Source organism: Streptomyces fuscichromogenes, assembly GCF_014645815.1.
Taxonomy (GTDB): Bacteria; Actinomycetota; Actinomycetes; order Streptomycetales; family Streptomycetaceae; genus Streptomyces; species Streptomyces fuscichromogenes.
Genome location: NZ_BMML01000039.1, coordinates 1 through 57,442, shown reverse-complemented (window position 1 = coordinate 57,442; position 57,442 = coordinate 1). Strand labels below are relative to the sequence as shown.

At 71.6% G+C, this 57,442-nt stretch carries 49 protein-coding genes; 36 read left to right on the top strand and 13 right to left on the bottom strand.

What is annotated here, in order from left to right; genetic code table 11:
• Nucleotides 1–128: 128 nt before the first annotated feature.
• Nucleotides 129–1,430, bottom strand: a complete 1,302-nt coding sequence (locus tag IEZ11_RS46120) for an FAD-binding oxidoreductase (protein WP_189269081.1) — start codon at nt 1,428–1,430, stop codon at nt 129–131.
• Between the two features lie 88 nt (nt 1,431–1,518).
• Nucleotides 1,519–3,321: a glycoside hydrolase family 15 protein gene (locus IEZ11_RS46115; protein ID WP_189269096.1), complete on the bottom strand. Its 1,803-nt coding sequence runs from the start codon at nt 3,319–3,321 to the stop codon at nt 1,519–1,521.
• 516 nt (nt 3,322–3,837) lie between these two features.
• Here IEZ11_RS46115 and pyrG point away from each other — a divergent pair.
• The 12 genes from pyrG (at nt 3,838) to IEZ11_RS46055 (ending at nt 17,467) form a co-directional block, all read left to right on the top strand.
• Nucleotides 3,838–5,526, top strand: coding sequence for a CTP synthase (pyrG, locus tag IEZ11_RS46110; RefSeq protein ID WP_189269080.1), 1,689 nt, complete (start codon nt 3,838–3,840; stop codon nt 5,524–5,526).
• An 84-nt stretch (nt 5,527–5,610) separates the two neighbouring features.
• Nucleotides 5,611–6,237, top strand: coding sequence for an NUDIX domain-containing protein (locus IEZ11_RS46105; RefSeq protein ID WP_189269079.1), 627 nt, complete (start codon nt 5,611–5,613; stop codon nt 6,235–6,237).
• 229 nt (nt 6,238–6,466) lie between these two features.
• Nucleotides 6,467–8,542, top strand: a complete 2,076-nt coding sequence (locus IEZ11_RS46100) for a tetratricopeptide repeat protein (protein WP_189269078.1) — start codon at nt 6,467–6,469, stop codon at nt 8,540–8,542.
• A 135-nt stretch (nt 8,543–8,677) separates the two neighbouring features.
• Nucleotides 8,678–9,802 carry an alanine dehydrogenase gene (gene ald / locus IEZ11_RS46095; RefSeq protein WP_189269077.1) on the top strand — a complete coding sequence of 375 codons (1,125 nt, stop codon included), beginning with the start codon at nt 8,678–8,680 and terminating at the stop codon, nt 9,800–9,802.
• Between the two features lie 405 nt (nt 9,803–10,207).
• Entirely contained in the window at nt 10,208–11,338 is a 1,131-nt protein-coding gene (locus IEZ11_RS46090; protein WP_189269076.1) for a ParA family protein, read from the top strand.
• Nucleotides 11,323–11,937, top strand: a complete 615-nt coding sequence (locus tag IEZ11_RS46085) for a hypothetical protein (RefSeq protein WP_189269075.1) — start codon at nt 11,323–11,325, stop codon at nt 11,935–11,937. Before IEZ11_RS46090 ends, IEZ11_RS46085 begins: the two co-directional genes overlap by 16 nt.
• A gap of 18 nt (nt 11,938–11,955) precedes the next feature.
• Nucleotides 11,956–13,011 carry a segregation and condensation protein A gene (locus IEZ11_RS46080; protein ID WP_189269074.1) on the top strand — a complete coding sequence of 352 codons (1,056 nt, stop codon included), beginning with the start codon at nt 11,956–11,958 and terminating at the stop codon, nt 13,009–13,011.
• A complete protein-coding gene (scpB, locus tag IEZ11_RS46075; protein WP_189269073.1) occupies nt 13,008–13,658 on the top strand; it encodes an SMC-Scp complex subunit ScpB in 651 nt (216 codons plus the stop codon). The genes IEZ11_RS46080 and scpB overlap by 4 nt, the downstream gene beginning before the upstream one ends.
• Before the next feature lie 11 nt (nt 13,659–13,669).
• On the top strand, nt 13,670–14,794 hold the full coding sequence (locus tag IEZ11_RS46070; RefSeq protein WP_189269072.1) for a pseudouridine synthase: 1,125 nt from the start codon (nt 13,670–13,672) through the stop codon (nt 14,792–14,794).
• 171 nt (nt 14,795–14,965) lie between these two features.
• Nucleotides 14,966–15,685 carry an NUDIX hydrolase gene (locus tag IEZ11_RS46065; RefSeq protein ID WP_189269095.1) on the top strand — a complete coding sequence of 240 codons (720 nt, stop codon included), beginning with the start codon at nt 14,966–14,968 and terminating at the stop codon, nt 15,683–15,685.
• Nucleotides 15,682–16,704, top strand: a complete 1,023-nt coding sequence (locus IEZ11_RS46060) for an ADP-ribosylglycohydrolase family protein (protein ID WP_189269071.1) — start codon at nt 15,682–15,684, stop codon at nt 16,702–16,704. Before IEZ11_RS46065 ends, IEZ11_RS46060 begins: the two co-directional genes overlap by 4 nt.
• Before the next feature lie 4 nt (nt 16,705–16,708).
• On the top strand, nt 16,709–17,467 hold the full coding sequence (locus IEZ11_RS46055) for a nucleotidyltransferase domain-containing protein (protein WP_189269070.1): 759 nt from the start codon (nt 16,709–16,711) through the stop codon (nt 17,465–17,467).
• On the opposite strand, the gene IEZ11_RS46050 is transcribed toward IEZ11_RS46055, so the two are convergent.
• Genes IEZ11_RS46050 through IEZ11_RS46035 form a run of 4 tightly spaced genes read right to left on the bottom strand, consistent with a single transcriptional unit; the run spans nt 17,393 to nt 19,908 of the window.
• Nucleotides 17,393–18,136 (bottom strand): nucleotidyltransferase domain-containing protein, encoded by a 744-nt coding sequence (locus IEZ11_RS46050; protein ID WP_189269069.1) that lies wholly within the window; start codon nt 18,134–18,136, stop codon nt 17,393–17,395. The genes IEZ11_RS46055 and IEZ11_RS46050 overlap by 75 nt on opposite strands.
• A 22-nt stretch (nt 18,137–18,158) precedes the next feature.
• A complete protein-coding gene (locus IEZ11_RS46045) occupies nt 18,159–18,602 on the bottom strand; it encodes a Rieske (2Fe-2S) protein (RefSeq protein WP_189269068.1) in 444 nt (147 codons plus the stop codon).
• Complete coding sequence (locus tag IEZ11_RS46040) at nt 18,599–19,183, bottom strand: DUF6529 family protein (RefSeq protein ID WP_189269067.1); 585 nt, start codon at nt 19,181–19,183, stop codon at nt 18,599–18,601. Before IEZ11_RS46040 ends, IEZ11_RS46045 begins: the two co-directional genes overlap by 4 nt.
• Before the next feature lie 29 nt (nt 19,184–19,212).
• The gene (locus IEZ11_RS46035) at nt 19,213–19,908 is read right to left on the bottom strand and encodes a hypothetical protein (RefSeq protein ID WP_189269066.1); all 696 of its coding nucleotides are present in this window, start codon (nt 19,906–19,908) and stop codon (nt 19,213–19,215) included.
• A gap of 229 nt (nt 19,909–20,137) precedes the next feature.
• Between IEZ11_RS46035 and aroH the strand changes: the two genes are divergently transcribed.
• The 5 genes from aroH to der all read left to right on the top strand — a co-directional run bounded on the left by aroH (nt 20,138) and on the right by der (nt 24,692).
• Nucleotides 20,138–20,500 (top strand): chorismate mutase, encoded by a 363-nt coding sequence (gene aroH, locus IEZ11_RS46030; protein ID WP_189269065.1) that lies wholly within the window; start codon nt 20,138–20,140, stop codon nt 20,498–20,500.
• On the top strand, nt 20,497–21,582 hold the full coding sequence (locus IEZ11_RS46025) for a prephenate dehydrogenase (protein WP_189269064.1): 1,086 nt from the start codon (nt 20,497–20,499) through the stop codon (nt 21,580–21,582). Before aroH ends, IEZ11_RS46025 begins: the two co-directional genes overlap by 4 nt.
• Nucleotides 21,583–21,678: 96 nt before the next feature.
• Entirely contained in the window at nt 21,679–22,365 is a 687-nt protein-coding gene (cmk, locus tag IEZ11_RS46020) for a (d)CMP kinase (RefSeq protein ID WP_189269063.1), read from the top strand.
• Nucleotides 22,323–23,006, top strand: a complete 684-nt coding sequence (locus IEZ11_RS46015; protein ID WP_189269062.1) for a lysophospholipid acyltransferase family protein — start codon at nt 22,323–22,325, stop codon at nt 23,004–23,006. The genes cmk and IEZ11_RS46015 overlap by 43 nt, the downstream gene beginning before the upstream one ends.
• A 201-nt stretch (nt 23,007–23,207) precedes the next feature.
• On the top strand, nt 23,208–24,692 hold the full coding sequence (gene der / locus IEZ11_RS46010; protein WP_189269061.1) for a ribosome biogenesis GTPase Der: 1,485 nt from the start codon (nt 23,208–23,210) through the stop codon (nt 24,690–24,692).
• A gap of 90 nt (nt 24,693–24,782) precedes the next feature.
• Here the strand turns inward: der and IEZ11_RS46005 are convergent, their stop codons facing one another.
• Both IEZ11_RS46005 and IEZ11_RS46000 read right to left on the bottom strand, forming a co-directional pair.
• On the bottom strand, nt 24,783–25,190 hold the full coding sequence (locus tag IEZ11_RS46005; protein WP_189269060.1) for a hypothetical protein: 408 nt from the start codon (nt 25,188–25,190) through the stop codon (nt 24,783–24,785).
• Nucleotides 25,191–25,325: 135 nt separating this feature from the next.
• The gene (locus IEZ11_RS46000) at nt 25,326–26,108 is read right to left on the bottom strand and encodes a DUF8842 C-terminal domain-containing protein (RefSeq protein WP_189269059.1); all 783 of its coding nucleotides are present in this window, start codon (nt 26,106–26,108) and stop codon (nt 25,326–25,328) included.
• Between the two features lie 541 nt (nt 26,109–26,649).
• On the opposite strand from IEZ11_RS46000, the gene IEZ11_RS45995 reads away from it, so the two are divergent.
• The gene (locus tag IEZ11_RS45995; RefSeq protein ID WP_189269058.1) at nt 26,650–27,351 is read left to right on the top strand and encodes a LysM peptidoglycan-binding domain-containing protein; all 702 of its coding nucleotides are present in this window, start codon (nt 26,650–26,652) and stop codon (nt 27,349–27,351) included.
• 494 nt (nt 27,352–27,845) lie between these two features.
• On the top strand, nt 27,846–28,061 hold the full coding sequence (locus IEZ11_RS45990; protein ID WP_189269057.1) for an I78 family peptidase inhibitor: 216 nt from the start codon (nt 27,846–27,848) through the stop codon (nt 28,059–28,061).
• 123 nt (nt 28,062–28,184) lie between these two features.
• Here the strand turns inward: IEZ11_RS45990 and IEZ11_RS45985 are convergent, their stop codons facing one another.
• On the bottom strand, nt 28,185–29,204 hold the full coding sequence (locus IEZ11_RS45985) for a phosphatase PAP2 family protein (RefSeq protein ID WP_189269056.1): 1,020 nt from the start codon (nt 29,202–29,204) through the stop codon (nt 28,185–28,187).
• 238 nt (nt 29,205–29,442) lie between these two features.
• Nucleotides 29,443–30,744, bottom strand: coding sequence for a glycosyltransferase family 39 protein (locus tag IEZ11_RS45980; protein WP_189269055.1), 1,302 nt, complete (start codon nt 30,742–30,744; stop codon nt 29,443–29,445).
• A 294-nt stretch (nt 30,745–31,038) separates the two neighbouring features.
• Here IEZ11_RS45980 and IEZ11_RS45975 point away from each other — a divergent pair, with 294 nt between their 5' ends.
• Both IEZ11_RS45975 and IEZ11_RS45970 read left to right on the top strand, forming a co-directional pair.
• Entirely contained in the window at nt 31,039–32,649 is a 1,611-nt protein-coding gene (locus IEZ11_RS45975; protein ID WP_189269054.1) for an MFS transporter, read from the top strand.
• Between the two features lie 516 nt (nt 32,650–33,165).
• On the top strand, nt 33,166–34,359 hold the full coding sequence (locus tag IEZ11_RS45970) for an acyl-CoA dehydrogenase family protein (protein WP_189269053.1): 1,194 nt from the start codon (nt 33,166–33,168) through the stop codon (nt 34,357–34,359).
• 37 nt (nt 34,360–34,396) lie between these two features.
• Here IEZ11_RS45970 and IEZ11_RS45965 read toward each other — a convergent pair whose 3' ends face one another.
• On the bottom strand, nt 34,397–34,837 hold the full coding sequence (locus tag IEZ11_RS45965) for a cell division protein SepF (RefSeq protein ID WP_189269052.1): 441 nt from the start codon (nt 34,835–34,837) through the stop codon (nt 34,397–34,399).
• Nucleotides 34,838–35,330: 493 nt separating this feature from the next.
• On the opposite strand from IEZ11_RS45965, the gene IEZ11_RS45960 reads away from it, so the two are divergent.
• The 12 genes from IEZ11_RS45960 (at nt 35,331) to IEZ11_RS45905 (ending at nt 51,868) form a co-directional block, all read left to right on the top strand.
• The gene (locus IEZ11_RS45960) at nt 35,331–37,658 is read left to right on the top strand and encodes a sensor histidine kinase (protein ID WP_189269051.1); all 2,328 of its coding nucleotides are present in this window, start codon (nt 35,331–35,333) and stop codon (nt 37,656–37,658) included.
• Nucleotides 37,655–38,083, top strand: coding sequence for a roadblock/LC7 domain-containing protein (locus IEZ11_RS45955; RefSeq protein ID WP_189269050.1), 429 nt, complete (start codon nt 37,655–37,657; stop codon nt 38,081–38,083). Before IEZ11_RS45960 ends, IEZ11_RS45955 begins: the two co-directional genes overlap by 4 nt.
• Entirely contained in the window at nt 38,080–38,454 is a 375-nt protein-coding gene (locus IEZ11_RS45950; protein WP_229713768.1) for a DUF742 domain-containing protein, read from the top strand. The genes IEZ11_RS45955 and IEZ11_RS45950 overlap by 4 nt, the downstream gene beginning before the upstream one ends.
• Nucleotides 38,438–39,040 (top strand): GTP-binding protein, encoded by a 603-nt coding sequence (locus tag IEZ11_RS45945; protein ID WP_189269049.1) that lies wholly within the window; start codon nt 38,438–38,440, stop codon nt 39,038–39,040. The genes IEZ11_RS45950 and IEZ11_RS45945 overlap by 17 nt, the downstream gene beginning before the upstream one ends.
• Nucleotides 39,041–39,622: 582 nt before the next feature.
• A complete protein-coding gene (locus IEZ11_RS45940; protein WP_189269048.1) occupies nt 39,623–41,389 on the top strand; it encodes an FAD/NAD(P)-binding protein in 1,767 nt (588 codons plus the stop codon).
• Between the two features lie 100 nt (nt 41,390–41,489).
• The gene (locus tag IEZ11_RS45935) at nt 41,490–42,305 is read left to right on the top strand and encodes an LLM class flavin-dependent oxidoreductase (protein WP_189269047.1); all 816 of its coding nucleotides are present in this window, start codon (nt 41,490–41,492) and stop codon (nt 42,303–42,305) included.
• 93 nt (nt 42,306–42,398) lie between these two features.
• The gene (locus IEZ11_RS45930; protein ID WP_189269046.1) at nt 42,399–43,178 is read left to right on the top strand and encodes a DUF1684 domain-containing protein; all 780 of its coding nucleotides are present in this window, start codon (nt 42,399–42,401) and stop codon (nt 43,176–43,178) included.
• A gap of 249 nt (nt 43,179–43,427) precedes the next feature.
• Nucleotides 43,428–44,327 carry a S1 family peptidase gene (locus tag IEZ11_RS45925; RefSeq protein ID WP_189269045.1) on the top strand — a complete coding sequence of 300 codons (900 nt, stop codon included), beginning with the start codon at nt 43,428–43,430 and terminating at the stop codon, nt 44,325–44,327.
• A gap of 123 nt (nt 44,328–44,450) precedes the next feature.
• Entirely contained in the window at nt 44,451–45,278 is an 828-nt protein-coding gene (locus IEZ11_RS45920) for a slipin family protein (protein WP_189269044.1), read from the top strand.
• Nucleotides 45,279–45,596: 318 nt separating this feature from the next.
• Entirely contained in the window at nt 45,597–46,676 is a 1,080-nt protein-coding gene (locus IEZ11_RS45915) for a S1 family peptidase (protein ID WP_189269043.1), read from the top strand.
• A gap of 744 nt (nt 46,677–47,420) precedes the next feature.
• Nucleotides 47,421–50,873 (top strand): DNA polymerase III subunit alpha, encoded by a 3,453-nt coding sequence (locus IEZ11_RS45910; protein ID WP_189269042.1) that lies wholly within the window; start codon nt 47,421–47,423, stop codon nt 50,871–50,873.
• 14 nt (nt 50,874–50,887) lie between these two features.
• Nucleotides 50,888–51,868, top strand: a complete 981-nt coding sequence (locus IEZ11_RS45905) for a DNA polymerase Y family protein (RefSeq protein ID WP_189269041.1) — start codon at nt 50,888–50,890, stop codon at nt 51,866–51,868.
• 67 nt (nt 51,869–51,935) lie between these two features.
• Here IEZ11_RS45905 and IEZ11_RS45900 read toward each other — a convergent pair whose 3' ends face one another.
• Nucleotides 51,936–52,790, bottom strand: coding sequence for a TIM barrel protein (locus IEZ11_RS45900; RefSeq protein ID WP_189269040.1), 855 nt, complete (start codon nt 52,788–52,790; stop codon nt 51,936–51,938).
• Nucleotides 52,787–53,848 (bottom strand): Gfo/Idh/MocA family oxidoreductase, encoded by a 1,062-nt coding sequence (locus IEZ11_RS45895; protein WP_189269039.1) that lies wholly within the window; start codon nt 53,846–53,848, stop codon nt 52,787–52,789. Before IEZ11_RS45895 ends, IEZ11_RS45900 begins: the two co-directional genes overlap by 4 nt.
• 140 nt (nt 53,849–53,988) lie before the next feature.
• Between IEZ11_RS45895 and IEZ11_RS45890 the strand changes: the two genes are divergently transcribed.
• The 3 genes from IEZ11_RS45890 to IEZ11_RS45880 form a co-directional block, all read left to right on the top strand.
• Complete coding sequence (locus IEZ11_RS45890; RefSeq protein ID WP_229713766.1) at nt 53,989–55,083, top strand: LacI family DNA-binding transcriptional regulator; 1,095 nt, start codon at nt 53,989–53,991, stop codon at nt 55,081–55,083.
• Between the two features lie 315 nt (nt 55,084–55,398).
• The gene (locus tag IEZ11_RS45885) at nt 55,399–56,418 is read left to right on the top strand and encodes a sugar ABC transporter substrate-binding protein (RefSeq protein ID WP_189269038.1); all 1,020 of its coding nucleotides are present in this window, start codon (nt 55,399–55,401) and stop codon (nt 56,416–56,418) included.
• Nucleotides 56,418–57,442 (top strand): ABC transporter permease (locus tag IEZ11_RS45880; protein WP_189269037.1); only part of this gene is annotated, 1,025 nt, incomplete at its 3' end. The genes IEZ11_RS45885 and IEZ11_RS45880, both read left to right, overlap by 1 nt.

The following is a 57,442-nucleotide window of genomic DNA, read 5'->3' as shown; positions in this document are numbered from 1 at the left end:
GAAGGGCCGCGGTATGCGGAAAAGGGCCGCGGTATGCCGTCTGTCGGGTGCGGCGCCGTCGTGGCTGGTCGCGCCTACGCGGCGGAGCCGCATATCGATACAGCCCCGCGCTCCTTTCGGGGTGCTGATCAGAGCGGTCTGATGTTGTGGTTGAAGCGGAAGACGTTGTCGGGGTCCCAGCGTCGCTTCGCCTTGCCGAGCCGCAGCGCGTTTCCCACGCCCAGACCGGCCCGCACCCGCTCCGGGCCCTCGTCTCCGACGAGATTGAGGGGGACGGCACCGGTGGCCCACGGCCGGACCCCGGCACGGATGCTCCGCACCCAGCCGATCGCCCGCTCGTCGTCGGCCGGGTCCGCCCAGATCCCGACGGGGTGCACCACCCAGGCCGCGTTCAGCGGGAACAGCAGCTGCCGCGAGCGGCTCGGCACCGGCATGCCCTCCGCGCAGCCGCACCAGGCGTCCACCGCCTCGTCGGGCAGGTCGGCCAGGCACTCGGCCGACCAGTGGTTCCGCAGCCCGGACGGAACGTCGAACAGGCACTGCGCCTGGCTGTACGGCACGGGGCCGACGATCTCCGCCGCGTGTGGCAGCGCGAGCAGCGGTCCGACGACCTTGCGCAGCCCTTCCTCGCCGCCTGCGTAGGTCACGAGGGCCGCGCATACCGGCTCGGTTTCGGCGAGGTACACCACCGCACCGCCCGCCTGGTCGGGACCGGTGCGGATCACCTCGCGGAAGGTCCGGACGACCTCAGGGCCGTACGGCGGCGGGTACCGCAGCTGCGCGGCCGAGAACACCGGCAGTTCGTGCAGCGCGAGGGTGAGCGCGGTGACGACGCCGAAGTTCCCGCCGCCGCCGTGCAGGGCCCGGAACAGCTCCGGGTTCTCGTCGGCGTCGGCACGGACCCGCTCGCCGTCGGCGGTGACCAGCTCGACGCCGATCAGGTTGTCGGCGGCCGGCCCGAAGGCACGGTCCAGCCATCCCGAGCCGCCGCCCAGCACGAAACCGGCGACTCCGGTGGCGGAGTCCCGGGAACCGGTCGTAGCCAGACCGCAGGCCTGGGCCGCCCGGTCCAGACGGCCCATGACGGCCCCGCCCTGCACCCGCACGGCCTCCGCCACCGGGTCGACGGTCACCTCGTCCATCCGGCGCAGATCCACCACCAGCGCACCGTCCGCGACCGCCGACCCCGCGACGCTGTGGCCACCGCCGCGGACCGCGATGTGCAGATCCAGCTCCCGCCCGAACCGCACGGCCCGGACCACGTCGGCGTCGTCCGCACACTGGGCGATCACCGCCGGGTACCGGTCGATCATGCCGTTGAAGACGGTCCGGGCGGCGTCGTATCCCGGGTCCCCCGGCGCGAACACGTCCCCGGCCAGGTCCTCGCGGAGGACGGCGAGGGCCGCGCGTGCCTTTGACCCGGGAGCCATATACCAGCCTAAGCAGGAGCGCCCCTCCAGGGGCGCGGGGAACTGCGCGACCAGCCACAACGGACCGGCAGCTCCCCACGGCCCGTAACTACCCCCCGTACGCCCCCGAAGCCGTAAGCCGAAGCGCCGTGTCGATCAGCGGCACATGGCTGAACGCCTGCGGGAAGTTCCCCACCTGCCGCTTCAGGCGGGGATCCCACTCCTCCGCCAGCAGCCCGAGGTCGTTCCGCAGCGCGAGGAGCTTCTCGAACAGCTTGCGGGCCTCGTCGACGCGCCCGATCATCGCGAGGTCGTCGGCCATCCAGAACGAGCAGGCCAGGAAGGCCCCCTCGTCGCCCGGAAGGCCGTCCACGCCCTCGTCGCCGCCCGAGGTCGGGTAGCGCAGGATGAAGCCGTCGGACGTGGACAGCTCGCGCTGGATCGCCTCGATGGTGCCGATGACCCGCTTGTCGTCCGGCGGCAGGAAACCCATCTGGGGGATGAGCAGCAGCGACGCGTCCAGCTCCTGGGAGCCGTACGACTGGGTGAAGGTGTTGCGCTCCTTGTCGTAGCCCCGCTCGCAGACGTCCCGGTGGATGTCGTCGCGCAACTCCTTCCAGCGCTCCAGCGGGCCGTCCGCGTCCCCGGACTCGATCAGCTTGATGGTGCGGTCGACGGCGACCCAGGCCATCACCTTGGAGTGCACGAAGTGCCGGCGCGGCCCGCGCACCTCCCAGATGCCCTCGTCCGGCTCGTCCCAGTGGTCCTCCAGGTAGCGGATCAGCTTCAGCTGGAGGAGGGACGCGTAGTCGTTGCGGGCGAGGCCGGTCATGTGGGCCAGGTGCAGGGCCTCGGTGACCTCGCCGTAGACGTCCAGCTGGAGCTGGTGCGCCGCGCCGTTGCCGACCCGGACCGGTGCCGAGTTCTCGTAGCCCGGCAGCCAGTCCAGCTCGGCCTCGCCCAGCTCGCGCTCGCCCGCGATGCCGTACATGATCTGCAGGTTCTCGGGGTCGCCGGCGACCGCCCGCAGCAGCCACTCGCGCCAGGCGCGGGCCTCCTCGCGGTAGCCGGTGCGCAGCAGGGAGGACAGGGTGATGGCCGCGTCGCGCAGCCAGGTGTAGCGGTAGTCCCAGTTGCGGACGCCGCCGATGTCCTCCGGGAGGGAGGTGGTGGGGGCCGCGACGATACCGCCGGTGGGGGCGTACGTCAGGGCCTTCAGGGTGATCAGCGAGCGGACCACGGCCTCCCGGTAGGGGCCGTGGTACGTGCAGTGCTCGACCCAGTCCCGCCAGAACTCCTCGGTCGCCTCCAGCGACTGCTCCGGCTCCGGCAGCGGCGGCGGCTCCTTGTGCGAGGGCTGCCACGAGATGGTGAAGGCGATCCGGTCGCCGGGGGCCACCGTGAAGTCGGCGTAGGTGGTCAGCGACTTGCCGTAGGTCTCCGCCGAGGTGTCGAACCACACCGAGTCGGGGCCCGCGACGGCCACCGTACGGCTGTCGTGCTTGTGCACCCAGGGGACCACCCGGCCGTAGGAGAACCGCATCCGCAGCACCGAGCGCATCGGCACCCGGCCGGTGACGCCCTCCACGATGCGGATCAGCTGGGGCGCGCCGTCACGCGGGGGCATGAAGTCGGTGACCCGGACCGTGCCGCGCGGGGTGTCCCACTCCGACTCCAGGATCAGCGAGTCTCCCCGGTAGGTCCGGCGCGCCGCGGTCGGCGGCTGCGAGTCGGCCGCGTGCGCCGGGCCGAGCCGCCAGAAGCCGTGTTCCTCGGTGCCGAGCAGACCGGCGAAGATGGCATGCGAGTCGAAGCGGGGCAGGCACAGCCAGTCCACCGTGCCGTCCCGGCAGACCAGGGCAGCGGTCTGCATGTCTCCGATGAGTGCGTAGTCTTCGATGCGCCCGGCCACGTGCAACTCCAGTCGAACGGCCACGTCACCCCCCAGGCAGAAGGGGGCTGTCGCTAGTGCGGTCAAGGGGGGTTGTTGTTGTGCGTCGTTAAGCGGTGAAGCAAAGCAGCCCGCCGTGCCCTGAGGCAAAACGACGGTCATAGCTCAACGAACTGCCAGGCTCTCGTTGTTCCGGGAGTGACGGGCGGGGGTGTGCCGTGTTTCCGGCCGGGCTCGGCAGTGAGTGTCCGAGCAGGATACGACGCACGTAGATGATCTGTGTGCCGCTCCGGACAACCCGTGTGGGCCGAACGGGTTGGCCTTGAGTGAAAAGCCGGTAAGCGAGCCCCCACGTCTGTGCCGACGTGTGTACGGAGCGTGGCCGGAAGCCATCTCTCCGCGGCGCTGATACCCTGGTAGCCCGTGGACCGGTGGGTGCGAAACCCCCGAACCGCAGCGACGGCACCACCCCCGGAAACTCCCGGGCGGCAGCCGGACCGCACGACAGACCGCGACCACGGGAGCCCCCTCTTGGCCATGCCGCCGCATGCTTTCAAAAACAGCGCAGCCACGACGACCAAGCACATCTTCGTCACCGGGGGTGTCGCCTCCTCGCTCGGCAAGGGCCTGACGGCCTCCAGCCTGGGCATGCTGCTCAAGGCCCGGGGCCTGCGCGTCGTGATGCAGAAACTCGACCCGTACCTGAACGTCGACCCGGGCACGATGAACCCCTTCCAGCACGGTGAGGTGTTCGTCACCAACGACGGCGCCGAGACCGACCTGGACATCGGCCACTACGAGCGTTTCCTCGACCGCGACCTGGACGGCTCCGCCAACGTCACCACAGGCCAGGTCTACTCGACGGTGATCGCCAAGGAGCGGCGTGGCGAGTACCTGGGCGACACGGTCCAGGTCATCCCGCACATCACCAACGAGATCAAGCACCGCATCCGCCGCATGGCCACCGACGAGGTCGACGTGGTCATCACGGAGGTCGGCGGCACGGTCGGCGACATCGAGTCGCTGCCGTTCCTGGAGACGGTCCGCCAGGTCCGCCACGAGGTCGGCCGGGACAACGTGTTCGTGGTGCACATCTCGCTCCTGCCGTACATCGGCCCGTCCGGCGAGCTGAAGACCAAGCCCACCCAGCACTCCGTGGCCGCCCTGCGGAACATCGGTATCCAGCCCGACGCGATCGTGCTGCGCTGCGACCGCGAGGTCCCCACCGCCATCAAGCGCAAGATCTCGCTGATGTGCGACGTCGACGAGGCCGCCGTGGTCGCCTGCCCGGACGCCCGCTCGATCTACGACATCCCGAAGACCGTGCACGGCGAGGGCCTGGACGCCTACGTCGTCCGCAAGCTGGACCTGCCGTTCCGCGATGTGGACTGGCGGACCTGGGACGACCTGCTGGACCGCGTCCACAACCCCGACCACGAGATCACCCTCGCGCTGGTCGGCAAGTACATCGACCTGCCCGACGCCTACCTCTCGGTCACCGAGGCGCTGCGCGCCGGCGGCTTCGCCAACAGGGCCCGGGTGAAGATCAAGTGGGTGACCTCGGACGACTGCAGGACCCCGGCCGGCGCCGCCGCGCAGCTCGGTGACGTCGACGGCATCTGCATCCCCGGCGGCTTCGGCGACCGCGGTGTGCTCGGCAAGGTCGGCGCCATCCGCTTCGCCCGGGAGAACCGGATTCCGCTGCTCGGTCTCTGCCTGGGCCTGCAGTGCATCGTGATCGAGGCCGCCCGCAACCTGGCCGACATCCCGGACGCCAACTCCACCGAGTTCGACTCCGCCACCGGCCACCCGGTCATCTCCACCATGGCCGAGCAGCTGGACATCGTGGCCGGTGAGGGCGACATGGGCGGCACCATGCGCCTGGGCATGTACCCGGCCAAGCTGGCCGAGGGCTCCATCGTGCGCGAGGTCTACGACGGCAAGGAGTACGTCGAGGAGCGGCACCGGCACCGCTACGAGGTGAACAACGCCTACCGCGCGGAGCTGGAGAAGAAGACCGGCATCCAGTTCTCCGGCACCTCCCCGGACGGCAAGCTCGTCGAGTACGTCGAGTACCCGCGCGACGTCCACCCCTACCTGGTCGCCACCCAGGCCCACCCGGAGCTGCGCTCCCGCCCGACCCGCCCGCACCCGCTCTTCGCGGGTCTGGTGAAGGCGGCCGTCGCGCGTCAGCAGGCCGAGGGCGAGCAGACGAATTCGAAGTGACACACCGGTTGTACGGTGGCCGGGGTGCATACCTTCAATGGTGCGCACCCCGGTTTTTCACAGGTACGTCTGGAAGGGCTCGGCATGACGATCAAGGACACCCCCGAGGAGTGGGAGATCCGGGCGACGGAGACCCCCTTCGTGGGCAACAAGACCTCCGTCCGCACGGACGAGGTGGTCATGCCCGACGGTTCGGTGGCCCGCCGCGACTACCAGGTGCACCCCGGCTCGGTCGCCGTCCTCGCCCTCGACGGGGAGGACCGTGTGCTGCTCATCCGCCAGTACCGGCACCCGGTCCGGCAGAAGCTCTGGGAGATCCCGGCCGGCCTGCTCGACATCCCCGGCGAGAACCCGCTGCACGCCGCCCAGCGCGAGCTGTACGAGGAGGCGCACGTCAAGGCCGAGGACTGGCGGGTGCTGACCGACCTGTACACCACCCCCGGAGGCTGTGACGAGGCGGTGCGGATCTTCCTCGCCCGCGACCTGTCCGAGGCCGAGGGGGAGCGCTTCGAGACCGAGCACGAGGAGATCGACCTGGAGTACGCGCGCGTGCCGGTCGACGAACTGGTGCGCCTGGTGCTCGCCGGCGATCTCCACAACAACTGCCTCGTGACGGGCGTTCTCTCGCTGGTCGCCGCCCGCACCGGCGGCGGCCTCGACGCACTGCGCCCGGCCGACGCGCCCTGGCCGGCCCGTCCCTTCGCGGTCTGAGCCCGCGGGCCGGGTCCGGCTGCCGTCCTTCGACCGTCGGCCGGGTGCGTCCCGCATCCGCTCTTCGAGCGTGCCGGTGTGACCATCGCCTGATCCGATCGGGCGATGTGCCCGCCGCGCTCCGCCAGGAACGTCCTCGCACGTGAACTAGGCTCGACACGATTGAGCCGAAACGCCCGAACCGGAGTCCCGGCGGGCCTGCGTGTGCGGTGGGACGGGAGTGTGGCCCGTGACGGATCAGGCGGTGGACACAGGCGGCGCACGGCGGTCGGCGCCCGCGGCCACGGACGACCGGTTCCTGGGCCGTACAAGGGAGTTGAAGGAACTGCGCGCCGACATCGAGCGCGCGGGCCTGGACACCATCGCCGGCCGCAAGGCCCCCCGCGCCCGGGTGCTGCTGATCGCCGGCCGGCCCGGCTCCGGCCGCACCGCCCTCGCCGGGGAACTCGTCCGGCAGGTCGCCGCCGGCTACCCCGACGGGGTGCTGCGCGCCCGCCTCGCCGAGCCCGACGGCACCCCGGTCCCCGTCGAGCGCACCGCCCGCGACCTGCTGGCGGCCCTGCGGCTGCCCACCCCGGCCGGCGCCGCCGCGGACGACCTCACCCACGCCCTGCGCACCGCCCTCGCCGAACGCCGGATGCTGCTCCTCCTCGACGACGCGCCCGGCGCCGAAGAGGTCGACGTACTGCTTCCCGACAACTCCGACTGCCTGGCCGTCGCCGTCTCCGACGGCCCGCTCACCGGGATCTCGGACGTCCGCCCGTGCACCCTGGGCGGCCTCGACACCAAGTCGGCCGTGGAACTGCTCACCCGGTACACCGGCTCGGTCCGCATCACCGTCGATCCCCGTTCCGCCGAGTCGCTGGTCGAGGTCTGCCAGGCGCAGCCCGCCGCGCTCGCGCTGGCCGGCGGCTGGCTCGCCGCCCGCCCCCAGGCGGCCGTCTCCGACCTCGCCAAACGCCTGCACGCGGAGGCGGACGACGGCGCGGCGCTGCCCCGCGTCTTCCGGTTCGTGCACGACCAGCTGCCGGACCGGTCCGCGCGGATACTGCGCCTCCTCAGCCTGGCCCCGGCCGGCCTGGTCGACCCGCACACCGCCTCCTCGCTGGCCGGCTGCTCGGTCGACACCGCCCGCGTCACCCTGGACGAGCTGGTCCGCCTCGCCCTGCTGCACCCCGTGGTCTCCCCGCTGCCCCAGTACGTGGTCCCCGGCTGCCTGCACCCGCTGCTCCGGACGCTGGCCGAGAGCCAGGAGCGGGCCGGGGAACTCCAGCTGGCCCGCGCCCGGATGCTGGAGCGCACGGTACGGCTGCTGCAGTCCTGCCGGGCGATCACCGAGACCGACAACCCGCAGGCCCGCGAGAAGCTCCAGGCGCTCCCGCGTGAGCTGCGCTTCCCCACCCCCAGGGCGGCCGAGGACTGGCTGCGCATCCGGCGTCCGGCCCTGCTGGCCGCCGCCCGCGCTGCGGTGGCCGACGGCGAGCTCGACACGCTGGCCCGCCGTCTGATGGCGCAGCTGGTCAAGGCGATGGTGGCGCACCTCGGCACCCAGGCCGCGGCCCCCGACCTGTACGGCATCCACCGGCTCGTCCTCGATGTCGCCCGCCGCCGCGAGCTGCCCCGCGAGCAGGCGGCGGCACTGCTGAACCTCGGCGACCTGGACGCGCAGACCGGGCGTACCACGGATGCACTGGTGCGCTATCGGTCTGCTTTGGATGCCGGACGCAGAGCAAATGACCCGTACGCGACCGGTCGCGCAATGGAATCCGTAGGTGGTGCCTATCAGGAGCTGGGGGACTACGACCGGGCCGCCGACTGGTTCGGCCGTGCCCTCGCCGAGCGCCTGGCCCGCGACGAGCGCACCGAGGCGGCCCGGCTCTACGGCCGCATCGCCGGCGCGCACACCTACGCGGGCCGCTACGGCGAGGCGCTGAGGAACTGGCGGGCGGCGGTTTCCGGCCATCGCAAGAACGGTGATGTGGCCGCGCAGGCAAGGGCGTTGAGCGAGCTGGCCCGGGTCCAGGAGTACGCCGGCCGGCCCGAGGAGTCGCTGCGCACCTGCCAGGAGGCGGTGGAGTGGGCGCGCCGCGCCGAGGACGGCCGGCTCCAGGCGGCGCTCCAGTTGCGACTCGCCGACACGCTGGAGCGCCTCGGCGACTCCGCCGCCGCGAGCCTGCACCGCTCGGCCGCCGAGCGCATGCTGAGTGGGGAACCCCTCGGCCCCGCGGGCCCCCCGGACCTGGACTCCGACCCGGAACATGGCGCTAACGCCTACGAAATCCGTAGCGCTTCCGGCGAAGATTGATGCAATGAAAGGCTAGACAGCCGGAACGCCTTCATTAAACTGGCTCTGCCGCCGGTTCTTCCGCGGTGTCTCCTGGTATGCCGCCGCATGCCGGGTATGTGCGTCTATGCCCCCACACCCTCTGAGCCAAGGACCGTGATCCACGTGAAGGTCGGCATCCCCCGCGAGGTCAAGAACAACGAGTTCCGGGTGGCCATCACCCCGGCCGGCGTGCACGAGCTGGTGCGGCACGGCCACCAGGTCGTCATCGAGCGTGGCGCCGGTGTCGGCTCGTCGATCCCGGACGACGAGTACGTCGCCGCCGGTGCCGCGATCCTGGACACCGCCGACGAGGTGTGGGCCACCGCGGACCTGCTGCTCAAGGTCAAGGAGCCGATCGCGGAGGAGTACCACCGCCTCCGCAAGGACCAGACCCTCTTCACCTACCTGCACCTGGCCGCTTCGAAGGAGTGCACGGACGCCCTCCTGGAGTCCGGCACCACGGCGATCGCCTACGAGACCGTCGAGCTGCCCAACCGCGCGCTCCCGCTGCTCGCGCCCATGTCCGAGGTCGCGGGCCGGCTCGCCCCGCAGGTCGGCGCCTACCACCTGATGCGCGCCGCCGGCGGCCGTGGCGTTCTGCCCGGCGGTGTCCCGGGCGTGCTGCCCGCCAAGGCCGTCGTCATCGGCGGCGGCGTCTCCGGCTGGAACGCCGCCCAGATCGCCATCGGCATGGGCTTCGAGGTGACCCTGCTCGACCGCGACATCAACAAGCTGCGTGAGGCCGACCGGATCTTCGGCACCAAGGTCAAGGCCGTCATGTCCAACTCCTTCGAGCTGGAGAAGGCCTGCCTGGAGGCCGACCTGGTGATCGGCGCGGTGCTCATCCCGGGCGCCAAGGCCCCGAAGCTCGTCACCAACGAGCTGGTCTCCCGGATGAAGCCGGGAAGTGTCCTTGTCGACATCGCGATCGACCAGGGCGGCTGCTTCGAGGACTCCCGTCCCACCACGCACGCCGAGCCGACCTTCAAGGTCCACGAGTCGGTCTTCTACTGCGTCGCCAACATGCCCGGCGCGGTGCCCAACACCTCCACCTACGCGCTCACCAACGCCACGCTCCCGTACATCGTGTCGCTGGCGGACAACGGCTGGACGGAGGCGCTGCGCCGCGACGCCGCGCTCGCCAGGGGCCTCAACACCCATGACGGCAAGGTCGTTTACCGGGAGGTCGCCGAGGCGCACGGCCTGGAGCACACGGACCTCGACACGCTCATCGGCTGAGCCGGGACGAATCCGCAAGTCACCTTTTCGTAAAGGCGATACGTCAACAAGCCGCGTCAAGCGCGCACAACCGGCCGGACCTTGCCCGACAAGGTCCGGCCGGATGTGTGTATGGTCACTTTGCGGCTCTCGGTCAACTCGCCTCGAACGTAACGCTTCGACCGATTCGTACACCGGTGAAACCTGCTGTGCGACGGCCGTACGCCCTTGACAGCGAGATGTTTCATTGCCGACACATCCTGCCGGGTCCGGCGGATTGTGTTGCTGCGGACGCCCGACACGCCATAGAGTCGCCAACCGTCGGCATGGTGCCACGCTGACCTGTCTAGAAGTTTCCTGGTCACCAAGGAGGTAAGACGACTTGTGAATGAGTCGACATTTTCTCCCGGGGGTGGTCAACCAGGAATGCCGGTACGGGACCAGGGTCCCGCGGGGTTCGAGGCTGTCGGCTCCGTCGCGGTGCGCACCTTCGCAGCCCACCAGAGTCGTCCGCAGATCCTGCGGACAGCACACCAGAGCATGGATGGCCATCACGTGAACGCCATGGCCGGCGACGGAAGTGGCGCGCCCCACAGCCAATTCGCCGACTACGACGAACTGCCCGACGGGCACTTCTACGACCCCGATGCCGAGTACGAGCCCGATCCGGAGTACGCGGCGACGCTGGCGCCCGACGCGGCCCGCCAGCGCCGTGAGCGCGTCGGCCCGACCGGGCGCCCGCTGCCGTACTTCCCGATCCCGGGCCCGGTGACCAGTCACGGCCCCGCGACGATCATCGCGATGTGCAACCAGAAGGGCGGCGTCGGCAAGACGACGTCGACCATCAACCTGGGTGCCGCGCTCGCGGAGTACGGCCGGCGGGTGCTGCTCGTGGACTTCGACCCGCAGGGCGCGCTGTCGGTCGGTCTCGGCGTCAACCCGATGGAGCTCGACCTCACCGTCTACAACCTGCTCATGGAGCGGGGCATGGCGGCCGACGAGGTCCTCCTGAAGACCGCGGTCCCCAACATGGACCTGCTGCCCTCCAACATCGACCTGTCGGCCGCCGAGGTCCAGCTGGTCTCCGAGGTCGCCCGCGAGTCGACGCTGCAGCGCGCCCTGAAGCCGCTGCTGCCCGACTACGACTACATCGTGATCGACTGTCAGCCCTCGCTCGGCCTGCTCACGGTCAACGCGCTGACGGCCGCTCACAAGGTGATCGTGCCGCTGGAGTGCGAGTTCTTCGCGCTGCGTGGTGTCGCCCTGCTGACCGAGACCATCGAGAAGGTCCAGGAGCGGCTCAACCCGGAGCTGGAGCTCGACGGCATCCTGGCGACGATGTACGACTCGCGCACGGTCCACAGCCGTGAGGTGCTGGCCCGGGTCGTCGAGGCCTTCGACGACCACGTCTACCACACGGTCATCGGCCGCACGGTCCGCTTCCCGGAGACCACGGTCGCCGGTGAGCCGATCACCACGTATGCCTCCAACTCCGTCGGTGCCGCCGCCTATCGCCAGCTCGCCAGGGAGGTGCTCGCCCGGTGTCACGCCGAGTGAGTCTGCCCGGGGCCGACGAACTGTTCCGTACGACCGGGGGGATGGCGCTGCAGCCGTCGACTCCCAGGCGCCCGGCCAACGGTGAGGCCCGGGTGCCGGCTCCCGCGGGGGAGAGCGACGAGACGGCGGCCGCGGCCGCCGAGGACGTGCCCCAGTCGGTGCCCGTGCGGGGCGGCGACGGCGAGGGCGCCGAGCACGTGGCGGCGGAGGCCGGTCCGGCCGACGCCGGGGAGTCCCGCAACCACACCGCGCAGTCCGTCACGGTCGCGCCGTCGGCCGAGCGGGCCGTGCGGCAGCAGGCGGCGCAGGAAGGTTCTGCCGGGTCCGCCGCGCAGGGCCAGCCCCGCAAGCAGCGGGGCGGCGGCCGGGCACCCGCCCGGCGGCCCAGCGGGCGCGAGCGGCACGACGAGAAGATCACCGTGTATGTCTCCGCCGAGGAGCTGATGGACCTGGAGCACGCCCGCCTCGTGCTCCGGGGCGAGCACGGGCTGGCCGTGGACCGGGGCCGGATCGTCCGCGAGGCGGTCGCCGTGGTGCTGGCCGACCTGGAGTCCCGGGGAGACGCGAGCATCCTCGTACGACGGCTGCGCGGGCGGTAGGGGTAGCCTGCGAGGGCTATGACCTCGACCGATTCTCCTGCTTCTGTCCCCGGTCCCGGCCGCAGGCGTGCGCTGGGGCGGGGGCCGGGTGCTCCTGTGGCCGAGGTCGAGAGTCCGGCTGAGGCCGGTGGGGCGTTGCGCCCACCCGTTCCGCCCAGCGGAACGCCTGCCCACAACGCGAGCGAGCCTGAATCAGAGCCCGGCGCCGTCGAACCCCAGCCCTCCGGCACCGGCGCTCCGGAACCCGAGGAACAGCGCGACGGTGTCTTCAAGGTCCGGCTCGCCAACTTCGAGGGGCCTTTCGACCTCCTCCTCCAGCTGATCTCCAAGCACAAGCTGGACGTCACCGAGGTCGCCCTCTCCAAGGTCACCGACGAGTTCATGGCGCACATCCGGGCCATGGGGCCGGACTGGGACCTGGACCAGACGACCGAGTTCCTCGTCGTCGCCGCCACCCTGCTGGACCTCAAGGCCGCCCGGCTGCTGCCCGCCGCCGAGGTCGAGGACGAGGCCGACCTGGCGCTCCTCGAAGCCCGGGACCTGCTCTTCGCGCGGCTGCTCCAGTACCGCGCGTACAAACAGATCACCGACATCTTCAACCGGCGCCTGGACGACGAGGCCCGTCGCTGGCCCCGTACCGTCGGCCTCGAACCGCACCTCGCCGAGCTGCTGCCCGAGGTCGTCATCAGCATCGGGCCCGAGGGGTTCGCCAGGCTCGCGGTCAAGGCGATGCAGCCCCGGCCCAAGCCGCAGGTGTACGTCGACCACATCCACGCCCCGCTGGTCAGCGTGCAGGAGCAGGCCCAGATCGTGGTCGCGCGGCTGCGGGAGCTGGGGGAGGCCAGCTTCCGGGTGCTCGTCGCGGACACCGACGACACGCTCACCGTCGTGGCCCGTTTCCTGGCGCTCCTGGAGCTGTACCGGGAGAAGGCCGTCGCCCTCGACCAGGAGACCGCCCTCGGCGACCTGATCGTGCGGTGGACCGGCGGGGACGGGGGGAGCCGGCCGATGGTGACCGACGAGTTCGACCGGCCGCCCGAGCCGCCCAAGGAGGAGAAGGAGGAGAAGGTGTGAGCGAGGACACGACGCGGTTGCCGACCGGGCTGCGGCCGGTCGCCGACCTCGACCTCAAGCCGGCCCTGGAGGCCGTCCTCATGGTCGTGGACGAGCCCGCCACCGCCGAGCACCTGTCCAAGATCCTTGAGCGGCCGAAGCAGACGATCACGAAGGCGCTGCGGGCGCTGGCGGACGAGTACACCGCGCAGGGCCGCGGCTTCGAGCTGCGGTTCGTCGCGGGCGGCTGGCGCTTCTACACCCGGGGCGAGTACGCGCCCGCCGTCGAGCGGCTGGTCCTGGAGGGCCAGACCGCGCGGCTCACCCAGGCCGCCCTGGAGACCCTCGCGGTCGTCGCCTACCGCCAGCCGGTGAGCCGCAGCCGCGTCTCGGCCGTACGAGGGGTCAACTGCGACGGTGTGATGCGCACCCTGCTCCAGCGCGGTCTGGTCGAGGAGGCGGGCACGGAACCCGAAACAGGTGCGATCCTGTACAGGACGACGAACTACTTCCTGGAGCGGATGGGCCTGCGCGGCCTGGACGAGCTCCCGGAGCTCGCGCCCTTCCTCCCGGAGGCGGAGGCGATCGAGGCCGAGACCCAGGAGGGCGTACCGTCGTTCGATCCGGACGCACCCGATGCGCCGGACGCAGACGACGCAGACGACTAGACGGAACTTTGATGCGAAGCAGCAGCGGCAGGAACAGCAGCGGAAACAACGGCGGGAGCCGTGGTGGCAACAGCGGCGGCCGCGGCGGGAGCAGCGGTGGCCGCGGTAACTACCGCGGCGCCGGCAACGCCCGCGACGACAAGCAGGGCACCGGCCGGCCGAAGAAGCCGCGTCCGGAGGAGCGGCGCTACGACGTGGGTCCCGGCGCCACCCAGGACGGCCCGAAGTCGGGCCGGGGCGCCTCGGCGCGCGGCGGCGCCAAGGGCGGCCCCCGGCAGGGCCAGGGCACCGGGCGCGGCCGGACGGCGCCGGCGAGTTCCCGTGAGTACGACGCCCGTGCCGAGGAGCGCAACCGCGAGCGGTACGCCGGCAAGCCGGACGTGAAGCTCCCCAAGACCTTCCCGGGCGCCGAGCAGGAGGGCGAGCGGCTGCAGAAGATCCTCGCCCGCGCGGGCTACGGCTCCCGGCGTGCCTGCGAGGAGCTGATCGAGCAGGCCAGGGTCGAGGTCAACGGCGAGATCGTGCTGGAGCAGGGCAAGCGGGTCGACCCGGAGAAGGACGAGGTCAAGGTCGACGGGCTGACCGTCGCCACGCAGTCGTACCAGTTCTTCTCGCTGAACAAGCCGGCCGGTGTGGTGTCCACGATGGAGGACCCGGACGGGCGGCAGTGCCTCGGCGACTACGTCACCAACCGGGAGACCCGGCTCTTCCACGTCGGGCGGCTCGACACCGAGACCGAGGGCGTCATCCTGCTCACCAACCACGGCGAGCTGGCGCACCGGCTGACCCACCCCAAGTACGGCGTGAAGAAGACCTACCTCGCGCACATCGTCGGCCCGATCCCGCGGGACCTGGGCAAGAGGCTCAAGGACGGCATCCAGCTGGAGGACGGGTACGCGCGCGCGGACCACTTCCGGGTCGTCGAGCAGACCGGCAAGAACTACCTGGTCGAGGTCACCCTGCACGAGGGCCGCAAGCACATCGTGCGGCGGATGCTGGCGGAGGCCGGGTTCCCGGTCGACAAGCTGGTGCGGGTCGCCTTCGGGCCGATCACCCTCGGCGACCAGAAGTCGGGCTGGCTGCGCCGTCTGTCCAACACCGAGGTCGGGATGCTCATGAAGGAAGTCGACCTCTAGATCTGTCTGTACGGCTTTCTGGCGGCCGGTCCCGGGCACCCCGGGGCCGGCCCGCTTTCGTGTCCGTGAACGGCGCTCCAGCGGCCACTGAGGGCTTGCACGGCCCCCACCCACTCTTTATAGTCGTAGAGACTATTAGTTCCGTCGAACATCGAGGGGGTGGACGGGCACATGCAGGGCTACGACAAGTACGCCTTCGAACCCTTCGCCGTCACCGTCGACCTCGCCGTCCTCACGCTCCGCGCCGACACCCTGCACGTGCTGCTCGTCGAGCGCGGACAGGAGCCGTACGCCGGACAGTGGGCGCTGCCCGGCGGCTTCCTGCTGCCGCGGGAGTCGGCCGAGACGGCGGCCCGGCGGGAACTCGCCGAGGAGACCGGTCTGTCGGACGTGTCCGGACTGCACCTGGAGCAACTGCGCACCTATAGCGGGCCCGACCGCGACCCGAGGATGCGGGTCGTCTCCGTCGCCTTCACCGCGCTGCTGCCCGACGCCCCCGAGCCGCACGGCGGCGGTGACGCGGCACAGGCGCGCTGGCTGCCGTACGACCCGGCCCGGCCGCTCGCCTTCGACCACGAGCGGATCCTGGCCGACGCCCATGAACGGGTCGGCGGACAGCTGGAGTACAGCTGTCTCGCCACCGCCTTCTGCCCGCCCGAGTTCACGCTCGGCGAGCTCCAGAACGTCTACGAGACCGTGTGGGGCGTCGCGTTGGACCGCCCCAACTTCCGCCGCAAGGTGCTCGCCACCCCCGACTTCGTCGAACCCGTGCCCGGCGCCGCCCGGTTGACCGGCGGCCGCGGCAAACCGGCCGCCCTCTACCGCGCGGGCACCGCCACCGCGCTCCACCCGCCCCTGCTCCGCCCGTCCCGGGAAGGACGCCCCGCATGACCACGAACATCGGCGACAAGCGCGCCGCCAGCGGCTCCCTGATCGGTCTCGCCCTCGGGGACGCGCTCGGCTTCCCCACCGAGTTCAACGACGTGCCCTCGATCCTCGCCAAGTTCGGTCCGTGGCGGGAGATGGAACTGCCGCAGCGGCCCTTCGTCTCGGACGACACCCAGATGACCCTCGCCGTGGGACACGCCATGCGCACCGCCATGGACCGGGGGGTGCTGGCGCCCAAGCGGCTGGAGCGGCCGCTGCGCGAGGAGTTCGTGAACTGGTACCAGTCGCCCGAGAACAACCGGGCGCCCGGCCGGACCTGTCTGCGGGCCTGCAACCTGCTGAAGGAGGAGGGCCGGCTCTGGCAGGACGCCAGCCAGATCGACTCCAAGGGCTGCGGAGCCAACATGCGGGTCGCGCCCGTCGGGCTCGCGCCCGGCCTGAGCGACGAACAGCGCGCCGGCGCCGCCCAGTTGCAGTCCGCGCTCACTCACGGCCACCCCACCGCGCTGGCCGCCTCCGACCTCACCGCGCGTGCCGTACGGCTGCTCGCGCAGGGGACGGAACCGGACGGGCTCGTCGACCGGCTGCGGTCCTACGCCCGCGAGAACCGCTCCCGCTACCACCACACCTGGCTCGGCGACCTGTGGACCCGCAGCCACGACGCGACCCCCGAGGACTTCGTCGCGCGCGGCTGGGACGAGTGCCTGGAGATCCTCGACCGGCTCCAGGAGGCCGTGCGCACCGCCTCGCCGGAGAGCGACCCGTGCCTGGCCACCGGCGCCGGCTGGATCGCCGAAGAGGCCCTGGCCACCGGTCTGCTCTGCTTCCTGCTCTTCCCCGGCGAACCGCTGCTCGCGCTGCGCCGGGCCGCCTGCTCCTCCGGCGACTCGGACTCGATCGCCTGCCTGACCGGCGCCTTCGCCGGGGCCTGGCTGGGCGAGGACGCCTGGCCGACCGAGTGGGCCGACCGGATCGAGTACCGGGGCGACCTGATGACCCTGGGCGCGCTCTGGGACTCTTGAGCACATGATCGACGCCCTTGATCCCCACCTCGACCTGGCGCCCGTCGTCGCGGAACAGCCCGACCCGCTGCTGTTCGCGACCGTCTCCGGCGCGCACCTGTACGGCTTCCCGTCCCGGGACTCCGACCTGGACCTGCGGGGCGTCCACCTGCTGCCCGCCGCCGACCTGCTCGGGCTGCGCGAGCCGGAGGAGACCCGCTCGAAGACCTGGGTGCGCTACGGCGTCGAGATGGACCTCGTCACCCACGACCTGCGCAAGTTCGCCCGGCTGATGCTGCGCCGCAACGGCTACGTGCTGGAGCAGCTCCTGTCGCCGCTCGTCGCGCACACCGGCGATGCGCACCGCGAACTGGCCGCTCTCGCCCCGGGCGTGCTCACCAGCCACCACGCCCACCACTACCGGGGGTTCGCGGTCACCCAGTGGCGGCTGTTCGAGAAGACCGGCGAACTCAAGCCGCTGCTCTACACGTTCCGGGTGCTGCTCACCGGCATCCACCTGATGCGCAGCGGCGAGGTGCAGGCCCATCTGCCCACCCTCATCGGCGAGGTGCCCGAGGCCCCGGGCCACCTGCCCGAGCTGATCGCCGCCAAGTCCGAGCGCGAGCACGGCAAGGCCGCCGTCGAGCACGCGCGCGTGGAGTCCGACGTGGAGCGGCTGCACGTCCTGCTCGACGAGGCGCAGAACGGCTCAGCGCTGCCCGACGCGCCCACCGCGCACGACGCCCTGCACGACCTGGTGGTCCGCGTGCGTCTGGAGGGCTGAGGTCCGGCGGGTCCGGAACAGGAAGTCGGTCACCCGCGCGTGGTCCGGCTCCGCCGGGAGCGGGGTGCCGGGCAGCGCCCGCTCGGTCTCCTCGGCGAGCCGGACCATCCGGGACTCGACCTCCGCCCAGGAGACCTCGCCCCGCTTCACCGCCAGGAACCCGGCGCGCCGGTCGCCGACGTCGATCGTCAGCTCCCCGGTGCGCAGCAGGTCGCGGGCGCAGGTCAGCAGCCGCAGCAGGTGCATCGCGTGCTTCCAGCGCGGGGCGCCGTGCGCACGGACGTCGGCGTCGATCTTGCGGCGCTGGGCTAGGGCGTAGCGGGTGAAGGAGTCGTAGGCGCGCCGTGAGAGGAAGGCGCCGCGCAGCGCGAGCAGTTCGCGGCCCGTGTCGTCGAGGCGTTCGACCAGGGGCGAGTGCAGGCACTCCAGGATGTTCGGGTTGGCGCGCAGCGCCAGCTCGCAGAACCGTTCCAGCTCCCAGGAGAACTGCTCCTCGCCCGGCCCCTCGACATGCGTGGGCGGCTTCTCGAAGCCCCAGAACAGGGGAGTGGGGGCGAGGAACACGCCCCGGCGGTCGGTGTCGCTGTCCTCCGTGGCCAGACCGAAGGCCCGTGACCCCATGACGCAGGCGTAGATCGTGTGGTCGCGTACCAGGTCCTCGGGCTGCATGCCCGGGAGCGTACGTGCCCGGTCAGCCCAGGGTGATCGAATTTCCGCTGACCGTGATCGACTCGGCCGGCAGCGGCCTGGTCGCCGGACCGTGTGCCACCGAGCCGTCGGCGATGTGGTACTTGCTGCCGTGGCAGGGGCAGTCGATGGTGCCGTCCGCCACCTGGTTCACCGTGCAGCCCATGTGCGTGCAGATCGCCGAGAAGGCCTTGAACTGGCCCTTCGTCGGCTGGGTCACCACGATCTTCTGGTCCTTGAAGATCGTGCCGCCGCCCTCCGGGATCTCACCCGTCTGGGCCAGCGCCTGCCCGGCGGCCGCGCTGGCCGCTCCGGAGGCGGACGAGGAGGGCGTCTCGGACGAGCTGGAGGAGCCGTTGTCGTTGTAGTTGCTGCATCCCACGCAGGTCGCGGCGAGCGCCGCGGTCCCCGTCGTGAGCACGCTGCGCCGAGTGGAGCCGTCGGTCATGTCGTCACCCCGAACGTGCGGAAGAACCAGAAGGCGGACGTCAGCCAGACGAGCGTGAGCACGGCGAACACCAGCCCACCGACGAGCGGCAGCAGCCAGCCAGGGAGTCGCTCCGAGCGGAGCAGCAGCATCTTGGCACTGAAAGCACCGAAGAAGAAGCAACCCAGGATGGAGTGCCACAAAACGCGTGTTTCATACGTCTGATAGCCCAACGCGTACAGGCAGTGCACCGCCACCGGGACCGCGACCAGGAACGCGATCCGCCCCGACCAGCGGTGCAGGGCCGGCGCCCAGCGCGGGCCGGGCAGCCTGCCGTACACCATCAGCGCGGAGACCAGCTGGACCAGCGCGAAGAAGAACGCGGTCGAGGCGAGCCAGGACTTCACCGCGCGCGTGCTGCTGAAGCCGGCGAGGTCGAAGGCGGTCCCGGTCGGCTGGTGGAGCCTGCCGTACACGCCGAGGCCGACCGCGACCGCGGCGGCCACCAGGACGGGGACGAGACAGCGGGCGGGGTGCGGGCGGCCGTGGTGCGGCTCGGGCGAAGGCCAGCTCTGGGTGGCGGCGTTCGGGTCGGCGGACATGGTCGGCTCCCTCGGGTCACGGCCGGGTGTCAGGGGACGACAGGGCTCGCCGTCAGCTGCTGCCCGTCGACCGTCACGGCGCCGGTCTCCGGGTCGATACGGGGTGCCGCCGAGGGCGTCCCGTCGCGGTCGACGATGCCGACCTGGCGGCCGTCGGCGAGCACGATCCAGCCGCCGTCGACCTTCGCGCCGCGCACGGTCGCCGTGGCCCGGTACAGCCCCGTCCCCTTGACGGCCCGCCGGGCGGTGAAGGAGTAGTGGCCGCCGTCCAGGTCGACGGCCCCGCGCACGCGCCGGTCGTCCTCCACGGTGCCGTTCAGGACGGCACCGTGGCCGCCGGTCAGCCTCATGCTGCCGTCGGGGTTCACCCGGCCCTTGAGCCAGGACTCCTTGCTGTGTCCGTCACAGAAGTAGGCGATCGCCCTGCCGTCACGGACCGAGACGGCGACGGAGGACGAGTCGTCGTCGGTACGGCCGGCGTAGGAGGCGTCGGAGATCTTCGACGGCGCCGGCGACGGCGGGAGCGAGAGCGAGGGCGAGGGCGACGACGGGGACGCCGTGGCGGTCGCGGTCGCGGCCGTCCTCGACGGAGCCGACGGGCTCGGCGACCTCTCCTGGTACGACGACGAGGCGGTCCTCGTCCCCGTCGTCACGTTGAGCGTCAGCATGAACAGGCCGAGCAGCAGACCCGCGAGCAGGGTCAGCAACGGACCGGGACGTTTCATGGCGGACCTCCCCCGGGGCGGGTCTGCCTGCCATCAGAGCGGACCGGCGGGCCCGGCGTAAAGAGGCGCACGGGGGTGTTCCGCCCCAAGTAGCGGAATGGGTGACCAGACGTGACATTGGGGCCAGGGTGAGGCGTGTCTCAGCGGGCGGGCAGGGCGCACGGGCCCGGTACGGGTCTGACTAGGCTGGACGGACCACAGAGATCGACGTCAGAACAGGAGCGGTGCCGTGGCGGTACGAGCGGTCCGGGGGGCCGTCCAGCTGGAGCGGGACGAGGCCGGCCACATGGACGAGCAGGTCGGAGCACTGCTCACCACCGTCCTGGAGCGGAACGGCCTGACCGCCGACGACCTGATCAGCATCTGGTTCACGGCCACCCCAGACCTGCACAGCGACTTCCCGGCCGCCGCCGCGCGGGGGCTCGGCATCGTCGACGTGCCGCTGATCTGCGCCCAGGAGCTGGACATCGCGGGCGCCATGCCCCGCGTCGTACGGATACTCGCGCACATCGAGTCCGACCGGCCCCGGGCCGAGATCAACCACGTCTACCTCGGCGCCGCGGCCGCCCTGCGCAAGGACATCGCCCAGTGAGGACCGCGCTCGTCATCGGTACCGGTCTCATCGGTACGTCCGCCGCGCTCGCCCTCGCCCAGCGGGGCGTCGTCGTCCACCTCGCCGACCACGACCCCGAGCAGGCCCGCACCGCGGCCGCGCTCGGCGCCGGCACCGACGAGACCCCCGACGGACCGGTCGACCTGGCCCTCGTCGCCGCCCCGCCCGCCCATGTGGCAGCCGTCCTCGCGGACGCGATGCACAGGGGCCTGGCCCGCGGCTACGCCGACGTGGCGAGCGTCAAGGGCGGCCCGCGCCGCGAGCTGGAGGCCAGCGGCCTGGACCTGTCGGCGTACATCGGCACGCACCCCATGGCCGGCCGGGAGAAGTCCGGACCGCTCGCGGCCACCGCCGACCTCTTCGAGGGCCGCCCCTGGGTGCTCACCCCGACCCGGGACACCGACACCGAGGTGCTGAACCTCGCCCTGGAGCTGGTCTCGCACTGCCGGGCCCTGCCGGTGGTCATGGACGCCGACGCCCACGACCGGGCGGTGGCGCTGGTCTCCCACATGCCCCACCTGGTCTCCAGCATGGTCGCGGCCCGCCTGGAGCACGCCGACGAGTCGGCCGTACGACTGTGCGGACAGGGCATCCGGGACGTGACCCGGATCGCTGCCTCCGACCCCGGGATGTGGATCGACATCCTCTCCGCGAACCCCGGCCCGGTCGCCGACCTGCTCGCGGACGTCTCCGGGGACCTCGACGAGACGGTGCGCGCCCTGCGCGCCCTGCAGTCCTCGGACGAGGCCAAGCGGCGCGAGGGCGGCGCGGGCATCGAGGACGTGCTGCGCCGGGGCAACGCCGGCCAGGTGCGGGTACCCGGCAAGCACGGCTCGGCGCCGCGGGTGTACGACGTCGTGGCGGTACTCATCGACGACCAGCCCGGCCAGCTGGCCCGGATCTTCGCGGACGCCGGCGCGGTCGGGGTCAACATCGAGGACGTGCGGATCGAGCACGCGACCGGTCAGCAGGCCGGTCACGTCCAGCTCTGGGTGGAGCCGAAGGCGGTACCCGTGCTCACGTCGGCGCTGCGGGACCGGGGCTGGGCACTGCGGCAGTAGCGCTGAAAACGGCGGTCCCGGGGGCCGGTAACCTTGTGCGGGGCGCACCGCCGCCCGCACACCACCCACCACCCTGCACCCGGAAGGTGTCCCCCCGTGGAAAACGGCGCCGCAAAGCCCGTGATTGTCGCGATCGACGGCCCCTCGGGCACCGGCAAGTCGAGCACGTCCAAGGCCGTGGCCGAGCAACTCGGCCTGAGCTACCTGGACACCGGCGCCCAGTACCGGGCCATCACCTGGTGGATGGTGACCAGCGGCATCGACCTCACCGACCCGACCGCGATCGCCGCGGTGGCCGGCAAGCCGGAGATCGTCTCGGGGACCGACCCGGTCAAGCCGACGATCACCGTCGACGGCGTGGACGTCTCCGGCCCGATCCGCACCGAGGAGGTCACCTCGAAGGTCAGCGCGGTCAGCGCGGTGCCCGAGGTGCGGACCCGGATCAGCGAGCTCCAGCGGTCGCTGGCCCGCGCCGCCGCGGACGGCATCGTCGTCGAGGGCCGGGACATCGGCACCACCGTGCTGCCCGACGCCGACCTCAAGGTCTTCCTCACCGCCTCCCCGGAGGCCCGCGCGGCCCGCCGCAGCGGCGAGCTGAAGGGCGCCGACGTCAACGCCACCCGCGAGGCCCTGGTCAAGCGGGACGCGGCCGACTCCTCCCGCAAGACCTCGCCGCTCGCCAAGGCCGGCGACGCGGTCGAGGTGGACACCACCGAGCTGACCCTGGCCCAGGTCATCGAGTGCGTCGTCACCCTCGTCGAGGAGAAGCGGGCCGCGAAGTGAGCGTTCCGTCGCAGCGGGGCGCCGAGACCGGACGGCGCATCGGGGTCGGCCTGATGTACGGGCTGTGGAAGCCGCGCGTGCTCGGCGCCTGGAAGCTGCCCGCGCACGGCCCGGCGATCCTCGCCGTGAACCACTCCCACAACATCGACGGCCCGATGGTCATGGGCGTGTCGCCCCGGCCGACGCACTTCCTCATCAAGAAGGAGGCGTTCATCGGGCCGCTGGACCCCTTCCTGACCGGGATCGGGCAGCTGAAGGTGGACCGGCAGTCCGCCGACCGCACGGCGATCACCCGGGCGCTCGGCGTCCTGGAGGCCGGGGGAGTGCTCGGCATCTTCCCCGAGGGCAGCCGGGGCGACGGCGACTTCGCCGCGCTGCGCGCGGGACTGGCCTACTTCGCGGTGCGCTCCGGGGCGCCCATCGTCCCGGTGGCCGTGCTGGGAAGCTCCGAGCGGCGGGGACGGTTGATAAAGGGGCTGCCCCCGCTGCGCTCCCGCGTCGACGTGGTCTTCGGCGACCCCTTCGAGGCGGGCGACGGCACCGGCCGGCGCACCCGCAAGGCCCTGGACGAGGCCACCGAGCGCATCCAGAAGCAGCTCGCCGGCCACCTGGAAAACGCCAGGCGTCTGACCGGACGCTAGGGCCTGTCCGGCGGATCAGGTCGGAGAAAAGCAGCGGTGCCCATTACTCTCGGGTGAGCGGGCGTGCCACACCCCCGCGTCTCCGGCATGATCCGCCGGACAGGCCCTAGGGCGACACTGAGTAGTGGATCACCCCATATGGGAGCCCATGACGGGGTGCGGTCCACCGATCACCACGATGAACGACGAGGTACGGACTTCATGAACGACCACATCCAGCCCGGCGACTCGGCTGAGCACGAGTACGACCACGGGGCGCTCGGCGACGCCGAGTACGCGGAGTTCATGGAGCTCGCCGCGGAAGAGGGCTTCGACATCGAGGATGTCGAGGGTGCCATCGAGGCGGCCGGCCACGGCCCGCTGCCCGTGCTCGCCGTCGTCGGCCGCCCGAACGTCGGCAAGTCGACTCTGGTCAACCGCATCATCGGGCGCCGCGAGGCCGTCGTCGAGGACAAGCCCGGTGTCACCCGGGACCGGGTGACCTACGAGGCCGAGTGGGCGGGCCGCCGCTTCAAGGTCGTCGACACCGGCGGCTGGGAGCAGGACGTCCTCGGCATCGACGCCTCCGTGGCGGCCCAGGCCGAGTACGCGATCGAGGCCGCCGACGCGGTCGTCTTCGTCGTCGACGCCAAGGTGGGCGCGACCGACACCGACGAGGCGGTCGTACGCCTGCTGCGCAAGGCCGGCAAGCCGGTCGTGCTGGCCGCGAACAAGGTCGACGGTCCCAGCGGCGAGGCCGACGCCTCCTACCTCTGGTCCCTCGGTCTCGGCGAGCCGCACCCCGTCTCCGCCCTGCACGGCCGCGGCACCGGCGACATGCTCGACGCCGTCCTGGAGGCGCTGCCCGAGGCGCCCGAGCAGACCTTCGGCGGCCCCGGCGTCGGCGGCCCCCGCCGGATCGCCCTCATCGGCCGCCCGAACGTCGGCAAGTCCTCCCTCCTCAACAAGGTGGCGGGCGAGGAGCGCGTCGTCGTCAACGAGATCGCCGGCACCACCCGCGACCCGGTCGACGAGCTGATCGAACTCGGCGGCATCACCTGGAAGTTCGTCGACACCGCCGGCATCCGCAAGCGCGTCCACCTCCAGCAGGGCGCCGACTACTACGCCTCGCTGCGCACCGCGGCGGCGGTGGAGAAGGCCGAGGTCGCGGTCATCCTGATCGACGCCTCCGAGAACATCTCGGTGCAGGACCAGCGCATCGTCACCATGGCCGTCGAGGCGGGCCGCGCGGTCGTCCTCGCCTTCAACAAGTGGGACACCCTCGACGAGGAGCGCCGCTACTACCTCGAACGCGAGATCGAGACCGAGCTCGGCCAGGTCGCCTGGGCGCCCCGTGTCAACGTCTCCGCGCGCACCGGCCGGCACATGGAGAAGCTGGTCCCCGCCATCGAGACCGCCCTCGCCGGCTGGGAGACCCGCGTCCCCACCGGCCGCCTCAACGCCTTCCTCGGCGAGCTGGTCTCGGCCCACCCGCACCCGGTCCGGGGCGGCAAGCAGCCGCGCATCCTGTTCGGCACCCAGGCGGGCACCAAGCCGCCGCGGTTCGTCCTGTTCGCCTCCGGCTTCATCGAGGCGGGCTACCGCCGCTTCATCGAGCGCCGGCTGCGCGAGGAGTTCGGCTTCGAGGGCACGCCGATCCATATCTCCGTGCGGGTGCGTGAGAAGCGCGGCGCGAAGAAGAAGTGACCGTACGGGTGAGGGGCGGCCATCGCTGACGATGGCCGCCCCTCACCCGTGATCTGTCACGTCTCACCCGTGATCTGTCACGTCGATCTGTCACATCCCCCGGCGCGGGCCCGGCGGAAGCGCCGCCGGGACCGGTGTCATCCCGGTCTCCTGGGCCTGCCCGAGCGTCCCGACCCGCTGCCACTGCGGCGGCTGCGGCTGCCCGCCGCCGTTCCGGGCGCTGTAGGCACCGGCGCTGTACGCGCTGTACGAACTCCCTCCGTACGACCCCAGGCCGTGGGTGCCGGTACTGAACGGGGTGGTCCCGAAGGCGACGAACCCCATCGACTCCTCACCGCTGCGATCACCCGGCAGCGTACGGAAGCTCTTGACCCACTCCGCGTAGAGCGCGTCGTAGATCGGCGTGGCCGAGATCCCGCCCGGGGCCTCCTGAGCCGTCCGAGCAGCGGGAACGGCGGAGAAGGACGGCCGGTGGGGAGGAAGGTCGTATGCGTGCACGTATGTCCAAACGACCGGATTCTTGAAGAGATGCGGCCCGCGGTTTTGCTTTTGGGGGCGCGGGGAACTGCGCGAGCAACCGCGACGCTGCCGCAGTCGCGATCCGGACCGCAGCCCCTGCCCCCTGGGCGCCCCTCAGATCCCCGCGAGCGGCAGCGCCGCCGCCACCAGCTTCCCGTTCGCCGCCGCCTTGTCGATCGCGTCGCGCAGCAGGTCCTCCCGCGGCTGCCGCCCGATCGACCCCACCGGCGCCGCGAACATCAGCACCTGCTGGTGCTTGTTGGCGGCCGCCCGCCATCCGTCGGTCACCTGCAGCGGCTGGTGCGCCTGCCACCACGCCACCGGCTGCCCGCCGGTCGGGCCCGGCTGCAGCACCGCGTGCAGCTGACCCACCGCCAGCAGCACCGACCACCCGTGCAGCACCGGCGGCACCGAGGTCAGCTCCGGCACCGGCATGAAGCCCTGCTCGATGAGGAGCGGCAGGAAGTCGTCGCCCACCCCGTCCGTGCCCGGCCGCACGATCGGCGAGGTCGGCTCCACGACCAGCGCGGGGTGCAACTCCCCGGCGATCAGCACGAGTCCGCTGGTGACCCCGAGCACCGCCTGCTCGGGCACGGACTTCTGCGGGCCGCCGGGCGCGCTGTCGCCGTTGATGGAGCGGACCGCGCCCTGCAGCTGCTCCTCGGTGACCTGGACGACCTGCGAGGGCAGGCAGGTGGCGTGGGCGAAGGCGAGGACGGCGGTCTCGTCGCCGATGAACAGGACGGTGCTGGTGCGCTCCTGTTCGGAGTCGCCCGGGGTGCGGCAGGACGTGCAGTCGTAGCTGCCGGGGGCGTTGTCTCCGGCGAGCAGCCGGTCGGCTTCTTCGTCGCCGATCTCGGCTCGTACCTCGTCGCTGACGTCGAGCATGCGCGGCACGGTGGCTCCCTCGGGATGCGGTGCGTGAAGGCCCGGGTGGCTCCCGGTCCGTGAGCCCCCGGGGTCGCGGGCTCATGAAGAAGACAACGGGCGATCTGTGGTGGGGGTCACGCATGGGAGGGATCGGGATCGAACCATCCGCTGCACAGGGTCACTCCTGGTGCGGAATCCGGCACTCCCCGTCAACTCCTCGCAAGTCAAAGGAGTTTGACACGGTGAAGTGAATCACAGATCCGTCGAACCCATGGTCGACAAATCACGAAATCAGGGAATGTAGTGGGTGGCCGGAAATCGCCGCTACCCACGGTAACATCGAACTGGCCTGGCCCGACAGGGAGTTGGTTGATTTCGGGCGTTCCCGATCCCTAGATTCCTCCGCCGTGTGCAGCGAGCACCGCTCGGGAACGTCCGCCGGCCGACACCAGGCAGAGCACCACCGCAGTACCGGCCGCGGCGGACGGGGCGAGCGCGAGGAACCGCGTCCATTGCGCGGGGACCGCGTCCCGCCTGGGGGACCCCGGGTATGTGGAGAGGGAAATACATGTCCGAGTGTGCCGATACCACCCGTGAGACCGCCGCGAAGAACGGCTCCCGCAAGGGCCGCACGACGGCCGCCCTGGCCGGAGCGGCACTGCTCGCCCCGCTGGGCCTGCTGGCAGCCACCGGCAACGCCACGGCGGCGGACAACGGAGTATGGGACCGCATCGCCCAGTGCGAGAGCGGCGGCAACTGGCACATCAACACCGGCAACGGCTACTACGGCGGACTCCAGTTCTCCGCCTCCACCTGGCGCGCGTACGGCGGCACCGCCTACGCGTCGACGGCCGACCAGGCCTCCAGGGAAGCGCAGATAGCCGTCGCCACCAAGGTCCAGCACGCCCAGGGCTGGAACGCGTGGCCGGTCTGCTCGGCGCGGGCCGGGGCGACCGGTTCGGCGCCCGAGAGCGCCTCGGTGACCACGAAGAGCACCACGGAGTCGGCGACGAAGTCGTCGAAGTCGTCGAAGTCGTCGACCACGTCGGCCACCAGGAAGTCGGCCCCTGCCGTGAAGGCGCCGCAGCGCCCGGCGGACCACACCGGCCGCACCTCGTCCGGGGACGGCTACACCGTCCGCGAGGGCGACACCCTGAGCGGCATCGCCGAGCGGCACGGCACCAGCTGGCAGCGCCTCTACGCCGCCAACAAGGCCGTCATCGGCGACGACCCGAACCTCATCATGCCCGGGCAGCGCCTCGCGCTCTGACGCGAACCCCCGCCCCCGCACCGCCCTGCCCCGCCCGGTCCGACCGGTCGGGGCCCGGTGCGTTTTGGGAGGCATGTACATGCTTTGAATGGGGGAGCGGGTCCGGATGTGAGGGCGATTCATGTACGGACGGCACGCTTCGAGTTCACGCCGCCGCAACCCCGGTCCGGCCCGCGCGCTACGGGGGTTCTGTGCCGAAGCGGTGAATCTCTTATGCGGTGTCAGCTTCGCCGCCGGCCACCGGAATCGGAATGGAATGCACGCGCCGGAGCGCCCCGGATCCCCGCGGCCGGTTCTTTTCGGCGGCTTTTCGGAAGACCCGACCGGCATCGGGGAATTGCGCTCGAATGCGCCGGGAAGGCCCATGGAACCGCTCGAACGTGTGACGGTGTTCGACCGAAACGCGTGTGGTGGTTCTGTGACAGAAGCGTGACCGGAGGCGGACGTGCGGCTTCGGCTTCCGTCTCCGCCGCAAGCGGCCTAGCGTGGGCCGCATGGCACCGGACACCGCTCCGCCGACGGAGCCCCAGGACAGCCCGCAAGGGTACGTAGGCCTCGACGCGGGCGACGCGGAACGGTTCGCCCGGCAACGGGGATGGACGACCGTGCGCTCGCTGCCGCCGGGCGCGATCATCACCATGGAGTACCGGATGGGGCGGCTCAACTTCGAGGTGCGCGACGGCGTCGTGACGCGCGCCTGGAAGGGCTGACCGTACGACGGCGAAGGCCCCGGTCCCCCGCTGGGGGGACCGGGGCCTTCGCCGTGCCGGGGGCGCTGGTGCGTACCTGACCCCGCTGTCGTGCTCCGCGCCGCGGTGCCGGAGGCGCGGCCGTCAGCCGCCCGTCACCGGGCGGGCCGCCTGGGCGGCGGTGCCGCGCGGCTGCCGTTCGGGGTGCGGCGGGCGGCGGCTGCCCGCCGGGGTCACCGGGGTGCGCTCCGAGCGGGCGGTGTGCGGGCCGGGTGCCAGATGGATCGGGGCCCTGGGCGAGTGGGCCAGGGAGACCGGCTCGCGTTCCGGCGTGGTCTGCTCGACGGACGCCGGGCGCGGCTTGAGGAGCACGGGCACCGGGACCGGCGCGGGTGCCGTGCTGCCGAGGCGGTCGCGCCAGCGGTCGCGCAGGTCGAAGAGCGCGGTCTCGGCGCGGGCGATGAACGGCTCGCACCACGGCAGCGCCAGCAGGATCAGCAGTCCGGCGGCCCAGCCCAGCAACACGTCGCTCAGCCAGTGCGTACCGAGGTAGACGGTGGACATGCCGACGCCGAGCGAGGTGACGGCCGAGGCCGCGGAGAGCCAGCGGCGGGCTCTCGGGGTGGAGGCCAGATATGCCAGAATTCCCCAGGTCACCACCGCGTTGGCGGTGTGTCCGCTGGGGAATATATCGCCGCCCAGGCCCATCTCGTTCGAGCCGATGACGGTCGCGTAGTGCGGTCCGAGACGTCCCATGCCGAGCTTGGCCGCGCCGACCGTGATGTTGAGCAGCAGCAGGGAGGCGCCGAGCGTCAGCAGCGGGCGCAGGGTGTGCTGCCGCCACGAACGCCAGCCCAGCCAGGCCGCGACCATCACGGCCGTCGGGCCGCGCTGGCCGAGGACCACGTAGTAGTCGACGAACCAGTGGATCCCCGCCCACTGCTGGTACGGCCGGAAGAACATGACCTGCCAGTCGAGCCGGACCAGCCACGACGTGATCACGACGGCCCACACGATCGCCAGGTAGAAGGCGAGGGTCGCGGTGAACAACACGACCCGGTGCCGGCTCATCTTCGGCACATCAATGTGGGCCGGCCGTTCCGGCTCACGGTCCAGCCTGGCGAACACCCGGTCCAGACGGGTGAGGTTTCGTTCGGTACGCACCCAATCGACGTTACAGCGAGTGAGCTCTGTTCCCGGTCGAAACAGCGGCTTTGTGATGACGATGTGATGTGGGAAACCTCTCAGGAGGTCTCCGAATTCTAAGGATTCCGTAATCCTCGGCGGGTCCGCCCTTCAATTCCTTTGATCATGTCGGGTCGCCGTTTTATGGCACTTATGAATTCGTTAACCAAAGCATGGGGTGGAATTCTCCGGCTGCTCATCGGGATCATCGGAATGATCATGGAGGTCCGGAGCCGTTCAGCCAGAACGCGCCATAGACCGCCGAGATCACCGCGACACCCGCCGTGACCAGCGCCGATCTGCTGGTGCGCAGCCGGGCGAGGGCTCGGGCGAGCGGCAGCAGCACCGGGAAGGCCGGCATCAGCAGCCTCGGCTTGGACCCGAAGTAGCTCGACGCGCACAGCGCGAGTGCGAGGACGACACCCGTGTAGACCAGCAGGGGGAGCGGTTGCCGCTGGCGGACGCCGGTCACGTAGAGCCACAGCAGAAGGGCGACGCCGAGGACCAGGCCGGCTCCGGCCGCGGCGGACGGAAATGACGTGAACTTGTCGGCGACGAAGCGTGCGAACGCCTGGCCGCCGTCGAAGCCGTTGCGCCAGCCCGCCTGGACGTCCAGGTAGCCGAGCGGGCCCTTGCCGGTGCGGTGGCCGACCCACAGCACATAGGCGGCGGCGCCGACGGAGGCGAGGAGCATGCCGAGGAGGCGGCGCCAGGGAGGGGGCGTGGCGGTGGTGACATAGGGGGCGCGTGTTGCATGGGGTGCGCCGGTTGGTCGCGGGGCGCGCCGGGCGTGGGCAGCGCTGGGCGCCTCGGGGGCGTGTTCGCCGAGGCGCGCGCCGCCCGGCTGGTCCCCACCACGGTCCCGCGCGCCGCCGCTTCGATCCGCCACGAACGAGACCACCCCGGCCGCCCACACCGCCGCCACCACGGCGAGCCCCACCGGCCGGGTCAGCCCCGCCAGCGCGGCCAGCGCCCCGGCGGTCACCCAGCGGCCGGTCAGCACGGCGTACAGCGACCACGCGGCCAGGGCGGTGAACAGCGACTCGCTGTACGCCATCGACTGCACGACCCCCACCGGCAGCACGGCCCACAGCAGCACCGCGCAGACCCCCACCCGCGGCCCGTACACGAAGTCCGCGACCGCGAAGATCCCCCAGGACGCGGCCAGCGAGGCGAGCAGACTCACCGTGAAGCCGGCGTCGGCGTACGACAGGGGCGCGAGCGCGTGCAGCAGGCGCTCCAGCCACGGAAGCAGCGGGAAGAAGGCCAGGTTGGAGTGGACGTCGCCGTTCGGCAGCCGCACCTGGTAGCCGTAGCCCAGTTCGGCGACCCGGGTGTACCACAGCGAGTCCCAGCGAGCCGTGAGCAAGGTGTAGGCGCTCTTGCCGCGTGCCGCGCTCCATCCGGCCAGCACCACCAGGCCGAGGGCGCGCACGCCCGCGTACCCGAGCAGGGCCGGCGCCGCCCGGCGCAGGGTAGGGGCGCGGGGTGCCGTCACCGGCGTCTCAAGATCGGTCACGGGCTCGATTATCGACGGGCCGCGGAACCGCCGGGTTCGCGCGGGCGTGATGCGAAGCGGGGGCGACGGCGGGGGCGATGCGGGGGTGGTGGCGGGGCCGTGGTGTACGCCACACGAGTTCTCCGGAGAGTGTGAGAGGTCCGCCACGTGCCCCCGGAACGAACTCGCGTACGCTGACTCGTCACTCGCGTTCGTATGCGCGGGCCGGAGACCCCGCTCCTCTCCGGCCGTACGGCGGGCAGTCCCCACCCCGTCCGTCCGCCGCACGCGAGGGACCATCTGGGAGGTACGTACATGTCCGGGACGACGACGGCCGCCGTACGACCGCGCCGCCGGGCGGTCTCCGGGGCCGGGGCCGGTGCCAACCGCTGGGTCGTCCTCGTCGTCCTCTGCGTCAGCCTGCTGCTGGTCGCCCTCGACGCGACCGTGCTGCATGTCGCGGTGCCCGCCGTCACCGAGGACCTCAATCCCGGTGCCATCGAGCTGCTCTGGATCGTCGACGTCTACCCGCTGGTCTGCGCCTCGCTGCTGATCCTGTTCGGCACGCTCGGCGACCGGGTGGGCCGGCGGCGCGTCCTGCTCCTCGGCTACGCCCTGTTCGGCGTCGCCTCCGCGGCGGCCGCGCTCGCGCCGAGCGCGGCGGCGCTGATCGGGGCCCGGGCGCTGCTCGGCGTCGGCGGAGCGATGATCATGCCGGCCACCCTCTCCATCCTCCGGCAGGTCTTCCCCGACCGCCGTGAACGGGCCCTGGCCATCGGCATCTGGAGCGCGGTGGCGGCGGTCGGCGCGGCCGTCGGCCCCCTCCTCGGCGGCCTTCTCCTCGAACACTTCTGGTGGGGCTCGGTCTTCCTGGTCAACATCCCGCTGATGCTGGTGAGCCTCCCGGTGGGACGGCTTCTCCTCCCCGAGTCGCACGGCGAGCGCGACGGTCCCTGGGACGTGGTCGGCGCGCTGCTGGCGGCGGCCGGTCTGTTCGGCGTGGTGTTCGCCGTGAAGCGCCTCGGCGGCGGCGAACCGGCGGACAGCGCGCTGACGGTGGCGCCGCTGGTGCTGGGCGCGCTGTTCCTGGCGCTCTTCGCGCGACGGCAACGGCGGCGGGCGTTCCCGCTGGTGGACCTGCGGATGTTCGCGCGGCCCGCGTTCAGTACGGCGGTCGGCTGCATCGTGCTGGCGATGCTGGCGCTGGTGGGCCTTGAGCTGATCGCCGCGCAGTACCTGCAACTGGTGCTCGGCCTCTCGCCGTTGCAGACGGGGCTACGACTGCTGCCGCTGACGCTCGCCGCGATGGCGGCGGGGCTGGCCGGGGCGCGGCTGCTGCGGCGCTTCGGGCCGCGCCGGATGGTGTGCTTCGGCTTCTCCCTGACCGCGGCGGCGGTGCTGACGCTGACCGCGATGGGCGGGGCGGACAACGCGGGCCTGCTGCTGGTCGGCTTCCTGCTGCTCGGCTTCGGCCTGGAGACGACGCTCTTCGGGGCGTACGAGTCGATGCTCAGCGAGGCGCCGGCGGCGCAGGCGGGTGGGGCGGCGGCGATCGGCGAGACGTCGTACCAGCTGGGGGCGGGTATCGGGATCGCGCTTCTCGGCAGTGTGATGAACGCGGCGTACGCGCCGGGGCTGGCGGACGTGCCGGGGGTGCCGGCGTCGGCGTCCGTGTCGGCGGGGCATTCGCTGGGCGAGGCGTACCAGGTCGCCGACCGGCTGGGCGGGCCGGCCGGGTCGGCGTTGCGCCGGGCGGCGCGGGACTCCTTCGTGCACGGCCTGCATGTGACGCTGCTGGTGAGCGCGGGTCTGCTGTTGCTGGGGGCGGCGATGGCGCTGCGCCTGCCGCGGGTCATGCAGTGCGAGACACCTCCGGTGGAGGTCCCCGCCCCCCGGGAACCTTCCCGCTCCCGCGTCTCGGCGTGACCCCACCCCTCCCCCACCCACGCACCACCCGCGCGGGTCGGGAGAGGGGTGGGCCGACCTGTGGGGCCGGTGCGCCGTCGGCGGCTGACCCTCGTCTTCCCCGTCCGCGCGCCGTCTGTGCGGGTCGGGAGAGGGGTGGGCCGACCTGCGGGGGTGGTGCGCCGTCGGCGGGTGGCCCCGTGTCTTCCCCGTCCGCGCGCCGTCTGTGCGGGGCGGGGGAGAGAGGTGGGCCGACTCGCGGGAGCGGTGCGGCGTCGGTGGGTGCGGGTCAGGGCTTTGCCCGCCCAGGCGCCGCCCGTGCGGGTTGGGGGAGGGGTGGGTCGACCTGTGGGGGTGGTGCGCCGGTGCCGGTGGGGGGGATCCGTCCTGGGCCGGTCTTCTGGGGCCGGCGGTGAGGTGCTCGCACGGGAGGCGTTTGCCCTGTCGGTTGCTCGTGTGGGTGGTGCGTGGGTGGGAGAACGGGGAGACTGCGCTTAACCTGTTGTAACTAGCGGTGCTAGTTTTAGGGAGGGCTCAATGTCCGCGTCCGTGAAGTTGCCCCCGTTCGACGCCGGTGATCCGCTCGGGATCGACGATCTTCTGGAGCCGGAGGATCTCGCCGTGCGGGAGACCGTGCGGAGCTGGGCGGCCGATCGGGTGCTGCCGTTCGTCGCCGAGTGGTACGAGAGCGGGGAGCTGCCCGGTGTCCGGGAGCTCGCCAAGGAGCTCGGGTCCATCGGGGCGCTCGGGATGTCGCTCGACGGGTACGGGTGCGCCGGCGCGTCCGCCGTGCAGTACGGGCTCGCCTGCCTGGAGCTGGAGGCCGCGGACTCGGGTGTCCGGTCGCTCGTGTCCGTCCAGGGATCGCTCGCCATGTACGCCGTCCACCGCTTCGGGAGCGAGGAACAGAAGCAGCGCTGGCTGCCGGGCATGGCCGCCGGTGACGTCATCGGGTGCTTCGGGCTCACCGAGCCGGACCACGGGTCCGACCCCGCCGCCATGCGGACCCACGCCCGGCGCGACGCCGGCGGCGACTGGGTGCTCAGCGGACGGAAGATGTGGATCACCAACGGCTCGGTGGCGGGCGTCGCCGTCGTGTGGGCGCAGACCGACAACGGGATCCGGGGGTTCGTCGTCCCCACCGACACGCCCGGGTTCTCGGCGCCCGAGATCAAGCACAAGTGGTCGCTGCGGGCGAGTGTCACCAGTGAGCTGGTGATGGATGATGTGCGGCTGCCCGCTGATGCCGTGCTGCCCGAGGTCGTCGGGCTCAAGGGGCCGCTCAGCTGTCTCTCGCACGCCCGGTACGGGATCGTGTGGGGCGCTATGGGCGCGGCCCGTACCTGCTTCGAGACGGCCGTCGACTACGCGAAGTCGCGGGAGCAGTTCGGTCGGCCCATCGGCGGCTTCCAGCTCACCCAGGCCAAACTCGCCGACATGGCGGTCGAACTGCACAAGGGGATCCTGCTCGCCCATCACCTGGGGCGGCGGATGGATGCCGGCCGCCTGCGTCCCGAGCAGGTCAGCTTCGGCAAGCTCAACAACGTACGGGAGGCCATCGAGATCTGCCGTACGGCGCGGACGATCCTGGGCGCCAACGGGATCTCGCTGGAGTACCCCGTGATGCGGCACGCGACCAACCTGGAGTCGGTGCTCACCTACGAGGGCACCGTCGAGATGCACCAGCTGGTGCTGGGCAAGGCACTCACCGGACTCGACGCCTTCCGGTGAACCCCGCCCGGGGGCAGGGCCGGTGAGCGGCCCTGCCTCAGCTCTGGTTGAAGAAGCCGTCCTCCCGGCGCCTGGCCGGCTCGCCGTTGACGATCTCGGTGTTGGCGGGCGTCAGCAGGAAGACCCGGTTGGCGACCCGCTCGATGGTGCCGCGCAGACCGAAGGTCAGCCCGGCCGCGAAGTCGACGACCCGCTTGGCGTCGCCCGGCTCCATGGCCGTGAGGTTCACGATGACCGGCACACCCTCACGGAACAGCTCACCGAGTGCGCGGGCGTCCCGGAAGCTGTCCGGGGTGACCGTGCCGATCCGGCGGCCCTTCTCCTCGGCGGTGTCCGAGGCCACCTTGACCCGGGGGTCGGTGACCCAGGCGTCCCCGGGCTGCTCGGTCCCCTCGGAGTAGTCGTCGTCGTAGTAGCGCTCGTCATCGTTGTCGTCGACGAGGCCAAGCCAGGCACTCGCCTTGCGTACCGATCCCATGGACGCCTCCTCTCACAGCGGTCTTTCTTGCTTCCGCATCCCTATCGTCGTCCATGATGCGGATGGTGCGCCAAGTGGATAGACGCCGCACGGGGGGTTTGTGACGGTACTGGTGCAGAGGCAAAACGTCGAGAGGCCAGGTACCCCAAGGGCCCTAGCTCACACACCTGCTGACTGAGAGTGAAATATGATTGTTTCCGGCGTACGAGTGATGAGCGGTGCGTCCGGGTGAACGGGACGTGTCCGGGGGTGTGCTCGCCGCGGCCGGCCCGGGTGCGACGAGCCGTCAACCCGGGCGCGCGTCCGTCACCGTATACGGAATCGGTCCACAGGGGCGGTTGCCTCGGGATTCACCTTGATCCTGTTTCCGTGACGTAAAACAAAAACATGATCGGGTGACCGCTGGCCGGAGAGGTTCGTTGGCCGAAGCGCAGAACCATTTCTCCCCCGGATCTGCGTGTCCATCAACTCGCCTCGTCATTAAGGCACTTCCGTGCAAGCAGCCACCATTCGCACCAGGCTCCTGAGGATTCTGGTGCTGGCCCTCGCCGTCCTGCTGACGCTGCTGGGCGTCGCGGCCGCCGAGCAGGTCTCCGCCTATCGCAACGCCTCCGCCACCGCGGACAACGCCCGGCTGGAGATCACGCTCCAGGGCCTGATCCACGAACTCCAGAAGGAGCGCGGTCTCACCACCGGATACGTCGGCGGCGTCAAGGAGTTCGCGGGCAGGCTGCCCGCGCAGCGCAGGGCCACCGACACCGCCCGCGACCGGCTCGACCAGGCACTCCGGGGCCGTTCCGACGCGGCCGCCGGCTCGGTGCGCGAGTCCCTCGGACGGCTCGGCGGACTCGCCGGGATCCGCAAGCACGCGGACGACCACACCGGCGTGGTCAAGGACACCTTCGACTACTTCACCACCACCATCACCGTCCTCGACCGGCTCGACCTCGGCCTGAGCGACGTCCACGACGCCACCCTGCGCGACGCCTACCAGACGCTGCAGATCCTCGGCAACGCCAAGGAGTTCACCGGCGAGGAACGCGCCATCGTGCTCGGCTCGGTGCGCGCCGGGCAGTTCCAGGGCGACGACTACAGCCGGTTCATGGAGATCCGGGCCGGCCGCCTCGCCGCCCTCGACGCCTTCCCGCGCTCCGCCTCCGACGCCCAGCAGCGCCGCCTGGACGAGGCCATGACCACCCCGGACGCCGAGCGCGCGCTGGCGTACGAGGACACCGCCGTCAAGGGCGGCGGGAAGCTGACCTGGCACGGCATCCCGCCCATGCAGTGGTGGGACGCGATGACCGCCACCATCAACGGACTGCGGGACGTCCAGGTCTCGCTCGGCACCGACGTCGAGAACCGGGCCGCCGCGCTGGAGGACACCGCCCAGCGCGACCTGCTGCTCTTCCTGCTGGTCGCCCTCGGCACCGTCGCCGCGCTCGGCGCCCTCGCCCTCGACTGTGTACGGTCCGTCTCCGCACCGCTCGCCGAACTCGCCCAGCAGGCCCGTGAGGTCGCCGGGGACCGGCTGCCGAAGGCCGTCTCCGCCGTCCAGGACGGCTCCTGCGGCGAGCACCCCGGGCCGCCGGCCCCGCTCGCCGTCTCCGGCCGGGCCGGCGCCGAGGTCAAGGAGGTCGCCGAGGCCTTCGACCGGGTGCAGCAGGCCGCCTACGACCTCGCCACCGAGCAGGCCGTGCTGCGCCGCAACGCCACCGACTCGCTGGTCAGCCTCGGCCGCCGCAACCAGAACCTGGTGCGCCGGCAGATCAGCTTCATCAACAGGCTGGAGCACGAGGACGCCGACCCCGCGACCCTCGCCAACCTCTTCGAACTGGACCACCTCGCCACCCGCATGCGCCGCAACGCCGAGAGCCTGCTCGTCCTCGCCGGGGAGTCCAGCCCCCGGCCCTGGTCCACCCCGCTGTCCATCACGGACGTACTGCGCGCCTCCCTCGCGGAGGTCGAGGAGTACCGCCGGGTCACCCTGCGCCGGGTGGAGCCGGCCCATCTCACCGGCTCGGTCGTCGCCGAGATCGCCCACCTCCTCGCCGAGCTGATCGAGAACGCGCTGAGCTTCTCCCCGCCGGACTCGGACGTGGAGATCGAGGGCCGCCGCAGCAGCGCGGGCTATCTGGTCGCCATCGTCGACCACGGCCTCGGCATGGACGCCCAGGCGATCGCCGAGGCCAACGTACGGCTCTCCGGCACCGCCAGCTTCATGGCCGAACCCACCCGGTTCCTCGGCCACTTCGTGGTCGGCGCGCTCGCCCGCAAATGCGGGATCGAGGTACGGCTCGGCGAGGCGCCCGCCGCCGGCGTGGTCGCCCGGGTGCTCATCCCGGTCAATCTGATCACGGAGGCGGCGGCACCCCCGAAGCAGGCGGCCGCCGCCGAACCGGCCGCCGTACCGGCCCCGCGCAGGGAACCCGACCAGACGCGGCTCGCCGCTGTCTCCGCCCCCGCCGCCCAGCCCGCCGCTGCCGCCGAGGCCGGGCCCGAGCAGCCGCAGCCGCAGCCGCAGCCGCAGAAGAAGGGTGCCTCGGCCGCCCGGACCCGTAACGGCCTCGTCAAGCGGCCCCAGCGCAGTGCGATCGCGGAGGCCGTCAGCGAGACGGATCGGCCCAGCCGCCCGGCGCCCGCCGAGCGGACCCCCGACCGCAGCCCCGAGGAGGTCTCCGGGATGCTCGCCACCCTGCGCAGCGCCCACATGCGGGGCGGCATCAGCGTGGAGAAGGAGAAACGGGAGAGGAAGGCGGACCACGAGGGCGACGCGAAGGGCGACGCGAAGCGCGATGCGAAGGGCCGGGGTGACGCCAGGTGAGCACCGTAGGCACCCCCAACGACTCGCGGACCTTCAACTGGCTGCTCGCGAACTTCGTCAAGTCCACGGACGGGGTACGGGACGCGGTCGCCGTCTCCTCCGACGGGCTGCTGATCGCCGTCTCGGACGGGCTCGGACGCACCGAGGCCGACCATCTCGCGGCGATCGTGTCGGGGCTCTCGTCGCTCGCGCGCAGCGCGTCCAAGCGGTACGGCTTCGACGGGGTCAAGCTCATCATGATCGAGATGGGGCGCGGCTTCCTGCTGGTCTCCGCGATCCGCGACGGCAGCTGTCTCGGCGTCCTCGCCGACTCCAGCGGTGAGCTGGGCCTGGTCGGCTACGAGATGGCGGTGCTCGCGGAACGGGCCGGCGACCTGCTGAGCCCGACGCTCATCGCCGATCTGCGGCAGGCGTTGCCACGATGAGTGCGCAGGAACCGCGCGACCCCGGCGAGGACATGTCCGAGGACATGTCCGAGGACACGTCCTTCGTACGGCCGTTCATCATCACCGGCGGGCGCGCCGAGCCGCTCCAGACCGACCTGCGGCTGGAGACGCTGGTCATGGCCGTGGGCGCACCGGACGAGTCGCTCGCGTTCGAACGCCGCCACATCGTGACGGTGTGCGCGCAGCCGACGACGGTCGCCGAGGTGGCGCACCGGGTCGGCGTACCCCTCGGAGTCGCCAGGGTGCTGATCTCCGATCTCGTCGTCGCCGGGCAGCTCGCCTGCCGGCAACCCGCGGAGCTGCCGCTCCAGCTGCTGGAAAGGATCAGGGATCATGTCCGGGCGCTCTGAGAAGGTCGTGCCGCTCGCCGTGAAGATCGTGGTGAGCGGGGGACTCGGGGTCGGCAAGACGACGTTCATCGGGGCGATCTCGGAGATCGAGCCGCTGGACACGGAGGCGGCGATCACCCAGGTGTCGGTCGGCGTCGACTCGCTCGTCGGGGTCGAGTCCAAGACCACGACGACCGTGGCGCTCGACTTCGGCCGGATCACGCTGGATCCGTCCATCGCGCTGTACCTGTTCGGGACGCCCGGACAGGACCGGTTCTCGTTCCTGTGGGACGACCTGGTGGAGGGAGCGCTGGGCACGGTGGTCCTCGCGGACACCCGCCGGATCGAGGACTGCTTTCCCGCCGTCGACTACTTCGAGTCCCACGGGGCGCCCTTCGCCCTGGCCGTGAACCGGTTCGACGGCGCCGAGCGGTTCGAACTGGAGGAGGTCCGGGAGGCGTTGGGGCTGGGGGCCGAGGTGCCGGTGCTGGAGTGCGACGCGCGGGACCGGGGGTCGGTGCGGGACGTGCTGGGCGCGCTGATGGACCGGGTGATCGGGCAGCGGGTCGGGCCCGCGAAGAGGAGGGTGGCGGTGGTCTCGCGGTAGGGGACGGGGCGCGGGGGCCGTGTGGCGGCCGCGGGTTCGTCGTGGCTGGTCGCGCGGTTCCCCGCGCCCCTTCGGGGGCACGTGAACCGGGCGTCTGTCGTGAGGGAGGGGCGCGCGTGTGAAGGCGAAGGGTGGGGCGCGGCGGAGAACGCGAAAAGTCCCCGCGGTCCGCGGGGCACGCAGGGGGTCAGCTCAACAGGAACAGGACCACACGCGACCGAAGTCGATGTGGGAGCGCTTGACCAGCCACTGCTGTGGATGCATGGGGCAAGTGGAACAGGTCTCCGGTTCTCCGTCAACTGAGCTGAGACGCGCTGCCCATACTCTGGACACCCTTGACAACGAGGGGAAACGGCACCGTAGAGTCGGCGGACGGCCCTGCTGAGGGGCTCGGCCGTAAGAGCGCCGCACGCCGGCGTTCCGTGTGAAGGCACCCGCACCACCGTGTGCGCGTCCACCGTGTTCGATTGATCCGCCACGGAGCCTTCCCATGTCCTGCGAGACCCTCGCCAGAACCGTCACCGCTCCCGCCCCCGGCATACCCGGGCCCGCGACCGGCCTCTTCACCTCCGAGCCGGCCCGATGAGGCCGCAGCTGGTGATCGTGGGGGCCGGGCCGCGGGGGACCGGCCTCCTGGAGCGCATCGCCGCCAACGCGCCCGAGCTGTACGCCGGTACGGGCCTCGACATCCATCTGGTCGACCCGCATCCGCCGGGCGCCGGCCGCATCTGGCGGGCCGCCCAGTCGCCGCTGCTGTGGATGAACTCGCACGCCGAGGACGTCACCATGTTCACGGACGAGACGGTGCGGATGGCCGGGCCGGTGCGCAAGGGCCCCACCCTGCACGAGTGGGCGGGCCTGGACAGCGGTACCTTCGCCGACCGGCAGATCCAGGGCCGCTATCTGCGCCACGTCTACGACCGTGCCGTCGCCGACCTGCCGGACGGCGTCACGGTCCACTACCACCCGCGCCGGGCCCTGCGGCTGAGCGGGCCGCGCGAGGGCCGCCAGCAGGTCTGGCTGGAGGGCCGGCCGCGTCCGCTCCTCGCCGACCTCGTCGTCCTCGCCCTCGGCCACCTGGACGCAGAACTCGACCCGGAACAGGCCGCGTTGGCCGCGTACGCCGACACGCACGGCCTGGTCCACCTGCCGCCCGACTTCACCGCCGACAGCGACCTGTCCGCACTGCGGCCGGGTGAACCGGTGCTCGTACGGGGGTTCGGGCTCGCCTTCGTCGACCTGATGGTGCTGCTCACCGAGGGACGGGGCGGACGCCACGACGGCGACACCTACGTGCCGTCCGGGCAGGAGCCGGTGCTGTACGTCGGGTCGCGGCGCGGCGTGCCGTACCACTCGAAGATCGGGTACGACTGGACCGGCGAACGCCCGCCGCTGCCCCGCTTCCTCGGCCCCGGCGAGATCGACGGACTGCTCGCCCGGCCGGACGGCTTCGACTTCCGGCGGGACGTGTGGCCGCTGGTGGTGAAGGAGCTGGGCTTCGCCCACTACCACCGGCTGTTCACCGTCCACCCGGAGCGGACGGCCGTCGCCTGGCGGGACTTCGAGGAGAAGTACGCCGCCGCCGAGGGCGACGCCGAGGTGCGGGCGCTGGTGGCGGCCGCCGTACCGGATCCGGCCGACCGGCTCGATCTCGCGCGACTGGACCATCCGCTGGACGGGATCCGGTACGGGTCGCACGAGGAGTTCCAGGACGGGCTGCGCGGTTACGTCGAGGCGGACCTGGACCGCCGGCACGATCCCGCGTACAGCGCCGACCTGGCGGTGTTCCTCGGACTGCTCTCCGTCTACGGGCAGTTGGTGCGGCTGGGCGACATCGGGTCCTGGTGGCACGGGTTCTTCAGCTACCTCGCCTCCGGGCCGCCCGGCCCCCGGCTGCGGCAGCTGCTCGCGCTGTCCCGGGCCGGGGTGCTGCGGTTCGTCGGCGCCGGGATGACGGTGACGGCCGAGGACGGGGTGTTCCGGGCGTCCGCCGACACCGTGCCCGGGTTCTCCGTGGCGGCGCGGGCCCTCGTCGAGGCGCGGCTGCCCGAACCGACCGTGGGGCGTGCCCGGGACGCGTTGCTGCGCGAACTGCACGTCGGCGAGGCCGCCGAGACGCCCGACGGGCTGCTCAGGGTGGACCCCGCCGACGGGCGGATCCTCGACGGGGGCGGGCGGCCGCATCCCCGGCGGTTCGCGCTCGGGCCGTTCACGAACGGACGTACGCCCGGGGCGTTCACCCGGCCGGGTACTGGAGGGCCCGCGTTCCGGCAGAACGACGCCACGGCACGCGCGGCACTGGCCTTCCTGGCCGATCTGGCGGGCGGCACCGCGGCCGGTGAGGGATGAGCGTCCCGGCCGGCGGCAGAGGAATTCCGGTGACTGCGAGGTCGAGAAGGGATCGCGGCCGCTTGTGCGGAACGCGGGTCTTACAGGGAGGTTCGTGGTGATGACCGGCTCGTACGGCCGGGGGCTGCTGCATCTGGCCGCCGCCGTGGATCAGGTCGGCGTGTTCGACGCGGAGCGTTACGTCGAACTGGTGCGGCTCGCCGAGAGCGGGGGCCTGGACTTCGTGACGCTCGACGGCCGGTTCGGGTGGACGGAGACCGACCCGCTCACCGTGCTGGCGCAGGTGGCACCGGCCACCCGGCGGATCGGGCTGGTGCCGATGGCGACCGCCCCGGAGACCGCCGTCGCCCACCTCGACCGGATCAGCCGGGGCCGGGCCGGCCGGTGGAGCGAGGCCCCCGGACCCGCGCCGGATCAGCCGGTCCGGGTGACCGACGCCACCGAGCCCGCCGCCCGGCAGCCCGCCGCCCGGTACGCCGATGTCGCCCTGGTACGGGCCGCGAGCTCCGCGCAGGCCGCCGCCGTACGGGAGGAACTGCGGGCGTACGCAGGGGAGTCAGGGCGGGATCCGGAAGCGCTGCGGGTGCTGGTGAGCCTGGTCGTGGACCTGGGTGACGGCGAGCGCGCGGCCGAGCCGGGGCACGGCGGCGGCGGGCCCCGGCAGACCGTGCAGGGACCGCTGTACCGGGGTGGCCCGGTGGACCTGGCGGAGCTGGTCGCCGGCTGGCACGGTGAGGGGGCCGCCGACGGCTTCCACCTGGTCCCCGCCGAACCGCGCCGCGACCTGGAGCGGCTGGTCAACGGCACCGTGGCGCTCCTCCAGCACCGTGGCCTGTTCCGCACCTTCTACCCGGGCAGCACCCTGCGCGAGCACCTCGGCCTCGCCCGGCCCGCGGGGCAGCTCGCGGTGCCGTGAAATACCTCGCGCTCCCCGGTGGTTGGGGACGGACCGAGCGCACCGGAAAGACAGGACGTGAGTCGTGACGAAAGCCATGGAAGGACTGATCGTATGAACGCGGACGCGTCCGGGGACTGGAAGCGCTGGCACGAACACCGCGAGGAGACGGTGTCGGCGCCGTACGGGCCGCTGGCGCTGGTCGGCAGTCACTGGATCGAGGACCACCCGGACGGCCGGCTCCCGGCCGTCCCCGGCAGCTGGGCGGTCGACGGGGACGGTGTCCGGCTCACCGCGACGGCGGCCGACGGCCTCGCCCTGGACGGTGCGCCCTTCGCCGGTGAGGTCCTGCTGACCGCCGACCGCGAACCCTCCGCCCGGGTCACGCACGGCGGGCGCCGGCTGGTCGTGCTGGTCCGCGAAGGCGTCTGGGGCGTACGGGACTACGACCCGGCCGCCGCGACCCGCCGCGCCTTCCGGGGCATCGACGCCACCCCCTACGACCCGCGCTGGTCGGTGCCGGGACGCTTCACGCCGTACGACGACGACCCGCGCACCGTCCGCGTCGGTACGGCGGACGGGGTGGAGCGCGCGCTCGTGCTCGCCGGGGAACTCGGCTTCACCGTGGCCGGCCGGGAGCTCACGCTCCAGGTCGCCGAACAGGCCGACGGCCGGCTGTGGGCGGTGTTCGCCGACGCCACCAGCGGGGCCGGCAGCTTCCGGTTCAGGTTCCTCTATTCGGCCGCCCCGGACGCCGACGGCTCCACCGTTGTCGACTTCAACCGGGCCCAGCTGCCCCAGTGCGCCTTCGCGGACCACTTCATCTGCCCGTTCCCGCCGCCCGGCAACACGCTGGACCTCCCGGTCGAGGCGGGGGAGCGGAGGCTCGCCTGAGGCTTTCGCGAAAAATGTGACAGGGTGTCAACTTGTCGTGGTCATGACGAGATCGCCAGAAGTCGTCACGATTCGAACATGGTCGCACGGCCGAAAGGCCCCCTTGCGGCTACCGGTCGTTCGCCCGAATACTCCCCCACAGCGCTTGTCAGGGGCATGTGTGTCCGAAATCCGGGCACCACCCCTGGCTGCGCCTCACGGGCCCCGACCCCACGCGGGCCCCCGACTTCCCCTGGGAGGGAACGACAAGTGAGGATCAAGCGCACCACCCCACGCAGCGGTATCACGAGACGGACCCGGCTGATCGCCGTGGGCACCGGCTTCCTGGCCGCGGCCGCGTTCGCCGTCCCCACCGCGAGCGCGAGCGACGCACAGACCTTCAGCACGACCCAGCTGAAGGCCGTGAACAGCTCTGTCCTGAAGGCGGACGTCCCCGGCACCGCCTGGTCCGTGGACAGCAAGACCCACCGTGTCGTCGTCACCGTCGACGCCACGGTCTCCAAGGCCGAGATCGCCAAGATCAAGCGGCAGGCGGGCGCCGACGCCGGAGCGCTCACCATCAAGCACACCAACGGCACCTTCAAGAAGCTGATCACCGGCGGCGACGCCATCTACGGCGGCGCCTACCGCTGCTCGCTCGGCTTCAACGTGCACAGCGGGAGCACGTACTACTTCCTGACCGCCGGACACTGCGGTGAGGTGGCCTCGACCTGGTACAGCAACTCCGGCCACACCACCGTCCTGGGCACGAACGTCGGCTACAGCTTCCCGACGAACGACTTCGCGCTGGTGAAGTACACCAACACCTCGATCGCGCACCCGAGCGCGGTCGGCAGCCAGACCATCTCCAGCGCGGCCACGCCCAGCGTCGGGACGACGGTGTACCGCCGCGGTTCGACCACCGGCACGCACAGCGGCCGGGTCACCGCGCTCAACGCCACCGTCAACTACGGCAGCGGTGACATCGTCTACGGCATGATCCAGACCACGGTCTGCGCCGAGGGCGGCGACAGCGGCGGCCCGCTCTACGGCGGTTCCGTGGCCTACGGTCTGACCTCCGGCGGCAGCGGCGACTGCACCTCCGGCGGTACGACCTTCTTCCAGCCGGTCACCGAGGCGCTGAGCTACTACGGCGTGAGCGTCGGCTGACGATCCTTCGGATCACCCTCCGGCGAGCCCCCGTACGCAACCGGCGTACGGGGGCTCGCCCTTGTACGAACCCGGAGTTACCGTCGAAGGACCGTTGAAGTCAGTCACCCCTTGGGGGCCGGCATGGTCGAGGCGCTGGTGGCGGCCGCAGCCGCTCTCGTGTCCGTCGGAGCGGTCTACGCGATGTCCGCGGCACGGGTCGTCAAACAGTACGAACGGGGCGTGGTGTTCCGCCTCGGCCGGCTCCGACCGGAGGTGCGTGGACCCGGGTTCACCATGATCCTCCCGTTCGTGGACCGGCTCCAGAAGGTCAACATGCAGATCGTCACGATGCCGGTGCCTGGACAGGAAGGCATCACCCGGGACAACGTGACCGTGCGCGTCGACGCCGTCGTCTACTTCCGGGTGACCTCGCCCGCCGAGGCGGTCGTCCGGGTCGAGGACTACCGGTTCGCGGTCGCGCAGATGGCGCAGACCTCGCTCCGGTCCATCATCGGCAAGAGCGAGCTGGACGACCTGCTGTCGAACCGCGAAAAGCTCAACCAGGGGCTGGAGTTGATGATCGACAGCCCGGCCGTGGAGTGGGGCGTCACCATCGACCGCGTCGAGATCAAGGACGTCTCGCTGCCCGAGACCATGAAGCGGTCCATGGCCCGGCAGGCCGAGGCCGACCGGGAGCGCCGGGCCCGCGTCATCAACGCCGACGCCGAACTCCAGGCCTCCAAGAAGCTCGCGGAGGCCGCCAAGGAGATGTCGGAGCAGCCCGCCGCGCTCCAACTGCGGCTGCTGCAGACGGTGGTGGCGGTCGCCGCGGAGAAGAACTCGACGCTGGTGCTGCCGTTCCCGGTGGAGCTGCTGAGGTTCCTGGAGCGGGCACAGCAGCAACTGCCCCCGGCGGGAGGGGCCGATGGTGCCGGCGGGGCGCAGGGGGTGAATTCCGGCCAGGGGTAGGCCAGGGGAGGCGTCACCGGCTGCCGCCCGCTCCTCGCGCATGGTGTTCGCAGCGCGAATCCTTCCGGGCCGGCCGACGACCGGGGGCGGCTGAGGACGGCCGCGGAAGACTGCGGACGACTGCGGATGACTGCGGCCGACTGCGGCCGACTGTGAACGGTCCGTGCACAGGGGGCGCACAACATCCGCGCGCGCGAGACCTGAGGTCGACCTTGTGTGCTCCCTGTGGGGCTCGGAATAGTGGGCCGCCGTCAACCAGCCTTCCGGCCCCGAGGTCCCCACAACCTTGCGGGCCCACCCCCCACAGGAGGACGCGAGTTGAAGCACCGACGCATACCCGGACGCCGGGCGACGCTCGCCGTCGCGGGTGCCACCGCGCTCGTCGCCGCCGCAGTGACCTTCCAGAGTGCGAACGCGAGCGAGCCCGGCAAGGCCGCCGTACCGCAGATCCTGTCCGCCCCGGCGGCCGGAAAGCTCGCCTCGACGCTCACCGTCGACCTTGGCACCGACACGGCGGGCACCTACTACGACGCCCGGTCGAGGAACCTCGTCGTCAACGTCCTCGACGACACCGCGGCCAAGGCCGTCGAGGCGGCCGGGGCCAAGGCCAGACTCGTCGCCAACTCCCTCGCCGAGCTCGACGGCGCGCGTACCGCGCTGAAGCAGGACGCGACCGTTCCCGGCACCTCGTGGGCGACCGACCCGGTCGGCGACAAGGTCGTCGTCACCGCCGACAGAACGGTCACCGGGGCCGAGCTGGCCAGGCTCACCAAGGTCGTCGACGGGCTCGGCGGCACGGCCGAACTGCGCCGCTCGAAGGGGGAGTACACACCCTTCGTCGCCGGCGGCGACGCGATCACCGGCTCGGGCGGCCGCTGTTCGCTCGGCTTCAACGTGGTCAAGGACGGCGAGCCGTACTTCCTGACCGCCGGACACTGCACCGAGGCCATCTCCACCTGGTCGGACTCCTCCGGGAACGTGATCGGCCAGAACGCCCGGTCCAGCTTCCCGGGCAACGACTTCGGCCTGGTCAAGTACACCTCGCAGGCGGACCACCCGAGCGAGGTCGACCGCTACGACGGCTCCGCCCAGCGGATCACCGGCGCGGCCGAGGCCACCGTCGGCATGAAGGTGACCCGCAGCGGCTCCACCACCCAGGTCCACGACGGCACGGTCACCGGTCTCGACGCCACCGTGAACTACTCCGAGGGCACGGTGAGCGGGCTCATCCAGACCGACGTGTGCGCCGAGCCCGGCGACAGCGGCGGCCCGCTCTTCTCCGGCAGCGACGCGATCGGCCTGACCTCCGGCGGCAGCGGCGACTGCACCTCCGGCGGGGAGACGTTCTTCCAGCCGGTGACAGAGGCACTGTCGGCGACGGGAACCCGAATCGGCTGACAGCCCGTCGGCATCCGGGTCGGCTGTCGGTCCGTCGGCATCCGGGTCGGCTGTCGGTCCGTCGGCATCGGGGTCGGCTGTCGGTCCGTCGGCATCGGGGTCGGCTGATGTCCGCGGCTCTGCGGGTCGGCGGACGGCCGCCGGGGCCTGGGTCGGCTGACGGTCGCCTGCTCCCCTGGGCTGGACGGCATGTGTCGTATCCCCGCGAGGCCCCGCTCTCATCGAGGGAGCGGGGCCTCGCTGTGTTCCGATGCCGCACGCGCCCTGCCCGTGGGGCGTCCGGACCATGCTCCGCTGCCCGGCTGCCCGGCTGCCCGGCTGCCCGGCTGCCCGGCTGCCCGGCTGCCCGGCTGCCCGGCTGCCCGGCTGCCCGGCTGCCCGGCTGCCCGGGGCCACCGGCAGGTGACGGTCGCCCGGTGGTGGTCGGTCCGAGAACCGGGTGGCATGACGGAAAGTGCCGACACTGTCGCGGAGTGTCAGGGATACGTTCTCCCGGCTCACCGAGTGGCCTCGCTGGGGTGTGCCTCATGGCGGCGGTTTCCCCCAACTGCGGTGGCCGGCTGGGTGACTGACGGGGCGGTGCCCGTTCCGGCTGCCACTCGCCCTCCAGGGAATCGCTTACGCGTTCGATTAAGGGTCGCTGACCGGGGCTGATGAGGTTAGAGTAATCGAACGCGAGTACGATGAACATATCGGGCGTACCGGTTTTATGGCTGAAAAGGGGTGGAGTGATGGAGGTGCGGCATGAGGGGCTTCGCCCATCTGCACGTCGCGTCCGGTTACTCCGCCCGCTACGGCGCCTCCCACCCCGAGCAGCTCGTCCGGCAGGCGGCCGAGCGTGGCATGTCCGCGCTCGCGCTCACCGACCGGGACACCGTCACCGGGGCTGTTCGATTCGCACGGGCCTGTGCGAAGGAGGGAGTCCGGCCGGTCTTCGGCATCGACCTCGCGGTGGCGGCCCTGGCGCCCCCGCCGCCCGTCCGGCGCCGCCGTACCCCGGCCCACGGCGGCGCGCACGTCGTCGAGCCGCCGCTGCGCTTCGTGCTGCTCGCGCAGGACCGGGCGGGCTGGGCGCGGCTGTGCCGGATCACGTCGGCCGCCCATGTGGGTGCCGTGTCCGGTGTGCCGCCGGTGGTGCCGTGGGAGGCGCTGCGCGAACACGGCGGTCCCGGCCTGACCGTGCTGCTGGGCCCGCTCTCGGAGCCGGTGCGGGCGCTGTCGGTGGGCCGGGAGGACGTGGCGATGAAGCTGCTGGTGCCCTGGCAGGAGATCTTCGGAAGGGATGTCCGATTGGAAGTCGTCGCGCAGAAACGTTCCGGCATGGGGCCGGGCTCCCTGCGCCTGGCCGCCGGCACCCTCGCCCTGGCCGACCGCACCCACACCACCGCCGTCCTCTCCAACGCCGTCCGCTACGCCGACCCCGGCCGGCACCGCCTCGCCGACGTCCTGGACGCCGCCCGGCTGCTCAGACCGATCGACCGGCGCCGCCTGGACAGCGGACAGCGCTGGCTCAAGGGCGAGAGGGAGATGACGGCTGTCGCGAGGCTGGTCGCCCAGTGCGCCGGAACGGACGTCCGCAGGGCCCGCCGCCTGATGGCGGACACCGCGGCCACGGCGGCCGCCTGCACCGTCGACCCGGCGGCCGACCTCGGCCTCGGCACCCCGCACCTCCCCGAACCGGCTCTCTTCGGCGCCGGACCAGGAGCCGGCGGCGCGGCCCGGCTGCTCCGTCTGCGCAGCGAGGCCGGCCTGGTCCGACGCGGCCTGGACCGTGACCGGGCGGCGCTCGCCCGGCTGGACGAGGAGCTCGCCGGCATCTCGCACTGGAACTACGACGCGTACTTCCTCGCCATCGGACAGGTCGTCGCCGACATCCGGGCCAAGGGCATCCGGGTCGCGGCCCGCGGCTCCGGCGCCGGCTCCCTGGTCTGCCACGCCCTGGACATCGCCACCGCCAACCCGCTCGACCACAGCCTGCTGTTCGAACGCTTCCTCAGCAGGCGCCGGGAGTCGCTGCCCGACATCGACATCGACGTGGAGTCCGCCCGGCGCCTGGAGTGCTACGACACCATCTTCGAACGCTTCGGCAAGGAACGGGTGGCGGTCACCGCCATGCCCGAGACCTACCGCGCCCGCCGGGCACTCAGGGACACCGGCCTCGCCCTCGGCATCCCGCCCGCCGACGTCGACCGGATCGCCAAGAGCTTCCCGCACCTGCGCGCCTGCGACATCACCAACGCCCTCGCCGAACTGCCCGAGCTACGGCAGCTGGCGGGCGAGGCACACCGGTACGGGCCGCTGTGGGAACTGGCCGAAGGGCTCGACTCCCTGGTCCACGGCATGGCCATGCACCCCTGCGGCGTGGTCATCAGCGACGCCACCCTCCTGGACCGGCTGCCGGTGCAGCCCACCCCGCAGGGCGACTACCCCATGGCCATGGCGGCGAAGGAGGAGATCGAGGCGCTGGGCAACATCAAACTCGACGTCCTGGGCGTCCGGATGCAGTCCGCGATGGCCCACGCCGTCACCGAGATCGAACGCACCACCGGCAACCGCATCGACCTGGACGACCCCGGGCAGGTGCCGCTCGACGACGTCTTCGCGTTCAAGCTCATCCAGTCCAGTCAGACCCTGGGCCTGTTCCAGCTGGAGTCGCCCGGCCAGCAGGACCTGCTGTCCCGGCTGCAGCCCCGTGACGTCCAGGACGTCATCGCCGACATCAGCCTCTTCCGCCCAGGGCCGGTCGCCGGCGGCATGCCCGAGCGGTACATCGCCGCCCGGCACGGCGGCACACCCGTATACGCCCACCCGCACCTGGAGCCGGTGCTCGCCGACACCTACGGCGTGACCATCTGGCACGAGCAGATCATCGAGACGCTGCGGGTGCTGACCGGCTGCGACCGGGCCTTCGGCGAGATCACCCGGCGGGCGCTCGGCGACAAGGAGCAACTGCCCGGGATCAGGGACTGGTTCCACGAGCGGGCCCGTGCGCGCGGCTACAGCGCGGCCGTGCGGGACGACGTCTGGAGGACCGTCGAGGCCTTCGGCGCCTACGGCTTCTGCCGGGCCCACGCGGTCGCCTTCGCCGTACCCGCCCTGCAGAGCGCCTGGCTCAAGGCGCACTACCCGGCGTTCCTGCTGGCCGGCCTGCTCGAACACGATCCCGGGATGTGGCCCAAGCGGGTCCTCGTCTCCGACGCCCGCCGTCGTGGCGTGCCCGTCCTGCCCGTCGACGTCAACAACTCCTGGGTGAAGCACACCGTGGAGAAGACCGACGGAGACCGGTGGGGCGTACGCCTCGCCCTCTCCGCTGTGCACGGCATCCGCGAGGACGAGTGCGCGCGCATCGAGGAGGGGCAGCCGTACGGATCGCTGTCGGACTTCTGGCAGCGGGCCCGTCCCAGCAGACCGGTCGCCGAACGCCTCGCCGAGATCGGCGCGTTGACCTGTCTGCACGACGGCCGCCTCACCCGGCGTGATCTGCTGCTCCAGATCGCCGAGTTGCACCGGCAGTCCCGCAGCCGTTCCGCGCACGAGGGGCAACTGCCCATCGACGCGGGCGCCGTCGGCGGCCCGGAGCCGAGCGGGCTGCCGGAGATGACCGGACGTGAGGCCCTGAGCGCCGAGTTGAGCACCCTCGGCATCGACGTCTCCCGGCACCTGATGGAGCACCACCACCGGCTGCTGCGCGAGATCGGCGCGACCGACGCGGCGCATCTGGCCGGGATGCGGGCGGGGCAGCAGGTGCTGGTCGCGGGGGTGCGGGCCTCGACCCAGACCCCGCCGATCGCGAGCGGGAAGCGGATCATCTTCGTCACCCTGGAGGACGGCTCCGGACTCGTCGACCTGGCCTTCTTCGAGGACTCCCACCCGGCCTGCGCGCACACCGTGTTCCACAGCGGGCTGCTGCTGGTGCGCGGCACGGTCCAGGTGCGCGGTACCCGTCGTACCGTCGTCGGCTCCATGGCCTGGGATCTGGACGAGATCGCCGCCGCCCGCCGGGACAACGGGCCCGAGGCCGCCCTCGCCCTGCTCGGCCGGAGCCGTCCGCATCCGACGCCCGCCCAGCCGCAGCGCACCCTGGCCGACGGCACCGCGGGCGCCCGTCTGCACCCGTACGCCGACCTCCAGCCGGCCGGCACCCGCTCGGCCGACCTGAAGAAGTTCGGCCACCGAAGCCCAGGGAGCGCGGGATGAACGGGACGAGCGGAATGAGTACACGGCAGCGGCACATCGCCCACCTCCACCTGCACGCCTCACTGACCGAGGATCAGTACGCCGATATAATCGAACTGATGTCTGGTGTCACGCCTCATGTCCAGGCGGTCCCACCCAACGCCGTCCAGCTCGACCTGACCTCGGCGCTCCGGTACTTCGACCTGCCTCCCTACGACATGGTCCAGACGACGATGATGAGGCTGAAGCTCTTCTACGGCATCGACAGCAGCGCCGGACTCGCGGGCAACCGCATGCTGGCGGCGATGGCGGCCGACGCGTCCGCGCCGGGAGAGGCGACCTGGGTTCCCACCGCCGAGGCGGCCGAGTGGCTGTGTCCCCGGCCGGTCACCGCCCTGCCCGGCATCGGCCGCACCACCGCGGAGACACTCGGCAGATACGGCCTGCACACCATCGGCCAGGTCGTCGACCTGCCCGCGGGAACACTGCAGCGACTGCTCGGCGCGGGCCCCGCCCGGCTGCTGGCCGAACGCGCCCGCGGCCGCGATCCCCGCCCGGTCACCCCCTCGGAACCGGCGGCGCAGCTGGCCGCCGATCTCGTGCTGGAGCGGGACTGCCTCGACCCCGCCCAGCACCACCGCGCAGTGCTGGAGCTCGCCGACCGGATCGGCCAACGCCTGCGCGTCGAACGCCAGATCACCACCCGGATCGCACTCACGGTGCGGTACGCCGACCGCAGCTCCACCACGCGTACGCGCACCCTGCCGGAGCCGACCAGCCACTCGCCCGCCCTCGCGGCCGCCGCCCTGGGGCTGCTGAAATCCCTCGGGCTGCAGCGGGCGAGGGTCCGCGCCTTCCTGATCCGCGCCGACGCCCTGCTGCCGGCCGGCAGCGCCTACCGCCAGCTCTCCATGGACCCTGCCGATGACCGCGCCCGCGCGGCCGAAGCCGCCGCCGACCGTGCTCGTCGACGCTTCGGACCCGAGGCGATACGACCAGCGACTCTGGCTGACTGACCGCTTCCGCCAAGAACATCGGAGCGCGTCCCGGATCTTTTCGTCGTGGCCGGGTCGGCGCGGTCGGTCAGGTACCGGCCGTGGCGGTAGTGGATCGCGCGGCGATGCCGTCGCCGGGCGGAACCGGTGCCGTGATGGTGAAGGCGTCGCGGAAGGCGTCCAGGGCGGCGTCGGAGTCGTCGCGGGCCCAGCCTTCGAGGCCGATGACGCCGGTGTAGCCGAGTTCGTGCAGGGCGCGTGCGATCGCGGGGTAGTGGATCTCGCCGGTGCCCGGTTCACAGCGGCCGGGGACGTCGGCGACCTGGATCTCACCGATGAACGGCAGTGCCTGGCGGCAGAGTTCGACGAGGTTTCCCTCGCCGATCTGGGCGTGGTAGAGGTCCAGGTTCATGCGCAGGTACGGGCTGTCCACGGCGCGTACGAGGGCCAGGGTGTCGGCGGCGCGGGCGAAGGGCGTGCCCGGGTGGTCGACGGCCAGGTTGAGGTTCTCAAGGGTGAAGACCCGGCCCGCGGCCTCGCCGAGTTCCGCGACGCGCCGCAGGGTGTCGGCGGCCGTGAGCCACATCCGCGGTGTCACGGTCTCGACGGGGCGCACGGGGAGTCCCTTGTCGTCGAGGCCGGTGCCGTGCAGGTTCAGGCGGGGGCTGTCGATCCGGGCCGCGGCCTCCAGGGAGGTGCGGGCGGAGGAGAGCAGGGCCTCGATGCCGTCGGGGTCGGTGAGGTTGCCGGTGAGGTAGCCGGTCATGGAGGAGAAGGTCGCGCCGGTGGCGGCCAGGGCGTCGAGGTCCTTGGTGGACCAGTCCCAGATCTCGACCTGGAAGCCGCGCTCGGCGATCCGCTGCACGCGCTCGGTGAACGGCAGGTCCCGATGGAGCATCTCGGCGCTGGCGGCCAGGACGAAGGGGGAAGCGGTCAGGGTCATGCGGTCACCTCGGCGATCGTGACGGGACGGTCGGTCTCCACGCTGCGGATCGCGGCGAGGGCGATGGACAGGGCGCGGCGGGCGTCGTGGCCGGTGACGGCGGCGGGGCTCTTGTGGCGAACGGCGTCCGCGAAGGCGGTCAGCTCACCGACGTACGCCTCGCGCAGCAGGTCGGTGTCGCGGCGGGCGGTGTCGATGTGGATGCCCTGGGCGCCGTGGAAGGTCATGTTCGTGGTGCGGGCGTCGCCGGCGGTCACCATGCCTTCGGAGCCGAAGACCTCGGCGCGTACGTCGTAGCCGTAGAGCGCGCAGAAGGAGGCTTCGGCGGTGGCGATCGCGCCGTTGTCGAAGCGGACGGTCACGACCGCGGTGTCCAGGTGGCCCTGCGCCTTGGCGTCGGGGCGGACGAGGGCGTCGGCGGTGGCGTGGACGCTCAGCGGTGCGGCGCCGGGGTTGAACCAGCACAGCGTGTCGAAGTCGTGGATGAGGGTTTCCAGGAAGATCGTCCACTGCGGGATGCGGGCCGGATCCGCCGTGAACGGGCCCGGGTCACGGGTGAGCGAGCGCAGCAGCTGCGGGGTGCCGATCCGCTGCTCGTCGATCGCGGCACGGGCGGCGGCGAAGCCGGGGGCGAAACGCCGGTTGAAGCCCACCTGGAGCACGACGCCGGCCGCCTCCACGGCGGCGATCGCGCGGTCGGCGTCCGCCAGGGTCACCGCCATCGGCTTCTCGACGAAGATGTGCTTGCCGGCCCCGGCCGCCGCGACGACCAGCTCGGTGTGGGCGCGGGCCGGCGCGGTGATCAGCACGCCGTCGATGTCGTTCCGGTCGAGGACCTCGGCCACGTCGGTGGTGGCCAGTGGTGCGTCCAGTTCGGTGGCGAGGCGTTCGGCGGCACCCGGTACCGGGTCGCTGACGGCTGCCAGGGTGACGCCGGGGATGTGCCGGGCGACGATCGCCGCGTGGTTCGACCCGATACGGCCCGCACCGATCGTGGCCAGCCGCAGGGTGTGGGGGACGGGCCGGAGGCGGCCGGGGGAATTGTCAGCGACGACCATGTCGGTGCTCCCAATGACTAGTACGTTCTAGTCGGGAAGGTAAACGCGCACCGGGAATCGGTCAAGGGGTCGATATGCTCGGCGCACAGGCTGTCGGGCCCGCCGACGGAACCGCGTTCGACCAGGCTGGGAGTGGTGACGTGAGGGAGTTGGACGACGACGCCCACGACAGCGCCCACGACAGCGCCCACGACAGCGCTGGGCAGTCGCCCCCCGGCCGGGCCGCCGCCGATGCCACCCGCAAGGGGCGCCCGACCATGGCGGATGTGGCACGGGCCGCCGGTATCTCCACCGCCCTGGTCTCGATCGTGATCCGCGGTGTCCCCGGAGCCAGTGAGGAGACCCGCCGACGCGTTCTGCGGATCGCCGACGAACTGGGCTACGTCCCCGACCAGCGCGCCCAGAAGCTCCGGCGGTCCAGTTCGCGGGTGCTCGGCGTCGTCTTCGAACTCCAGCAGCCCTTCCACGGCGACCTCGTCGAGCACCTCTACGCCGCCGCGGCACGGCACGGCTACGAGGCGGTGATCAGCGCGGTGGCGCCCAGTCGCGCGGAGTCCACGGCGGTCAACGCCCTGCTCCGGGAGCGTTGCGAGGCGGCGATCCTGCTGGGCAGCCGCCTGTCCGACGAAGAGCTGGAACGCCTGGTCCGCCGACTGCCGACCCTCCTCGTCGCCCGCCGCAGCGGAGTGCCGGGGGTGGGTTCCGTCCGCGGCGACGACATGGTGGGCATCAGGCTCGCCGTCGACCACCTCGTCGGCCTCGGCCACCGCCGGATCGCGCACATCGACGGGGCCGGCGCCCCGGGCAGTTCCGATCGCCGGCTCGGCTTCTTGCAGGGGATGACGGATCACGGGCTGGCCGACTGCGCCGACGTGCTCGCGGGCGGCCTGACGGAGGAGGCCGGCGCCGAGGGCATGCGTTACCTGCTGGACCGGCAGGTGGAGCCGCCCACGGCCGTCATCGCCTTCAACGACCGGACGGCCACCGGCGTCCTGGACGTTCTCGCGCACCGTGGCCGCGCCGTGCCGGGGGAGATCTCCGTGGTGGGCTACGACGACTCGCGGCTGGCGAAGATGCCGCACGTCCAGATGACCACCGTCTCCCAGGACGCGGCCGGCATGGCGGACGCCGCGGTGGCCGCCGCACTGGACCTGATCAAGGGCGGCACTCCGCGAGAGACCGTGCTCACCCCTCGCCTGGTGGAACGCGCGACGACCGGCCCGGCGCCTCACTGAGATGCACCTTCGATAACGTCTATAACGTTCCAGGGGAGATGTCTTGACATGCGCTTCGGTGCCTGGCGTACTGACCGCACCGCTCTAGAACGTTCTAGCGAGACCTTCGAGTTGCCGTGATGTTCGGACGTAGTTACAAACTCATGTCCTTACAAAACATTGACAGCGGTGGCGGCAAGGGATTGGATCCCGTCTCAGCGAAGCGCCGCAAGTGCGGCAAGGGCCGTGAATCCGGCGATCGGATGTCGGCCTCCGGATCCTCGCGATCCACTCCTCCCCGTCTCTCCCCCCGTCGCACAGTGAGGTGCACGACAGATGGAACTCTCCTCTTCCTCCCGCTCTCGCAGACTGGTCCCCCTGGTGGCCGTGGCGGCTGCGGCAGCCCTGACCCTCGCCGGCTGCTCCAGCAGTTCCGGAGGTAAGAAGTCCGAGGACACCGGTGCGGCCGCCTCGGCGGGCAAGGCGTCCACTCCGCGTATGACGGTCGCGCTGGTCACGCACCAGGCGCCGGGTGACACCTTCTGGGACATCGTCCGCAAGGGTGCGCAGGCGGCCGCGGACAAGGACAACGTCAAGCTGGTCTACTCGGCGGACCCGAACGCGGGCAACCAGGCGAACCTGGTGCAGAACGCGATCGACCAGAAGGTCGACGGGATCGCGGTGACCCTGGCCAAGCCGGATGCGATGAAGGACGTGGTGGCCAAGGCGAACGCGGCGAAGATCCCGGTGGTCGGTCTCAACTCGGGGCTGAGTGACTGGAAGAAGCTCGGGCTGCTGGAGTTCTTCGGCCAGGACGAGACGGTCGCGGGTGAGGCGTTGGGCAGCCGGCTGAACACGGAGGGTGCGAAGAAGGTCGTCTGTGTCATCCAGGAGCAGGGCAACGTGGGTCTGACGCAGCGGTGTGACGGGGTGAAGAAGACGTTCTCGGGGACGACGGAGACCCTGTACGTGGACGGTACTTCGCCGACCTCGGTCAAGTCGACGATCACGGCGAAGCTGACCCAGGACAAGGCCATCGACCACGTGGTCACGCTCGGTGCCCCGATCGCGCTGATCGCCGTGCAGTCGGTGTCCGATGCGGGGAGCAAGGCGAAGGTGGCCACCTTCGACCTGAACAAGGACCTGACCACGGCCATCAGCAAGGGCACCATCGAGTTCGCGGTGGACCAGCAGCCCTATCTCCAGGGTTACCTGGCGGTCGACTCGCTGTGGCTCTACAAGAACAACGGCAACTACAGCGGTGGCGGTGAGCAGCCGGTGCTGACCGGCCCGGCCTTCGTCGACAAGTCCAACGTCGAGACCGTCGCCAAGTTCGCCGCCAACGGAACCCGGTGATGAGTGTGACGCAGCACGCCGAACCGGCGGTGTCCGCACCGCCGGCCCCCGGCCCCGGCCGGGAGACCGACGGCCGGACCGCGCAACGATCCCCGCTGCTGCGCCTGTTGGCCCGCCCCGATGTCGGCGTCTTCCTCGGCGCGGTCGCGGTGTACGTCTTCTTCCTGATCTCGGCCCCGCCGGTACGGGAGGCCGCCTCGATGGCGAACATCCTGTACCAGTCGTCCACGATCGGCATCATGGCGCTGCCGGTCGCCCTGCTGATGATCGGCGGGGAGTTCGACCTGTCGGCGGGCGTCGCGGTGATCACCTCGGCGCTGACCGCGAGCATGCTCAGTTACCAGCTGACCATGAACGTGTGGGTCGGTGTGATCGCGGCGCTGGTCGTGTCACTGGGGATCGGGTTCCTGAACGGCTGGCTGGTGGTCCGTACCGGACTGCCGTCCTTCCTGGTCACCCTGGGCAGCTTCCTGATCCTCCAGGGCGTGAACCTCGCGGTGACCAAGCTGGTCACCGGCAACGTCGCCACCGACGACATCAGCAACATGGACGGCTTCGGCCAGGCCAAGGCGCTCTTCGCCTCGTCGTTCGACATCGGTGGCGTCCAGGTGAAGATCACCATCTTCTGGTGGCTGTTCTTCGCGGCGATCGCCACCTGGGTCCTGCTGCGCACGAAGTACGGCAACTGGGTGTTCGCGGTCGGCGGGAACAAGGACAGCGCCCGCGCGGTCGGTGTCCCGGTGAACTTCACCAAGATCTCGCTGTTCATGCTGGTGGGCTTCGGTGCCTGGTTCGTCGGCATGCACCAGCTGTTCTCCTTCAACACGGTGCAGTCCGGCGAGGGGGTGGGCCAGGAGCTGATCTACATCTCCGCGGCGGTGATCGGCGGCTGCCTGCTGACCGGCGGTGCCGGTTCGGCGATCGGACCGGTCTTCGGTGCCTTCATGTTCGGCCTGGTCCAGCAGGGCATCGTGTACGCGGGCTGGAACCCCGACTGGTTCAAGGCCTTCCTCGGCGTCATGCT

What these genes read in the sequence shown, in the direction of transcription:
- IEZ11_RS46120 (WP_189269081.1), bottom strand. Translation starts at nt 1,430, where the DNA reads ATGGCTCCCGGGTCAAAGGCACGCGCGGCCCTCGCCGTCCTCCGCGAG.
- pyrG (WP_189269080.1), top strand. Translation starts at nt 3,838, where the DNA reads ATGCCGCCGCATGCTTTCAAAAACAGCGCAGCCACGACGACCAAGCAC.
- IEZ11_RS46105 (WP_189269079.1), top strand. Translation starts at nt 5,611, where the DNA reads ATGACGATCAAGGACACCCCCGAGGAGTGGGAGATCCGGGCGACGGAG.
- IEZ11_RS46090 (WP_189269076.1), top strand. Translation starts at nt 10,208, where the DNA reads ATGCCGGTACGGGACCAGGGTCCCGCGGGGTTCGAGGCTGTCGGCTCC.
- IEZ11_RS46080 (WP_189269074.1), top strand. Translation starts at nt 11,956, where the DNA reads ATGACCTCGACCGATTCTCCTGCTTCTGTCCCCGGTCCCGGCCGCAGG.
- IEZ11_RS46070 (WP_189269072.1), top strand. Translation starts at nt 13,670, where the DNA reads ATGCGAAGCAGCAGCGGCAGGAACAGCAGCGGAAACAACGGCGGGAGC.
- IEZ11_RS46065 (WP_189269095.1), top strand. Translation starts at nt 14,966, where the DNA reads ATGCAGGGCTACGACAAGTACGCCTTCGAACCCTTCGCCGTCACCGTC.
- IEZ11_RS46060 (WP_189269071.1), top strand. Translation starts at nt 15,682, where the DNA reads ATGACCACGAACATCGGCGACAAGCGCGCCGCCAGCGGCTCCCTGATC.
- IEZ11_RS46055 (WP_189269070.1), top strand. Translation starts at nt 16,709, where the DNA reads ATGATCGACGCCCTTGATCCCCACCTCGACCTGGCGCCCGTCGTCGCG.
- IEZ11_RS46050 (WP_189269069.1), bottom strand. Translation starts at nt 18,136, where the DNA reads ATGCAGCCCGAGGACCTGGTACGCGACCACACGATCTACGCCTGCGTC.
- IEZ11_RS46045 (WP_189269068.1), bottom strand. Translation starts at nt 18,602, where the DNA reads ATGACCGACGGCTCCACTCGGCGCAGCGTGCTCACGACGGGGACCGCG.
- IEZ11_RS46040 (WP_189269067.1), bottom strand. Translation starts at nt 19,183, where the DNA reads ATGTCCGCCGACCCGAACGCCGCCACCCAGAGCTGGCCTTCGCCCGAG.
- IEZ11_RS46035 (WP_189269066.1), bottom strand. Translation starts at nt 19,908, where the DNA reads ATGAAACGTCCCGGTCCGTTGCTGACCCTGCTCGCGGGTCTGCTGCTC.
- der (WP_189269061.1), top strand. Translation starts at nt 23,208, where the DNA reads ATGAACGACCACATCCAGCCCGGCGACTCGGCTGAGCACGAGTACGAC.
- IEZ11_RS45995 (WP_189269058.1), top strand. Translation starts at nt 26,650, where the DNA reads ATGTCCGAGTGTGCCGATACCACCCGTGAGACCGCCGCGAAGAACGGC.
- IEZ11_RS45990 (WP_189269057.1), top strand. Translation starts at nt 27,846, where the DNA reads ATGGCACCGGACACCGCTCCGCCGACGGAGCCCCAGGACAGCCCGCAA.
- IEZ11_RS45975 (WP_189269054.1), top strand. Translation starts at nt 31,039, where the DNA reads ATGTCCGGGACGACGACGGCCGCCGTACGACCGCGCCGCCGGGCGGTC.
- IEZ11_RS45970 (WP_189269053.1), top strand. Translation starts at nt 33,166, where the DNA reads ATGTCCGCGTCCGTGAAGTTGCCCCCGTTCGACGCCGGTGATCCGCTC.
- IEZ11_RS45965 (WP_189269052.1), bottom strand. Translation starts at nt 34,837, where the DNA reads ATGGGATCGGTACGCAAGGCGAGTGCCTGGCTTGGCCTCGTCGACGAC.
- IEZ11_RS45950 (WP_229713768.1), top strand. Translation starts at nt 38,080, where the DNA reads ATGAGTGCGCAGGAACCGCGCGACCCCGGCGAGGACATGTCCGAGGAC.
- IEZ11_RS45945 (WP_189269049.1), top strand. Translation starts at nt 38,438, where the DNA reads ATGTCCGGGCGCTCTGAGAAGGTCGTGCCGCTCGCCGTGAAGATCGTG.
- IEZ11_RS45940 (WP_189269048.1), top strand. Translation starts at nt 39,623, where the DNA reads ATGAGGCCGCAGCTGGTGATCGTGGGGGCCGGGCCGCGGGGGACCGGC.
- IEZ11_RS45935 (WP_189269047.1), top strand. Translation starts at nt 41,490, where the DNA reads ATGACCGGCTCGTACGGCCGGGGGCTGCTGCATCTGGCCGCCGCCGTG.
- IEZ11_RS45930 (WP_189269046.1), top strand. Translation starts at nt 42,399, where the DNA reads ATGAACGCGGACGCGTCCGGGGACTGGAAGCGCTGGCACGAACACCGC.
- IEZ11_RS45920 (WP_189269044.1), top strand. Translation starts at nt 44,451, where the DNA reads ATGGTCGAGGCGCTGGTGGCGGCCGCAGCCGCTCTCGTGTCCGTCGGA.
- IEZ11_RS45910 (WP_189269042.1), top strand. Translation starts at nt 47,421, where the DNA reads ATGAGGGGCTTCGCCCATCTGCACGTCGCGTCCGGTTACTCCGCCCGC.
- IEZ11_RS45905 (WP_189269041.1), top strand. Translation starts at nt 50,888, where the DNA reads ATGAGTACACGGCAGCGGCACATCGCCCACCTCCACCTGCACGCCTCA.
- IEZ11_RS45900 (WP_189269040.1), bottom strand. Translation starts at nt 52,790, where the DNA reads ATGACCCTGACCGCTTCCCCCTTCGTCCTGGCCGCCAGCGCCGAGATG.
- IEZ11_RS45895 (WP_189269039.1), bottom strand. Translation starts at nt 53,848, where the DNA reads ATGGTCGTCGCTGACAATTCCCCCGGCCGCCTCCGGCCCGTCCCCCAC.
- IEZ11_RS45885 (WP_189269038.1), top strand. Translation starts at nt 55,399, where the DNA reads ATGGAACTCTCCTCTTCCTCCCGCTCTCGCAGACTGGTCCCCCTGGTG.